Origin of the sequence: Acinetobacter sp. Root1280 (genome assembly GCF_001425285.1) — a bacterium.
Lineage (GTDB): Bacteria > Pseudomonadota > Gammaproteobacteria > Pseudomonadales > Moraxellaceae > Acinetobacter > Acinetobacter guillouiae.
Window position 1 is genome coordinate 1 of sequence record NZ_LMED01000008.1, and the last position, 57,671, is coordinate 57,671.

Genomic DNA, 57,671 nt, shown 5'->3' on the forward strand with positions numbered 1-57,671 from the left:
AAGACTTTCAAAATCCTTGCAGAGCGTTATCGAAATAGAGGGAAAAGACTTGGCTTAAGGTTCAATTTGATTGCAGGTATTTATAATTTAGAACTGAGTAAAAAGTGAGTTATGAAAGAAGTCTATTAATCAGCATATTTCTACTAAATTCTTTTTTAACTGCAGTATCCTGCATACCCAGATCTATTTGTATATCACTTGGCAATAAAATTGTTTCACCTTGTTGAATGCTTAATTCAATATCCAGTTTTTTTAAACCATTCAGTAGTTTATTTAATTTTGGGCTGAGAAACTGATCATAGATCAGCGTTTGCGGAATCGTTGCATTGATCAATGGGGTATATTGGGCGACATTGATCAATATTATCAATTTTTCATAATCGATTTGGTAGCTCTGTTTATGTTGTGGACCAATTAGCCATTCATTATAAATATACGTGTTTCCATTATAATATCGTAGCTTTTCTGGATCTAAAATATAAGTGCGGGTTTCAATTGTAATTTGCATAAATTTTCAAAAAATCGTTTAAATAAAGACCAGTAGAGAAATAAATTTTCAGAGTCGTAAATGTATAGTGGATTTGATCGTAACGACATGCATCTCAGGACTCATTTACACTATTGCTAAATAATGTATCGTTCAGCAACAAATTCATTTCGTTACGACCTGACTTTATTGAGTCAAACCAAATAATATTTTGTGTGCCAAGCTGTCCTGAGTTGGATCCATCACTTGTACCTTCTCAGCAACTTTATATGCACGCTGAATAGCAGGGCGTTCACGGATTGTTTCAAACCAAGTTTTAATATGAGGGAAATCAGCAAGCTTTATGCCATGTTCTTCATGGTGAACGATCCAAGGATATGCTGCCATATCGGCAATTGAGTAATCTTGACCTGTAATGAAAGTACGTCCGTCGAGATGAGTATTCAACACTTTATAGAGGCGTCGGGTTTCATTGACATAACGTTCGATTGCATAAGGAATTTTTTCAGGTGCATACTTTGCGAAATGTTGATTCTGACCTAACATTGGACCGAGCCCACCGACTTGCCAATACAGCCATTCCAATGCCATGATTCGTGCTCTGGGTTCACTGGAGAGAAATAATCCGCTCTTTTGAGCCAAATATTGAAGAATTGCGCCAGACTCAAACACACTCAAAGGCTCGCCACCATCGTCTGGAATATCATCGATGATTGCTGGAATACGGTTATTGGGTGAAATAGCAAGGAAGGCTGATTTTAACTGATCCCCCCGACCGATATTCACAGGTGTTACATCATATTTAAGACCTGCTTCCTCAAGAAAAATAGTGATCTTATGGCCATTTGGCGTTGGCCAGTAATGTAGGTGGATCATAGGATGATGCCTTAATAAGGTTTTGAGCGAAAATAAACTTATTTAAATTATGATCAGGGAGATAACAGCTTTACTTAGCGCAGGCTGTATAACCCTGATCTTTTGAGTGGTGGTTATAAATCGATAACCGTCACGCCATCATTACCATTGAGTCCCAGTACCATACTCTCAGCAAATTGAGGCTCTTTAAGTATTGAAATCACATGATCACCAAAAGCTCTCGGTGGCATAGGTGCCCCAAAGCGGGAGACAAATTCTTCAGGTGTAATTCCCATGGCTGCTGCATAAGCACCTGCTGCTGAGTCGCCAACTCCTGTACCAAGAACCATCAGCCGTGGAACGATGGCCTGAAACTGAATACCAAGATTTTTATCTTGCGCAAACAAATTGGCATATTTGGTCATGAACCAAAGCGCACGTTTAGAACTGGCGTAGCCACCTGTCATTTGAGAACCAGACTCAGCGGCACCACTAGATCCCACTAAAACTCGGCTGCCTGGATCAAGTGGTGTTTTTAATACCGCTTGAAACCAGAAAAAGGCTGCTTTGACATCGGTTTCCCAATTGATAGAGAATTCTTCCCAAGTTAATTCGTCCAAAAGCCCCATACGAGGGGCTGCTCCAGCATTTAACACAAGTACATCTGGACGAATGTCTGCAATGATACGGTGTGCCGCAGCTTCATCTGTGATATCTGCTGAAATGGTATAAACACCTAGCCGTTCAGCGACTGCATCAAGATCTTTTACATTACGTGCAACCACAGTTACTTTTGCACCCTGATCAACCAGTGCTTCAACTAGACCTAAACCGAGACCACGACTACTACCAGTGACCACGACTTTTTTGTCTTTCAGATTCATGACGATTTCTCCAATGTCTAATAAAGTGATGTACTACTAAAACGATTGAAGCCTTGGAAAAGAGTCAAAAAGCCTCTAAATTATTTTAATTTGATCTAGCGACGTACTTTCGACTCGACTTTTTATATCAGTTGATGGGCCGCTGATCATTCTGATCATGTGGATGTGTATTGATAACTTGCGATGATGAGGCAGGTGTGGAATCGAAAGATAGTTGACGTGATTTTTTTGGCAGGACATGATTTTTATCATCTACGCTTAAATGTGTTGAATCACTTTAAATCATCATCTACAGCCGAAAAGGCAGGATAATGTATTGGCTATTTGGCCATACTAGGCAAAATTACAACATCGATTAGAAGGGAATATAGGGGGTAGGAAAAATTTGAGCAAGATAGACAAATAAAACAAAGCTCTCAATGGAGAGCTTATCTGTAAAAAAAACATGCAATTGTATGAGTGACATTACTCAATTTTGAGATGAGCTATTTTTAAACAATAAAAATGTATGATTTTAATTTCATACGCTCAGCCGCAGTGTTAAGTAAATATGGTGCAATGAAGCGATGCGGAACTGTCATCATTTTCAAGGTGGGTGTTGAGAACCATTTATGACCGCGGCTAAAGAAAGAAGAGAAGATCACCTGAGATTCGATCAGGTTGATGACCATACATATTTGAATATCAACTGAATCAGAGTGAACAACAATCATGATTAAATCATCTTGCTTGATCATTGTTGCTGATTCTAGTGATTGCCAGTGTGATTCAGATTTAGATTTAAATCCCAAGGTATTCCATGACTGACTAACGATCTGATTGATTGCTGGAGGAGCATTGGCAAAAATCTCATATGCCCATTTTTCAGCGCTGTACTTTTTAGTCATCATGGGAGTCGGAATATCAATGCTAAAAGCATCTTCATAGCCAATATTTTCTAAAGGACATACTTCACGTGCTAAATCTGGAATACGGATTGCTTGTGCTTTCATGGCATTCTCCTTAAGGCATTTGGCTCATCAACAATAGCTATGCTCAATGGCGAGTGGGTTTGAGTATGATGACGAGCCTAATTGTTTATTTATTTGGGGTTAATATCAGCTCTGCATCAGCGGCAACATATCGCACATAGCGGTAATCTCGAATAAAGCTAATCTTGCCTTCTTGCCATTCCAGCCACATGATATAACTTGGTTTGAGGTCTATACGGTTTTCAAAGACAGCAATGACCTCGCGATCTCCAAGCCAGGCGGGAACAAGCCAGATATGGTCAATTTTTGCGTAGGCACCAAAGAACATGGAGACATCGGCAGCGCCAACACGGATAGGATGAGTAGACTGACTGAGTTTGACATCATCAGAAAGTAATGCTTTTAGCCCATCCCAGTCGCGTAGGTTAAACAGCTTTACATAGTTTGCTACTGCATCAGATGTTTGTCGGACAATTTGTGCTTCTTCAGTGGTTATGTTGAGTTCGCGCAGTCGAGCACGTCCACGGGAAAGATGGGCTTTTACTGAGTCTACTGAGAGATTCAGTAGGGTAGCAATGTCTACAAGAGGCTCATCAAGAACATCTTTAAGAATGATGACACTGCGCTGAAGTACTGGGAGTTGCATAAATCGTGAAACGGCCATTTTAATTGTTTCCTCGCGCATCAGCATCTCCATCGGATCAGAGGTATTTATATCTTCAATATCGTCAGTAGTAGTATCTACAGCTTCTGTTATTCGAATGGCTCGACTTCGGAGTAAGTCAAGTGCTCGGTTATGTGCTACACGGAATAACCAGGCACGTAACATCTGAAAATCTTGTATTTTGTCAATCACAAGCAATGCCCGTGCAAGCGTATCCTGAACAACATCTTCACCTTCAATGACAGAGCCCATTAGTCGCGAACAGTAGCGATGCAGTTCAGGGCGAAGCTGTTCTGCCAGAGTAATCAGTTGGGTCTGTTGCATGTTAGGCTTAGGATCATGGTCTTTATTCAAATTGTCTCACCATTCAATCATGGTCACAGCGGTATGGCCGTTGCAACCTAAAAGGATAATATTCATATCAATGACCTGACTGTTTTGTCATTTTGGGGTCACTGTAATCTGTTGTTGAACAAAGATTTCTATTGAGCTTGAATCAAGTGCTTTAGATTCGCCAATAAGGTTAATTTCTATCTGCACAGCACCACGTTAATGTTTTTGTTTAGATAAGCTATTACTAAAACGATTGAGGAATATAAAAAGAGTCAAAAAGTTGTAAATAATTTTAATTTTGTTTGAAGCTGCTGAAGTTATTTTATGTGTTTTATTGATATTTTGTTGAATCATTCTTTTTTATCATGAGATTTAACTCAGTTATTTTTTTATAGTCTGGCTCAAACTTTTTATGAGTCCGATCCTATTTTTATTAAAAAGACGAGTACAGATTCTATGTACAGGATTACAGATTCTATGTACAGAATGAACATCGCTCATTTCTGCATTAGCGAATGATTCATCTCCTATGATTAAGGTGACATCAATGAAAAAACATAAGGCTAATGATTGATGCAGCGTTAAAGATAACTATCCATCTATAAAGATAATTATCCATCTATGCATCAAGTATGCTGGAACACTATTTAGCTAAGAATAGAAGTGTCAGGATGCATAAGTATCAAGAAAAAGCGCTTGGTTCTGCTCGTTCTTGTGAGTCACCAGATTAAAAGCATGGATTGACACAGTTGATAAAACAATACACAGCAGGTCTTATTTTTATATGTAATTACTATATTTTTGACCATGTTCTGCTTATACTGTGCAGCAATTAAGATATTTCATTTTTTGCACGTCATAAGTACTTTTGATATTGAGTACATGATTGTGTACATATTTTTAGAGTAGTGTATGGCAGTAGCTAAGAAATCCGTTAATATCAACAATATACGTAATTTTTCGATTATCGCTCATATCGACCACGGCAAGTCGACACTTGCAGACCGTTTCATTCAAATGTGTGGTGGATTGCAAGACCGTGAAATGCAGGCTCAAGTCCTAGACTCTATGGAGCTTGAGCGTGAACGTGGGATTACCATTAAAGCGGCTTCTGTAACCTTGTACTATACCCATCCAAATGGGCAAGAGTATCAATTAAACTTTATTGATACACCGGGACACGTGGATTTCTCTTATGAAGTATCGCGTTCTCTTGCAGCTTGTGAAGGTGCATTGTTGGTTGTCGATGCTGCACAAGGGGTTGAGGCGCAATCTGTTGCAAACTGCTATACCGCAATTGAGCAGGGTTTAGAAGTACTACCTGTCCTGAATAAAATTGATTTGCCACAAGCAGAACCTGAACGTGTTATTCATGAAATCGAAGAAATTATCGGTATTGAAGCAACACATGCGCCAACATGTTCGGCAAAAACAGGTCTAGGTGTAGAGTCTGTTTTAGAGACATTGGTTGACATTATTCCAGCACCGCAAGGTGACCGTGACGCACCATTACAAGCCTTAATTATTGACTCTTGGTTTGACAACTATTTAGGTGTTGTATCACTTGTTCGTATCAAACAAGGTCGTGTGCGTAAAGGCGATAAAATGTTGATGAAATCAACAGGTCAATCGCACATCATCACTTCGGTTGGTATTTTTAATCCAAAACATACCGATACCGGTATTTTAGAAGCGGGTGAAGTTGGCTTTATCATTGCAGGGATCAAAGACATTTTTGGTGCGCCAGTTGGTGATACGATTACCTTGGCAACCACACCTGATGTTGCAACTTTACCGGGTTTTAAAAAGGTAAAACCACAGGTATATGCGGGTTTATTCCCAATTGATGCCAGTGATTTTGAACCATTCCGTGAAGCGCTACATAAGTTACAAATTAACGATTCTGCGTTGTTCTTTGAACCTGAAAGCTCAGATGCTTTAGGTTTTGGTTTCCGTTGTGGCTTCTTGGGAATGCTACACATGGAAATTGTACAAGAACGTCTAGAGCGTGAGTATGATTTAGACTTAATCAGTTCTGCGCCAACCGTAATCTATGAAGCATTGATGAAAAATGGCGAAACGATTTATATCGATAGCCCATCTAAAATGCCTGATGGTTCAACAGTTGAAGATTTACGCGAGCCGATTGCTGAATGTCATATTTTAGTGCCTCAAGAATACTTGGGTAATGTCATGACTTTATGTATCGAGCGCCGTGGTGTGCAAAAAGATATGAAATTCTTGGGTAACCAAGTATCAATTACCTTTGAAATTCCAATGGCAGAAGTGGTTATGGATTTCTTTGATAAATTGAAATCTTGCTCACGTGGCTTTGCTTCACTGGATTACAATTTCGTGCGTTTTGAGAGTTCATCTCTAGTTAAGGTTGATGTGTTAATTAATGGTGATAAGGTTGATGCTTTGGCAATGATTTGTCATCGTAATGATGCGCGTCACCGTGGTATTGCTTTAGTTGAAAAAATGAAAGACTTGATTCCGCGTCAAATGTTTGATGTGGCGATTCAAGCTGCAATTGGTGCACAAATCATTGCACGTTCAACAGTTAAAGCGATGCGTAAAAACGTATTGGCTAAATGTTATGGTGGTGACGTTTCTCGTAAGAAGAAACTGTTATCGAAACAAAAAGAAGGTAAGAAACGCATGAAGCAAGTGGGTAGTGTTGAAATCCCACAAGAAGCGTTCCTTGCTGTGTTAAAAGTAGAAAGATAAAAACTAGAGGTCTTATTGCTCATGGATTTTGATTTTAATTTAATTCTCGTTCCTGCAACGCTTATATTTTTTGGGCTATGGTTACTGGATAAGTTTGTACTGAAACAACGTGCAACAAAAGGTAAGGGGAATGAAAATGTCATCATTTCATGGGCATATGATTTCTGGCCTGTTCTAGCAGTAGTTTTGGTATTGCGTTCATTCTTATTTGAACCGTTTAATATTCCTTCTGATTCTATGGTACCGACTTTAGAAACAGGTGATTATATTTTGGTGAATAAGTTCCAGTATGGTGTGCGTTTACCGATTACCAATACCAAGATAATTGATATTGGTGAGCCACAACGTGGTGATGTTGCTGTTTTCCGTTATCCAGAAAATCCCAAAATAAGTTATATCAAACGTATTATTGGTTTACCAGGTGACCATCTTGAATTTAATAATGGTCAACTTACAATCAATGGTAAAAATGTTGAGCAAGTACCTGCTGAGTTTAGTCGTGAAAAAGATATTTTAGATACGCCTAAGTCAATCTACTATTATGAAACGATGGGTACGCATAAGCATTTAGTTCGTTTGTTGGAAGGTCAAAATACTTTGGTTTCAGCATTTAATTATGCACAGAAAAAACAAGACCTACCTTATGTAGCAACTGCAAATGACCGCTTTGTAAAATCAAATGGTCAAAGTTGGGAAGTGACTGTTCCAAAAGGCCAGTATTTTGCCATGGGTGATAACCGTGACCAAAGTGCAGACAGTCGTTTTTGGGGCTTTGTACCTGAAGAAAACTTAACTGGTCATGCAATATATGTGTGGATGCATAAGGAACCTGGTTTAAAAATGCCTTCATTTAGTCGCAACGGTGCAATTAACTAATCGACTACAGTTTAGAAAATCAAATAAAGGTCAATTTATATTGACCTTTATTTTTATCTGCTAAAGCTATCAAGTTGTCTTGATTTATAAGAAAAATGAAATAGAACAAATGATTTAAACTAGCAACTTGATGCAGTTTCAAGGATAATAGCGCGATAAAGTTTTTTATCACACCAGGGTTTGCAGTGGATAAAAAATTTATAACAATTGAAAATGATCAGTGAGTCTGCAGCAGTGTATTTGACTCAATTATATGATTATTTTCAATTGCGATTAAAGATTATTCATTCTGAGCTGTTGGATAAAAAAAATGCGTAAAAATCAACAAGGCGCTTCATATATTGGAATTTTACTGGGGATAATTGCTTTAGCTTTTATGTTGAAAATCATAGTTGCTGTATGGCCTTTATACTGGGATGATCGTGTGATTAATAACCAAATTGTAGAGCAGATAAAGAATAGCTCTGCTGAAATCACACCAATGAAATTTGCAACAGAAGTTGATAAACGGTTAGAAATGAACAATATCCGAGATACTAAACTTGAGGATATTGCGACTGTATCAACTAAAGATGGTTTACAAGTGACTAAAAAATATGAAGTACGAAAAAATTTCATGCTGAATATAGATTTAGTCCTCACTTTCGAGAAGAGTTTTGATCAAAGGTCAGTTGAAAGTAAGTGATCCTCGCTTACAGAGTAGAATCGGTTACCAGTTTAAACAATACGAGTTATTACAACTCGCGCTGACTCATCGCTCGGTGAGTCACAAATACAACTATGAGCGCCTAGAGTTTTTAGGTGATGCATTGTTGGGTATGATCATCGCAAATTACTTATATCATGCGTACCCTCATGAAAATGAAGGACGTTTGACGCGTATGCGCGCAACTTTGGTACGCCAAGAAGCACTGGGTAAAATTGCTAATGATTTAAAGCTAAGTCAAAGTTTAATTTTAAGTACAGGTGAATTGAAATCAGGCGGTCATCATCGTGAGTCAATATTAGCGGATACAGTTGAAGCAATTATTGGCGCGATTTATACCGAAACACGAGATTTGCCTTTGTTGGAATCGATTGTTTTAAAATGGTATGAACCGTATTTAGATCATATCGAACCGACAGATCAACTCAAAGACCCAAAATCACGTTTGCAAGAATATCTACAAGCTCGTAAAAAGCATCTCCCAGTTTATGAGGTCGTAGATATTCAGGGTGATGCACCTAACCAGCATTTTAAAGTAGAATGTACAGTAGATGGCTTGCCTAAAATGATGGGTGAGGGATCAAGTCGCCGTTTTGCAGAACAAGCAGTCGCGGCGGATTTTTTAAAGATATTGGAGCAGTAAACTGCATGAGTACACATTCCGATCACAATGATGCTGATCACGAGCCGTCTGAAAGCGGTAATGAGTTAATTAATCAATTTTTTAGCTCACAAGGTACAGAAATCCCTTCGGATTATCGAAGTGGATTTGTTGCAATTGTAGGACGTCCAAACGTGGGTAAATCGACATTGATGAACCATTTATTGGGTCAAAAGTTGTCAATTACTTCACGTAAGCCACAAACAACACGCCATAAAATCATTGGTATTGATAGTCGTGAAAAGTCTCAGGCTGTATTTGTTGATACACCGGGGATGCACAAGAAAGAAGTGCGTGCGATCAATAAAATGATGAACAAAGCTGCACATTCTGCATTACGTGATGTCAATTTGGTTCTATTTGTTTTAGATGCCCAGAAATGGACACCAAATGATGACTTGGTTTTAGAAAAACTGCAAAATGCAGAAATGCCAGTCGTTTTGATTATCAATAAAATCGATACCTTAGAAAATAAGCGTATGATTTTACCGTTGATCCAAGAACGTGCGAAGTTGATGAATTTTGCTGAAATTGTTCCTGTTTCAGCATTACGTGGTGCAAACTTGGATCATTTGCGTGAAGCGATTGAAAAGTATCTGCCATTCCAGCCGCCATTATACTCTTTAGAACAGTTAACTGACCGTTCAGAACGTTTTCTTGCCAGTGAAATCATTCGTGAGAAAATTATGCGTCAGTTAGGCGAAGAGCTGCCTTATGATTTAACGGTTCAAATTGAATCATTTAAAACAGAAGAAGCGACAGTGAATGAAAAAACGGGTCGTCCTAAAGCTGCATGTACTTATATTGATGCCACAATTTTTGTTGATCGCCCTGGGCAAAAAGCCATCGTGATCGGTGAAAAAGGTGCTAAGCTGAAGAAAATTGGTATGGATGCTCGTGTCGACATGGAAAAAATGTTTGAGCAAAAAATCATGCTAACACTTTGGGTGAAAGTTAAAGGCGGTTGGTCTGATGACGAACGTGCTTTAAAAAGTTTAGGCTACAGCGATATTTAATTGACTTTTTGGGAACTGAAATGATTCGAGTTATAGCAATTCTTGCTTGCATAATCATGTTACAAGGCTGTATCACTAAAATTGTGACAGTTCCCGTCAAAGTTGCTTATAAAACCACAAAAGGCGTGGTTAAAGGCACTGCTGCGGTTGTAGGCGCTGTTATTCCTGACGGGGATGATGACGATGATAAGAAAAAACAAAAGGATGATTAAGTTCAAGCTAGATGCGTAATGAAATCTTGCATGGTTATTTAATCCATCATCGAAAATACAGAGAACGTAGTCATATTGTGCACTTATTTACACAAGAGCATGGTCGTGTCGACGGTATTCTTAGACAAACCCCACCACCACAATATCAACCGATTACTTTACAAGCGTCGGGAAAATCCGAGCTTAAAAACTTTTCAAAACTCGAAATACTTAATCAACCGATTTTCTTTTATGGGGATGCTTTCTTTTCAGGCTTTTATTTAAATGAACTGCTGCTTCGTTTATGTCCGCTTGAAGAAATGATGTCTGAAACATTTCAGCAATACCATTTAACTTTACAACATTTACAAAAATTGGCTGAACATCCACAAGCTGATTTATTTCTTCGACAAATTTTACGCCAGTTTGAACACGCACTGTTAGAAGAGCTGGGTTATCCGCTGAATTATGGGCATGATTCAAATCAACAAGAGATTATGCTGACCCAACGTTATCAATTTCAATTGGCCGAAGGCTTTACACCAGTGTCATATACCTCGTCTGGGACGTTGCTGGGCCAACAAATTCTAAGCATGGCAAATTATGAAAAGGGTAGGGATTTTAGCCCAGAGCAGTTACAATTATTGGCTAAACTCTATCGACAAATGATTACTTCACTTTTAGGTGATCGACCATTAAAAAGTCGTCAGCTTTGGGTTCAAAATGCTCAATCTAAAACGTTGAGCCGTTAATTTTAATTTATTGGTTAATTAGGAGAATGTTATGGCTGCATTGCTAGGTGTAAACATTGACCATGTTGCAACCCTCAGACAAGCACGTGGAACGACTTATCCTGATCCTGTGAAAGCTGCATTAATTTGCGAACAAGCAGGGGCGGAAGGCATCACTTTACACTTACGTGAAGATCGTCGTCATATTCAAGATGATGATGTGCGCCGTATGCGACCTGTATTGACGACAAGAATGAACTTGGAAATCGCTGTAACTGATGAAATGGTTGCATTTGCAAAAGAGATTCAACCACATCATGTGTGTTTTGTGCCAGAGAAACGTCAAGAAATCACCACAGAAGGTGGTTTAGACGTGCTTGGGCATTTTGAAGATGTTAAAGCTGCGACTCAGGCATTAACTGCAATTGGTTGTGATGTCTCTTTGTTTATTGATGCTGATTTTGCACAAATCGATGCTGCAATTGCTTGTGGTGCACCCACTATTGAATTACATACGGGTGCTTATGCAGACGCTAAAACTGCTGAAGCTCAACAGATTGAACTCGAAAGAATTATTAAAGGTACTGAGTACGCCGCATCTAAAGGTTTGGTCGTTAATGCTGGTCATGGTTTGAATTTGGACAATGTGGCTGCAATTGCTGCAATTCCTCAGATTCATGAACTCAATATTGGACATTCGATTATCGCCGAAAGTGTATTTGTTGGATTGGAACAAGCTGTAAAGGACATGAAGGCCGCACTTCATGCAGCTGGTTAATTTAATTTTTGATTTACGTTGTTGAATATTGATCATGTCGAATATGAATTATGATGAGCTTATGCAACCTGTGATTGCTTTTTTAGGCTGTGAAACGCCAAAGGCATGGTTGGATGAGGCATTGAACAATCTCCCATTGCTCATGCAGGATCATGCGAATTGTGAAAAGAAAGCGGCTGGAACAGCAATGAACTTGATGTTTCGCTACAGTTTTTTTACCGATTTGCAGATCAAATTAGCGCAACTTGTGCGTGAAGAAATGTTGCATTATGAACAAGTGTTAGAGTTTATGACCAAGCGTGGTCAAGAATGGAAAGGTCTGAGTGCAGGTCGTTACGCAGGTGGTTTGCGTAAAGAAATTCGTACTTATGAACCAGAAGCTTTGATTGATGTTTTGGTGATTGGTGCGTTTGTTGAAGCACGTTCTTGTGAACGATTTTATGCCTTAGCGCCATTGGTAGATGATGAGTTGGGTCGTTATTACCGTTACTTGCTGAAATCTGAATCTCGTCACTATGAGGACTATTTAGCTTTGGCTTTAGATGTTGCTAAAACTGCTAAATTAAAAGATCCAGAAGAGGATATTCAGCAACGCATCGAATTGATTCGTGAAGTAGAGAAGGATTTGATTTTAACGCCTGATAAGACTTTCCGTTTCCATAGCGGTGTGCCGGTTTAACTGCTTGTCTGATTAAAAACTGAATTTAAAAAATAGACCAAAGCATTGCTTTGGTCTATTTTGTTGGGCTGTTTAAGAAGAACCAGATGTAACTGTTGCTTTAGTTTGTCACACCCTGTGCCTAGTTCTGAAATAAAAAAGCCCACTTTGATAAGTGGGCTTTTAGAATTTGGCTCTCCAACCTGGGCTCGAACCAGGGACCTGCGGATTAACAGTCCGTCGCTCTACCGACTGAGCTATTGGAGAATCTGAATGCGATTATAAGGATATATCTTTATGGGTCAAGCCTTTCCTGTCATCTTTTCTTCATTTGTACACTGTATGGTTTTTATTTGAGCAATCTATAGATAATTTAAAAAAATTGATTCTGACAGTTGCAATAGTGAAACGGTCTTGTTAGATTAAAACCATAAAGAGTGTTTAAGTTTGACTTAAACAGTGTGGATTTAAAACCAACTTGCCAGCACTAAATGGCTAAATAGGAGACAGCGAATGAATACGCTTACTATTTCTCAAATTTTTGAAAACTTCTCAGTCTATCAAGAAAACTACCTTTCAATTTTGCAAGATTTTGAACAATATTTTATCCAAGTTGAACAAGCCTATTTAGATGTTTGGCCATTTACTGAAAAAAAACTGTATTTGGGCGATCTGTTACAACTTTGGTTTAGTGAAAAATGGCTAATTAATACACCGTGTCGATTATTAAATTCATCCAGTCAGATTTCATCAAGTTCAGACACGCAAGCTACTCAAAAACCAGTTCAACGTACACAAGATTTTTATCTGTTTCAATTGAGTGGAAGTACCTTATCAGGTTCTAACCATGCGCAAATCTGGTCAGTTTCAGAACAAAAAGTGCTTTATGTTTCTTTGGATCGCATCTTTAAATATTACTGCTATTTTGAATCGATTGAACGCCCAAAAAACCATCCTCAAAATCCGTTTAAATTGTTTCAACAAGCGATTTAATCAACGCATTGAGAACGCTTTTAAGTGTGACTTTAAATCTGCTTAAAAGCTTCAATTGCTCGAATACGACTTTGTTTTAAATCCACAATTGGCTTTGGATAATTGAGCTCTATATTGGGATTTTTTGCATAAGGTTCATGAATGGTTTTTGCGTCTAAATCTGCAAGTTCTGGAACCCACTGTCGAATGTAATCACCTTGTGCATCGAATTTCTGCGATTGGCTGATAGGGTTAAAAATACGGAAATAAGGTACGGAATCAGTTCCTGTGGATGCACACCATTGCCATCCGCCGTTATTGGCAGCCAAATCCCCATCAATAAGATGTTGCATAAACCATTGCTCACCTAAACGCCAATCAATCAATAGGTTCTTAGTGAGAAACATGGCGACAACCATACGGATCCGGTTATGCATCCAGCCTGTGTGAAGTAACTGGCGCATACCTGCATCGACGATAGGAATCCCTGTCTGACCAGTTTGCCAAGCGCTTAAATCATTTGGAGCATCGCGCCATTGTAGCTGCTGTGTGGGCATTTTAAAGGGCAAGTGCTTTGACACACGCGGGAAATCAAACAGGATATGCTGATAGAACTCACGCCAAAGTAGCTCATCGAGCCATGTTTGTTGACCAATATGATCAATAGAAAAATGTCCGAATTGTGCTCGAAATAGGGCATTGAAACACTGTCGAATTGAAAGGATGCCTATATTTAAATAGGCTGAAAGCTGGCTGGTGGCTTCAATTTGGGGAAAATCACGCTCGAGTTGATAATGACGGACTTTATTTTCAATGAATTCATCCAAGACATTCAAGGCATATTGTTCGCCAATTTGCCACTGTTTGTTGATCTGATTCGGATCGAATATAAAACCAAGCTCAGCCAAAGTCGGCAGGCTATTGTTATTCAACTCGCCCAGATCTACTGCATCATTTAAGGCTTGAGTCTCAGGAATAGGGAAGCATTGTGGGATCGAAATACTGAATTGTTCATAGCAATATTTTTTAAATGCACCGAAGACTTGATAGGGTTGATTGGATTTATTGCGAATTGAACCGACAGGGAACAGAGTGCGATCATGATATAAAACCAAATCACGGTTACTTTGATTCAATTGTGTTTGAACTTGGAAATCTCGATTTAACTCATTAACACCGCACTCAATATTGGCGTGTACATTTTCAATTTCCAGTTTTTGACAGAGTTGATCGATCTCTGTTGCAATGTTTTCCCATAAGGGAACAGTGCTGATAATCAGCGGAATCTGAATGGAAGCAAGTTCTTGTTGAATGGCTTGAATTTGACGTAAATAGAAATCAAGCTTAATTGGTGCATCGTCATGCATCCGCCATTGCTCAGGTGAAAGAATCACCAGTGCAATTACAGGACCGCTTTGTGCAGCATGCCATAGGGCAGTATGGTCTTGAATACGTAAGTCTTGACGGAACCAGAGAAGTTGTTTTTGCATAGGATTGATAGGAATGGATTCATTCACACTAGATTTTCATCAATTTAAACCAATACGCATAAAAAAGGCAAAGTAAAAACTTTGCCTTTTCGATCAGATCAAGCAGATCTTAGTGGTGATGACCACCTGCACCGTGTACATGACCGTGCTCTAATTCTTCTGGAGAAGCATCACGAACTTCTGCGATTTCAACTTCAAAAGTAAGATCTTGGCCAGCTAATGGGAAGTTAGCATCAACGATGATGTTGTCACCTTCGATTGCTTTAACAGTAACGATTTGAACACCATCATCAGTTTGAGCTTGGAACTGCATACCAGCTTCAATGTTCTCAACACCTTGGAACATTTGAGCAGGAACTTCTTGAACGAGGTCAGGGTTGTATTCGCCATAACCTTCAGCAGCTGGGATAGTGACTGTAAATTTGTCACCTACAGTTTTACCTTCTAAAGCTTTTTCTAAACCAGGAATGATGTTACCTGCGCCATGTAAATATGCAAGTGGTTCACCTTGTGATTTATCGAGAGTTTCACCCTCAGCGTTAGTCAGCGTATAGTGGAAAGAAACCACGTTGTTATTTGCAATAGCAGTCATGTTATTGATCCATTCGGTAATCGATAATTTTAAGGCTACATCATAAAGTGAAAAGCAATTTTTGTAGACTAAAATTACTAAAAAATTGCATTTTCATCTGTATTTTGACCATTTTTTCATAAATATGGGCAAAAATTTAAATTTCAATGCAATTTTATTTTTGGCGCGATTTTTCGTGTAACAAAATCTTTAGCCGTTAATAAGCCTGCATGAGCATAGCCATATATCGTCGCTTGATGAATACGATATAAAGACACATACATCGATTTTGCCACGAAACCTTGAACATTGACCTGACCAAGTAGCTCACCGACCGCTTTATTTTCACTAAGTGATACCAGTGAGCCTTTGTCTGCGAACTGGAACATTGGCTGTGGTCGCCCTTTGATACGTGCATTCATTGCATCTACAAGAAACGAAGCTTGTTGACTTGCGACTTGTGCACGTGGACCAAGTGGTGCTTCTCTTGCATCTAAGATACAGTGGGCGCAATCACCAAAGGCAAAAATATTTGGATCAGCCTGAGTCTGTAAGGTTGCGTATACGTTTAAACGCCCCATGCGATCTTTTTCAAAGCCTGCTAAATTGGCAATTACTTTAGGGGTTTTTATCCCTGCTGCCCAAACTTTTAATTGTGCCTCTACGGATGTGCCATCACTAAAATAGACTTTTTCAGCATCTACTTTTTCAACACGTTTGCCCGTTAATACATCTATTTTCATTCGTTGTAATTGCTGTGTGGCATGCTCTGCCATTTTTTCAGAAAGTGCAGGTAAGATACGATCAGCGCCTTCAACCAAAGTAATTTTGACATTGTTTGGGTTAATTTTATTTAAACCATATTTATAAAAGTTCTGTTTGGCTTGAACCAACTCAGCTGAAAGTTCAACACCTGTTGCGCCTGCACCAATCACGGCAATGTGTAATTCACGATCAATATTTTTATTTTGAGCATCTAAATACAAGTGCAGTAAGTCCTGCTGGAAGACTTCCGCTTGTTGGCGACTGTCGAGATAATGACAAAACTCTTTAACCCCAGGCGTATTAAAGTCATTGGAGACTGAGCCGACTGCCAGAATTAAGGTGTCATAATGCAGTGTGATTTGCTCTTGATTGGATTCATATTTACTGGTTTGGGTTTTACTAAGTTCGATGGTTTTGTTATCACGATCTAAATGTTCAAAACGGCCCAAGACAAATTCATAGTGATGCTTGGCTGCATGCGCATAATAATTGGTTTCTTCATCACTTGGGTTCATGGTGCCAGCCGCAATTTCATGCAGCAATGGTTTCCAGATATGTGTGAGTTTTTGGTCAACAAGGGTGATTTTGGCTTTTTTACTCTTTCCAAGAGTATCACCGAGTTGTGTCACCAGTTCTAAACCACCAGCGCCACCACCAACAATCACGATATGATGTAGATTTGACATAGAAAACCTAAATTGTTGTTATGAAAATAGAATGGCATAAATATGCCATTCTATTTAATTGTTTAGGTTTTTTTTGTATTACAGGTTACATAATTATAATAAATCTAAGTAAATTGGTTGGTTTTAATTAAATTCCAAAAATTGACTTGATCCATTCCATTAAACGTTCAAACCAAGAGGCTTGTTCGATATGCACTTCATCTTCAATATCAAAACTTTGAATCAGTTGATTGTTTTGGTAAACATTCACTTTTGCCAAATGCATGATCTTTTCTAAAGGTGCGGTAAGTGATGTCTCATTCAGTTCAACATTCAAATGGGTTTGAGTTGTTGTAAGCGGTTCAACTGTTGCCAATAGACCATTTGCTTCAGTTTTCATAATACGGCTATTTACAACATCAAAAGTCGCTAAATCAATTGGTGTCGCATCGTTATATAAAGATGTGGTTATGAGTTGAGGTTTTTTTGCTTCAACCTTAAACATTTTCAAGGTGGATTTAACTACAGGAAGCTCAGCAATCAGCTGTTTGTCTTTAATTGCGACTTCATCACGGGTATAGGCATAGCCCAAGTTTAACAGTTTATGTGCAATTTCCGCGCGTTTAACTGCACTTTTTGCACCCATCACCACCACAATTAAACGACGATCAGGAGACTCTGTAATGGCAGAAGGACGATGCGCTGTCAGTGCTAAGTTATAGCCGGCTGCTTTGGTAAAACCTGTTTTTAAACCATCTACACTTGGATCAGACTTTAAAACAAGGTTAGTGGCATGATGAAAATGTTGGTTATAACTAAAACTTGGCATCACTGAATAATGCATATATTCAGGAGTTTGTGATGTTACTGCTTGACCTAAGATCGCCATATCATGAGCTGACGAAAAATGATCAGGCATGGTAATACCGGGAGGGTTGGCAAAATGAGTATCCTTCATTCCCAAGGCTTGTGCTTCTTGATTCATACGAGCAACAAATGCAGGTACGCTACCTGAGATACGTTCTGCCAGTGTTACTGCTGCATCATTGGCAGACATCACAATCAATCCAGCAAGAAGTTGGTCAATTGAGATTTGCTCACCTTGCTTTAGGTACATTTGGGATTCATCCCATTGCACCATCTGAACCACAGGGGTTGCAGTAATAATCTCTTCTTTTTTTATATGACCCGCTTTGAGTTCTTTCAACGCAATATAAGCGACCATCATTTTGGTCATGGATGCTGGTGCGCGCTGTACATGACTATTATATTCAGCAATGGTTTGACCCGATTGCGTATCTAATATTGTCCAAGCTTCAGCTTCAACAGATTGCGGATTAATATTAAGTAAAGCGGCGTTAACAAACGTGGAGCAAACCAAGCCAGTTATCGCGATAAAAGAAGCAAGAATTTTCAACAGATTTACCTTTAAGCCAATCCTATGGCAAGAGTGCATAAACTTTGCGAATGCTATGCCTTTTTTGCACTCTTCGCTAGTCAGAATCGTAGACAATTTCGACTAAAATCGCCTGACTTTGTAAAAAAATGCTAATCTAATTGGTAATTTCTCACTGTCTATTTTCGAATATATATTTATGTTGCATTATCAGATTGAATTTGACGATTACCGTCAGCACCTCATTCATGTCACATTACGCTTTCTGGCGAACCCTACCCAAGTTTTGTCACTTCCTACATGGATTCCTGGTAGCTATTTGATCCGTGAATTTTCTAAACATATCGAATCTGTGAAAGCCTATGATGAAGCGGGTCGTCAACTGCAAATTAATAAGTTTGAAAAAAATAAATGGCGTTTATATAACACCGACCATGAACTGATTACTGTTGAATATGATGTTTATGCCTATGACCTTTCGGTACGTGGTGCGTATGTCGATCAAACCCGTTTATATGTCAATCCTGCTTGTGTCTGCCTAGGGCTACAAGACCAAGAAGAATCAGCAATAGAAGTTGAAGTATTTTTACCTGAAGAATTAAAGCATTTTCAAATTGCCACAGGTTTAGAGTCAAGAAGCTTGGTGAAAGGGCGCTATACCTTAAAAGCCAATAATTATGCACAATTGATTGATGCACCATTTGAATTGGCAGATCAAACCCGTTTTAGTTTTGAAGCGAACGGGATTCCACATGAATTTGTGGTTTCTGGTCAGCATACAATGAATGCAGCGCGTATGAAGCAAGATCTTGAAAAAATCTGTAGTACAGAAATTTCAATGTTTGGTTCAGCGCCTTTTGAAAACTATACTTTTATGACTATGGCAACTGGCAATAGTTATGGTGGTTTAGAGCATCCGAATAGTACCAGTCTGATTTCACCACGTGATGATTTTCCTAAAGCAAATGAACCTGTAGAGCCTTCTGCGGATTATCAACGCTTCCTTGGGTTGTGTAGCCATGAATATTTTCATTCGTGGTTGGTTAAATTTATCCGCCCTGAAAATTTTAAAAATTATGATTTGGATCAGGAAGGCTATACCTCACTGTTATGGATTTTTGAAGGTTTCACCTCTTATTATGATGATTTAATTCTGTATCGCAGTGGTGTGATTTCTCAAGCATCTTATTTAAAGTTGCTAAAAGGGCAAATTGATCGTTATCTACAGAATCCAGGACGTTTTATTCAATCTGTTTCAGAGTCTAGTTTTGATGCTTGGATTAAATTTTATCGTCAGGATGAAAACTCAAATAATGCTGGAACCAGTTATTACAATAAAGGCTGTTTGGTTGCACTCAGTTTAGATTTGGGTCTACGTTTACGTGGTTCTAGTTTGGATGCTTTAATGCGCCGTTTGTATGAAAATACCCAAAAGGGCATGCAAGTCAATGAGCGTACGATTGTCGAACTGTGTAATGAACTGACTGGCGATAATTGGATCGAACAGATTAATCATTTGATTAATACCACAGATGAGCTACCACTGGATCAATTGTTCCCTGAATTTGGTTTGAGCTATAGCTTACAAAATGAAAAAGCACTTCCATTTGGTTTGAAAGTTGCTGAAAAAGCTGAGGGTGTCATTATTCAGCAAGCGCGTCGTGATGGTGTTGGTGCAAAAGCGGGGCTGTCTGCCAATGATGTGATCATTGCGATTGATGGTTTAAAAGCGTCTGAAAAACTTTTAAACCAATATGCAAAACAGCAAGGTCAATTTACAGTTTATGCATTCCGTCGTGATGAGTTTTTACAATTTGAGTTGCAAGGTGGTGAAGTTGCGTTGACTACGGTTGAGTTAACTGTATTAGATCAAGCCAAAGCTGAGAAATGGTTAAAGGCTTAATTAAGTTGTGTATCAAGAAAAACCGATGTTAAAAAAACATCGGTTTTTTTATGCCTAAAATTTAACTTGGTATGATCAATCAATTCCCACGATATGTTGAATATCCATAAGGGCTAATCAAGAGAGGAATATGGTAATGTTCAAGACTTCCATCAATCACAAAAACCACAGGAACTTCTGGGAAAAAAGCACGTTGGTTATTTTGTTTAAACCATTCACCTGTTTGAAAAGTAACCTTGTAGACACCTTTATCTAAGGCTTTGTTTTCAGGGTATAAAGATGAAATTCGCCCATTACTATCAGTACTTCCCTCATTAATTTTTACCCATTTATCTTTTTGTTGCGCTTCAAGAATGACTTTAACATTGCTTGAAGGTAAGCCATTTTCAAGATTTAATACATGTACACTTAATGGGTTTTGGGCAAAACAAAGCCCAGAAAATAGGGTTGCTGAAATAGCTAAAGTTAATTTTTTCATCATCAATTTTTACTAAGACTAAAATCACTATGTTAAGGTCAAGTTGAAGTGTTGCCGTTAAAAAAATGTAAAATTATATTAATCGTTAAAATTTAACGATGTGTGAAAAATAAAATAATATTGATTTAACAATAAGATAGATAATTAAAATAATAGATAAAACAGTATTGTTGAGAGGTTTTCAAATGAAATGCTTAGGCTTGCAAACGAGCCAGTCTAAAAAACGATGCGTATTTTATTTAGATGCTTACATAAGTGAGAAACCGATTTGACTGGATAAATACTCTATAAAAATTTTGTCAGATTTAAACTTACATACCGTACTTGGCGATTTATACAACTAATTATAATGTGATTTGAGGCAGTCAAAAAACTGAAGCAAACCTTAGCCTTGTGGGTTTTTAAATGGTATAGTCAAAGATTATTGTTAAGTTTTTATAAATAAAATATTAATCAACTATTTATAGTTGGTGGTTAAATCTAGTCCAATATGTACTTTGTCGTGGTCTAACACGATGTGCGAATCATACATTCGACAGCGAGAAGGAAAATATAATATGAAAAAATCTCTTTTCAACATTCCACGGATAGTTTTGTGCTGCGTTTTGCTATTAGCGACATCTGTTGCACGTGCAGACGGTACAGGCAAGCTACAGTTTCTATATACGGCTTATTTAGATGTACCAGCCTTGTTTCCAAAAACACTTGCTTCATGTAAGAAGTTTGATGCATCGACAGAGCCAGAACTACAACGCTTGTATGATCAGTGGTATCAACAGCACGGGCGTTACCAGAAGGAATTGCAACAGCTGATATTCAAATATCTTAGTAAACAAATGGGGACAGCAAAAACAAAGAAGGTTATTGCTGAGATTAAAAAAGAAGTTAAAGGTGAGCTAGTAAGCTTATATTTTCCACAAAATCATACTTGGACCGACAATTGGTTTTGTACTAAATTGCTCCCTGAAGATTTGACTGGGAAGGGCTTAATGTTGAATTACGCAGACTACGTTGAGGAACTTAAGCAGAAAGTAAAATAAAGACATTTATTTTAATTTAAGCGACTTTCTGATTTTGAAATCAGTCAAAGTCGCTAAGTCTATGAATCGGAAATGATTTATTTTAACCCAAATCTGCAACAACAGTAAAATGAGGTAAATAAGCTAAAGCGCCATCCATTTTTAAATTCATGATTCCCAGTTAAAAGAAATCAACATATTTGTCATTAAACTTTCTAACTGTATATTTTAAAATCATCCAACAATAAATTTATTTTAAATTCATAATACAAAAGGGTAATGTCAATGAAAAAGCGTTTCTTAAAGCTCATCACAATTGCATGTGGTTTAGGCATAGCTCCACTTGGATTTGCTGCAAATTGTTCAAGTATAATCAGTAATAATGCTGTGGCAAACTTAACTGTACCAGCAGGTGCAACATGTACCTTAAATAGTACATCCGTTGATGGAAATGTGAATGTACTCAATGGTGGGAGTTTGATTTTAAATAATTCTTCAGTGAGTGGAAATGTGCAAGCCAATACCGCCAAAGTATTGAAATTGGTCAATTCTTCTGTTGAGGGGGATGTGCTTGCAGGTCAGGTTTCGTCAATATTGAGCTTAAATAAATCAATGATTTCAGGAAATTTACAATGCTCTACACTGACGAAACTACAAAGCAGTATGAGCAGTGTTGAAGGTAAAACTACAGGGAAGTGTCGTTAAAGATCAAAAATATCTGTAAAAAAGCACTCAATTTTGAGTGCTTTTTTGACGCTTAAATTTTTTGAACAATGACTTAAGCTTCGATGGCTTGTACCGCAATTTTTTTCGCAGGATCAACTTTACGACGTACCACTGGAACAGGTTCACCATAATATTGACGATCTGCAAAATAGCTTGAACGAACCATTGGAGCAGCCCAGATATTTCTGAAACCAAGTTTGTGACCGTGTGCAGTATAACGCTCAAATTCTTCTGGCGTAACAAAGCGATCAATTGGCGCATGTTCTTTAGAAGGCTGTAAGTATTGACCAATTGTCACATAATCGACACCATGTGCATGTAGATCATCTAACAGGGCAATCACTTCTTCTTCGGTTTCACCAATACCCACCATCAAACCACATTTTGTTGGCACATCAGGGCAGTATTCTTTAAACATTTTTAATAAGTTTAAAGAATGTTGATAGTCTGAACCCGGGCGCATCGCTTTATAGAGGCGAGGTACTGTTTCGATGTTATGGTTAAATACATCTGGTGGACATTCGGTCATGATACGCAGTGCAATATCCATACGACCACGGAAATCTGGAACCAATATTTCTAATAGTGTTTTTGGGCTGAGTTGACGCGCTTCTTGAATACAATCAACAAAATGTTGCGCACCACCATCCAAAAGATCATCACGGTCTACAGAGGTAATCACTGCATACTTTAAACCGAGATTGGCGATGGTTTCTGCCATATGACGAGGTTCATCAGGATCAAGTGCATTTGGACGACCATGTGCAACATCGCAGAACGGGCAGCGACGGGTACAAATATCACCCATGATCATAAAGGTTGCAGTACCACCACCGAAACATTCTGGAAGGTTAGGACAAGCTGCTTCTTCACACACAGTATGTAATTTTTGTGCACGTAAAGTGGTTTTGATTCGTTGAACTTCATCAGGCGCAGCCATTTTGACACGAATCCAGTCCGGCTTTCGTGGTGCTTCAACCGTCGGAATAACTTTTACAGGTATACGAGCAACTTTTTCCGCGCCACGTAATTTGACACCCTGTTCTGGTTTACGGTTCTCTGACATATTCAACTTTTCCACTGTTTTCTACGGGGGAGATTATGCTCATTATAGCGGAAATGCAAAAAGATAGGGCAAAAACACTATTCATATACTAAATGTCGTTATCACAGAATATATGCATGCGAAATACAGAAAATTGTTTTGGTTTAGGTCATAATATCGCATAAGACAAGAGATAGACTGAATTTACTATAAGGAGCTTTGAATGCCACGTAAGAAAGAAGTCGTTAGTGGGAAATTTGTGAAATACGATGCGGTCGTACTTGGCTCTGGTCCTGCTGGTGAAGGCGCGGCAATGAAGCTTGCTAAATCGGGTAAGCGTGTTGCAATTGTAGATATTCGTGAGCAACTTGGTGGTAACTGTACCCATGTCGGCACCATCCCAAGTAAGGCTTTACGTCAGACAGTTTCAAGTATTATCCGTTACCAACGTGATCCAATGTTTAAAAAAGTAGGGGATTGGAAACAATTCACTATGAAGCAAGTTTTGCGTAATGCGCATAAAGTGATTCAACAGCAAGTTGATACCCATTCACGTTTTTATGACCGTAACCATATTGATGTATTTCACGGTCGCGCATATATCCAAGATAAAAATACGGTTATTATTTTTAGTGAAGATGGTGTTAAAGAAACTTTAGTTTTCAAACAGCTTGTGGTTGCCACAGGTAGCCGTCCTTATCACCCGCAAGGTCTAGACTTTAACCATCCGCGTGTATTTGATTCAGATAAAATTTTAGATTTGGATTACCCAATTCATAAAATTATTATTTATGGAGCGGGTGTAATTGGTTGTGAATATGCATCTATCTTTATTGGTTTAGACCATAAAGTTGACTTGATCAATACACAACATCAGCTGCTCAGTTATCTCGATGATGAAATTGCTGACGCGTTGTCTTATCACCTACGTGAACAAGGCGTGTTAATGCGTCACAATGAGCAAATTGATCATTTAGAAACGTTTGATGATCATGTGGTCTTGTATTTGCAAAGCGGTAAAAAAATTAAAGCTGATGCCATTCTTTGGTGTAATGGCCGTTCAGGAAATACCGATGGTTTAGGTCTTGAAAATGTAGGCATTACACCAAATAGCCGTGGGCAACTTGCGGTAAATGATCAATATCAAACCGAAGTTGAAAATATCTATGCAGCAGGTGATGTTGTGGGTTGGCCATCCCTTGCTTCTGCAGCATATGACCAAGGTCGTTGCGCTGGTTCAAATATGAGCGGCGAAGAAAATGTTAAACCAGTGAAAGATATTCCGACTGGGATTTACACCATCCCTGAAATTTCATTCTTTGGTAAAACTGAAAGTCAGTTAACTGCTGAAAAAATTCCATATGAAGTTGGACAAGCATCATTCCGTCATTTGGCGCGTGCGCAAATTACAGGGGATACAGTCGGCGAGCTTAAACTGTTATTCCATCGTGATACCTTAGAGTTATTAGGTGTGCATTGTTTCGGCAATAATGCGGCCGAAATTATTCATATTGGACAGGCAGTGATGCAAAGTGGAAACAATACCATTAAGTATTTTGTTGAAACGACATTTAACTATCCAACAATGGCAGAAGCCTATCGTGTGGCAACATTGAATGGTATGAATCGTTTGTTCTAAACAAATATTCAGAATTAAAAACCCGTAAGTCATCTTGCGGGTTTTTTTATGCCATTTTTAAAAAATTTGATGTATGAACTGCATAGTCTTAAGTGGTTCAAAGGTTTATCATAGCGGCAGTTAAACTTGTGGATGACGCTATGAAAATTGTTGCAGATGAAAATCTAGCATTTACTGAATATTTCTTTTCAGAATTCGGAACCATTCATCAAGCAGCAGGACGCAATTTGACTCATCATGATGTGAATGATGCAGATGCGTTATTGGTACGCTCTATAACAAAAGTCAATGAACAATTGATCCAAGATACAGCACTAAAATTTGTTGGTAGTGCAACCATAGGTACAGATCATCTAGATATTCCAGCATTAGAAAAGCATCAAATTGCATGGTCAAATGCAGCAGGTTGCAATGCACAAGCCGTTGCAGAATATGTGATTACGGCTTTACTGCATCTCAATCAAGATTTTCTAGATTTAGGGAAAAAGTTTACTTTAGGCATTATTGGTCTAGGCAATGTGGGAACACGATTAGCATATATGGCTCAGTTGTTGGGCTGGAATGTAATTGGCTATGATCCCTTGGTACAACGAGAAAATGTTCAGCAAGTTGAATTTGACGCTTTATTAAAGAAAGCCGATGCGATCAGCATACATGTGCCTTTAACCCAAACAGGGCCGTTTGCAACACATCATTTAATCAATGCTGATGCATTGGCGCTAATGCAGCCAGAGACCATTTTAATTAATTCAGCGCGTGGTGCTGTTGTTGAAGAAGCAGCATTAATGGCAGATATCTTAAAAACACGTCGTAAAGTGGTGTTGGATGTTTTTGAACATGAGCCTGAGATTTCACAACGTCTACTGGATTTAATTACAATCGTGACGCCACATATTGCGGGTTACAGTCTCGAAGGTAAAGCACGCGGTACTCAGATGATTTATGATGCATTTTGTAAAACATTTGCCTATACCGCACATAAGAAATTTGAATCACAATTACCGGCATGTGAACAATATTTTTATGGCAATAACATTAAACAAACGCTGAAAAAATACTTAACTGAAATTTACAATATTCAGCGAGATGATGAAAATTTAAGAGATTGCTTAAAGGATGGCAAGGTGGATCAAAAAGCTTTTGATTACCTTCGTAAAACTTATCCTTTGCGCCGTGAATGGGCTGCTCATGGAGGGCCAAAAGCATGAGCATAGATTTTAAACCGACTTGTGATATTCAGGCGCTTAAAGCACGAGCAAAACTCTATAGACAAATTCGCCAATTTTTTATTGAGCGTGATGTTTTAGAGGTTGAAACTCCGATCTTGTCTCAAGCGGGTGTAACTGATGTCCATCTGGCTTCTGTACAGGCTCAGCGTCATGTACATGGCAAAAAACAAACGCATTATTTACAAACTTCACCAGAGTTTGCCATGAAGCGTTTATTGGCGAGTGGCAGTGGTGCGATTTATCAAATTTGTAAAGTTTTTCGAGATGATGAACATGGGCGTAAGCACAATAGTGAATTTACCATGTTGGAATGGTATCGTCCGCAATTCAGCTTGAAAGATTTGATGCTAGAAGTCACTGATTTATTAAATGTGGTTTTGGCTGAACGTTTTGGTGAAGTTCGACCAACCGTACTCAGTTATAAACATGCATTTATCGATCGTTTGGATTTGAATCCACTGCAAGCAACATTGCAACAATTAAAAGATGTGGCACACCGTGTAGGGCTCAATCTTGATTTGGGTGATGATCGTTTAGCCTATATTGATTTGTTATTTTCTCATATGGTTGAGCCAAGTTTAGGTTTTGATACGCCGGTATTTTTAACTGATTTCCCCCCAGAATTGGCCTCGTTGGCAAAGACCAAACTGGATGAGGACGGTGAGTTAGTTGCTGCACGTTTTGAGCTCTATATTGAAGGGTTAGAACTTGCCAATGCCTATGATGAGTTAATTGATGCTGAGGTTTTGCGTAGTCGTTTTCAAGCAGATAATACTGAGCGTGAAAAGCTGGGTTTACATGTGATGCCAATCGATGAATATTTGCTCGCTGCTTTACCGAATATGTTAGATTGTGCGGGTATTGCTTTGGGAATTGATCGTTTGTTAATGGTGGTGATGAACCAAATGAAGTTGGAAAAGGTGATTACATTTCCTGCGGATGCCTCTTAAACAAAATTTCACCTATTGTGCTTTTGAATGGATAATAGGTGAATATGATGAATTAAAATACTCGTTATACGAGGAACAATAAAAATATGAATGATATTGAGTTTTTATATCAATCCTTGAATGAAAGAAGACGTCCAGAAGATATCGCTGAAATCATCAGAAAAATTGTTGGATCTAATTTCAATTCGCATGAGCGTCAAATATTAGAAAAGGCAGCACAGTTTGCATTAGTGCGTAGAAGTATTGCTTATACTTCGATGTCTGAGGATTTTAGAAGTGTCGTTGGAGCACAAAAGCAAGTTAATACTGCAAATACACTTTTTCATTTTCAAGCAACTGCTGAATTGGACTACTGTAAAACAGAAAATATTCAATCGCTTCTACAGCATATAGAATCAGTTTTATTTAAAAAGATCCAGCATAATGATTTTGCCAAAGATAGACTAAATAAAAATGAGCGTGATAATTTACAACTACAATTATCAAAGCGGCAATATAACAAAAGATGGCGTTTAGCAAAACGGATAGAAAAAAAGCAACAAACAATTCAGAAAGAACAGCAAAAACTGGAATATGAAAAAATTGCAAAACATGGTTTCGCTCATAATATTGGCCATGAGAGTTTTACTCAAGATATCAATACAGCATGTTTTATTGCGTATTATACTGCTCGATGTAACTTACGTAGTGTTTTTACCAATGCATCACAAGAACAGCCATTTGATGAAATTTGTGAGATGCTTTTAAATCGATGCAAAAAAAGTCAAACAACGAATTGGTGGGCTATCGCACAGCTTTATATTACGCCAGAAGTCTTAAAAAAATTATCGGAAATTCAAAAAGGGAATTTATTAGGAAAATGGACAAGTGTTTTGGAAAATATTGCTGATTTTTTACAAGAACTTTGGCGAAGCAATAATATTGACAGACAAACCATGATCGTAAAAAAGGGAAATGATTCTTCGACTTGGAATCACGCAGCAGGTGCTTGGAATAAAGCACGTGATCAGTGGATGCAGTTGATTTATGCAATTGGTTTAGAAGCAATATTGGATGATATCTGTTTTGGTAAAGTGTTACGTTTAATGGCAGCTGATGTTGCTGCATGGCATTTTAAGTCAGGTGGACAACTTGATCCAAATACACTTGTTTGGTCTCAATTGCCTCTACCTTGGGAAGTTTTACAAGGGCAAGTGGTTTGTACAAAAAGCAAAGTAATTAATCAATGTTTAGCAGTGAACTTAGACCCTGAAAAATCTGGTTGGATTGCACCAAAATTACATGGTATTGTGCAATTTAAACCTACTCCAGAGTTAGTTCATGGAGTAGCGGTTAGTAATCCATTTTTAGCAAGTATTTTGAAAAGGAATAAATTTTTTTCTTGTAAATGATAGGTTAGTTCAGTGGTAGAACGTTCGGCTCTCGGACCGAATGGACGCAGGTTCGAGCCCTGCACCTATCGCCCTTTTTCGATAAATTCATAATCAAGTGGTAAATATTAATTCTTTCAAATTTTTATGGTTGCAAATTAGAATCAAAAAAGCCTCTCATTGCTGAGAGGCTTTTTTTATACTGTATGATGATGATGACCTAACTCATGCTTTAAATCAGCAATCGCTTCAATACGTTTTTGAATCAACATTTCACCGATATCAGGACCTTGAATATCTGAGGGTAAATCCGATGCTTTAATCGTGCGTACAGTTTTCATTGCATCTAATAGGTAATGCGCTTGTGGGTATTCGCGATTTTCTAAGCCTAAACGGCCTTTAGCATCACATTCACAGGCTTGCGCAAAAGCTTCGACCCGCTCAGGACGACGTAGCACATCTAAACGCTGTAACAAACGCCATAAGGTGCCTGCTTTTAAGGTAAAAGCCTGATGACATTTTAAATGTTCTTTACATACTGCTAGAGCAAGCTGTTTCGTTTGAGTGGGTACACGTAAACGATCACATACATCTGTGACAGGCTGAATCCCACGTTCTTCATGCATGATATGACGAGGTAATTCATCTTTTGGTGTTAAAGCTTTGCCCAAGTCATGTACCAATACTGCAAAACGAACATCTAAAGAATAATTGGCTTTACATGCTTGCTGTAAAGACATCAGTGTATGAATACCGCAATCAATCTCAGGATGATATTCAGGTCGTTGTGGAACGCCAAACAGGGCATCTATTTCAGGAAAGAGCACTTTTAATGCACCACACTCACGTAACACTTCAAAGTAAACATCGGCATGACGTTCCATTAAAGCACGAGAGGTTTCTTTCCAAACACGTTCAGGTGTCAGTGCTTCTAACTCACCAGATTCAGCCAGTTGACGCATCAATGCAAGTGTTTCATCGGCAATACGAAAACCATATTGTGCATAACGAGCAGCAAAACGAGCCACACGCAGTACGCGTAAAGGATCTTCTGCAAAAGCGTCTGAAACGTGACGTAGGATTTTATGCGCTAAATCATCTTGTCCATGATAGGGATCATACACTTGACCTGCTTCATCCATTGCGATGGCATTGATGGTTAAGTCACGACGAATTAAATCCTCTTCTAAGGTGACATCTGGATCGGTAAAAAACTCAAATCCATGATAACCGTGTCCCGATTTACGCTCAGTACGGGCTAGGGCATATTCTTCTTTTGTTTGGGGATGTAAAAACACAGGGAAATCTTTCCCAACGGGTTGATAACCTTGGGCAAGAAGTTGCTCTGGCGTGGCGCCAACAACAACATAATCCTTTTCGTGATAGGGATGACCGAGTAAATGATCTCTAACGGCACCGCCTACTAAATAAACTTGCATGAAAAAACCTCTATTCTTAATGCCATCATGCAACAGAATAGAGGTTTTCTCAAGTACAGAACTTGAGTGATTGACTAAAGTTCTGCGGTATTGATGTTAAATTGACTTCAAGCTTAGCCTTCAGCTTGTTGAATCTCTGCAACGGTTAAAGCTGTCATATTAACTAAACGACGTGTTGTCGCTGTAGGTGTTAAAATATGCACAGGTTTAGCAGCACCAAGCAAGATAGGACCAATAGTCACATTATTGCCTGACGTTGATTTTAACAAGTTGAATGAAATATTTGCCGCATCAAGATTTGGCATAATCAACAAGTTCGCTGAACCTTTGAAGCGTGAATTTGGGAATGCAAAATGACGAATATTTTCATCAAGTGCAGCATCCGCATGCATTTCGCCATCTACTTCTAATTCAGGTGCGATTTCAGTCAAGATTTCAAATACTTTACGCATTTTTTGTGCACTTGGATCATTTTGATCTGAACCAAAGCTAGAATGCGAAAGTAATGCAACTTTCGGCGTCATACCGAAACGACGAACTTCTTCAGCAGCTAAAATAGTCATTTCAGCAAGCTGTTCAGCAGTCGGGTTGGTATTTACATATGTATCTGCCATAAAGATATTGCGATCTTCAAGCATCAATGCATTAAGCGTAAAGAAGTTATTACGACCTTCTTTTAAACCAATCACATTTCTTACAAAGTCTAAATGGATATCATAACTTGCATAAGTACCGCATAGCATACCATCTGCAAGACCATGACGAACCAACATTGCTGCGATCAAGGTAGAACGACGACGTGTTTCACGTTGTGCATACTCAGGCGTTACACCTTTACGTTGCATCAAGTTGTAATAGTCATCTGCAAACTTATCGTAATCAGGATTCTTTTCTTGATCTACGATGGTAATATTTACACCGTGTTCAAGACGCAAACCTAATTTTTTGATATTTGCTTCAATGACTGCAGTACGACCGACCAAAATAGGTTGTGCCAAACCTTCATCAACTGCGATTTGAATCGCACGCAATACACGAAGATCTTCACCTTCCGCATAAGCAATACGTTTAGGCGCTGTTTTCGCTTGTGCAAAAATTGGTTTCATCATCAATGCTGAATTATAAACAAATTCAGATAGACGTTGACGATAAGCCGAGAAATCCGCAATTGGGCGACTTGCAACACCTGAATCCATTGCAGCTTGTGCAACAGCAGGAGCAATTTCAAGAATTAAGCGTTGATCAAGTGGACGTGGAATTAAGTAATCACGACCAAATGATGCAGATTTTTCACCATAAGATGCGGCATCCGCTTCAACATGTGCCATACGTGCAATTGCATGTACACAAGCAATTTTCATTTCTTCATTAATCGTCGTAGCGCCAACATCTAGCGCACCACGGAAGATATAAGGGAAGCAAAGCGCGTTGTTTACTTGGTTCGGATAATCTGAACGACCAGTTGCCATGATTACATCTGGACGTACTTCATGCGCATGTTCAGGTAAAATCTCTGGATCTGGGTTTGCCAATGCAAAGATGATTGGATCAGCCGCCATAACTTTAACCATTTCTTTGGTTAAAATGCCTGCCGCAGAAAGGCCAAGGAACATATCGGCATCTGCAATCACATCTGCAAGTTGAGTACCCTCAATATCTTGCACATAACGTTTTTTAGACTCATCCAAGCCTTCACGTTTAGTGGTCAATAAACCACGTGAGTCAGCAACCACGATATTTTCTTTTTTAGCACCAATTGCACACAACAAGTCTAAACAAGAAAGTGCCGCAGCACCTGCACCTGAAGCAACAATTTTGATTTCGTCAATTTTTTTGCCATTCAATTGCAAAGCATTGAGAAGGGCTGAACCTACGATAATTGAGGTACCGTGTTGGTCATCATGGAACACAGGGATTTTCATGCGTTCACGAAGCTTTTGCTCAATATAAAAACACTCTGGTGCTTTAATATCTTCGAGGTTAATACCACCAAAAGTAGGTTCTAAAGCCGCAACGATATCCACAATTTTGTCAGGATCATTTTCAGCAATTTCAATATCAAAAACGTCTACACCAGCAAACTTTTTAAATAATACGCCTTTGCCTTCCATTACAGGCTTAGATGCTAATGGACCAATATTACCTAGACCTAAAACGGCTGTACCATTACTGACCACTGCAACCAAGTTGCCACGAGCAGTATAAAGCGCTGCTTTTGAAGGGTCTTTTTCAATTTCTAAACAAGGCGCTGCCACACCTGGTGAGTAAGCAAGCGCAAGGTCATGTTGATTGACAAGTTGCTTACTTGGCGTAACGCTAATTTTTCCTGGTGTTGGAAATTCGTGATAGTAAAGGGCTTGCTGTTTTAAAGATTGATCATCCATCTGAATCTCGATTATTACATGTTCCAGCGAGGCTGGTGGTTTGACTAAATTTCATCGAATATAACATTTGTTGAGCGATACCGACAGTCAAAAAATAGTTATTTCAAACAAAGTAATAGATATAAAGTCTAAAAAAATTAACAAATCTTTATAAGTTTATGCTGTTCCAAATATTTTGTGCTGTCCGCAGATGACAATGCTTTGGAAAAGTAAAAGCCTTGTAAAATATAACAACCGTGTTTTTGTAAAAATAACGCTTGCTCTTTAGTTTCAACGCCTTCAGCCACTAAGGTAATGCCGATTGCATTGCCCATAGCAATAATCGCATTGACGATTGCTTCGTCTTTTTCTTGTCCAATTTTTGAAATAAAAGCACGATCTATTTTTAAGATATCAAAAGGGTAACTGGTTAGATAAGCTAAAGATGAGTAGCCTGTTCCAAAATCATCCAAAGAAATAGAAATATGGCGATCTTTTAATTGTTGTAGGAGAAAATTAACTTCTTCTGACTTATCAAACAAAGAAGATTCAGTCAGTTCCAGTTCAAGCATATCACCTGAAATATTATATTTTTTAAGGGCATAATCGATATCTTTAACCAACTGTCCGCGGTAAATTTGTTGTGCCACAATATTGATCGATACCCTAAAATGATCAAAACCAAGGGATTGCCACTGCTGTATTTGCTTACAGGTTTCATGCAATACAATTAAACCAATATCTGAAATGAGGCTGGTTTCTTCGGCAAGCGGGATAAAAATGTCTGGCAAGATATAACCCAAAGTTGGATGTTGCCAGCGGACTAATGCTTCAAAACCATAAATACGTTGAGTTTTAACACAGATTTTAGGTTGATAATGTACGGTCAGTTCTTTGTGTTTTATGGCTTTTCTTAATTCGTTTTCTAAGTTGATCCCTTGATTGAGCAACGGAGTTTTTTTGTTTGAATAAAAATATACGGTGTTTCCGCCTAAACGTTTGGCTTCGTGTAATGCTGATTCTGCATGACCATTGAGACTGTCGAGCTGTAAGCCATGCTCTGGATATAGCGCAACGCCAATAGAAATGGTGATGGTTTGTTCTTGTTCTTTAACATCAAAAGGTTGTTTAAACGCATCTAAAATATGTTGTGTATGTTGATGAATATTGATGTTATTACTGCTTAAATTATAGATCACTGCAAAATCATCATTATTTAAGTAAGCTATCAAAGAGGCATTTGGACAACATAATCTTAATCTGTGAGCGACTTGTTTTAATAATTCATCACCTTCTTTATGGCTCATAAATTCATTGAATAATTTAAAACGGTCAATGTTGATACGTAAAACCGCAAAATTTTTAAATGAATCAGAATAGTGAATTAAATAATTATGCAGTTGTTGTTTGAAATAAAAGCGATTTGGCAAATCGGTCAGGATGTCATAATGTTCTAAATACGAGAGTCGTTGTTCTTGTTTTTTACGATCAGTTAAATCGGTAATAATGCCGACATAGTTGGAAAATTTATTTTTTTCATCATAAATTGCATTGATGTGTACCCAGAGTGCAAGTTTTTTCCCAGAGGTAAAATCAATCTGTAATTCAGACTCAAATTCTCCCTTTTGAATTAAACTTTGGGTAATCACATTATACATCTGTTGGGTACGAGAATTATTATTGATCGTAATATCAAATAGATGATTTCCAACGATATTGTGTTGTTTATAATCTAAGAGCTTTTCAAAATAAGGGTTCACTTCTAAGTAGCATAAATTATTATCTAAAATGAAAACACCTTCAGCTACTTGTGCTAATACATTTGCTGCGAGTTTTAGCTTTTCTTGGTCAGTCTTTTCTTTTTGAATGTCACGTTGGATACCCACCATTCTGAGCGGTTTGTTATTGGTATTCTTAGAAACCACTTTGCCAATGTCTTGAATCCAGCACCATTGACCATCTCGTTTAACACGGTAGATTGCCTCAAAGCGCTCAGTTTTGCCTTTGAGATGTTGTTTCAGTATGGTTTTATAATTGACAATATCATCAGGATGAACATATTCATCTACGCTATTGTGTTTTAGATTGAGTTGTTTGAATTCTGCACCGCTTTTTGAGTCGGAAATTTCAAAAGTTCTTTTTTCAATATTCCAGACCCAAGAATGAATACCCGCGGTTTCATGGGCAAAAGCTAAGTTGGCCTGATGATTTTCTAAACGGTCATTCATCTGTTTAAAATCGAAAATTCGTTCTTTTACTTTTTGTTCTAATAAATGATTATGTAACTGCAATTCACTTTTCATGACCTGTGTTTTTGAGATTTCATTTTTGAGTTGTATTTCTAAGCCTTTATAGTTTGCAAGTTGTTCTTGTGATTGCTTAAATAAAAACTTATTTTTCAGGTCTAATATTTCAGAATTAATATAAATTTTATGTGAAGCATAAGTGCTAAAGAATAATAAAGAGAACCAAACAATGAAAATAGTGCTATAGATTTCGTTGGTATTTTGAGGAAAAAGCAGGGGGAGCGTGAGCACCGGAATTGCAGAAGGCACAAATAAAGCAATAAAATAGCTAAATCTTTGATTGAGAAAATTCATTGCTAAAACATATGAAAAACTCAGTAAAAAGCTAGATAACAGAAATGAAAAAAATGGGTCAACCACATTTGGCATCATCATAAATTCTAAATTGATGATATAAACGCCAATCCCCAATAAGCTTCCTAAGATCAAACAAGAAAACTGAAAAAAAAGATCAAGATGTTTAAATTCTTGGACTTTATTTTGCTGTAAAAGATAGGTAGAAGAAAAAAATCCCGATAATATAAATAAAATAGTCAGAATAAACCAACCACTTAATAATTCAGAAGAAGTATTAAATAAGTAAATATAGATTAAAGCGTCACAGATACACGTAAAAAATACCCAGATAAAAAATATCCGGATATCTTTGGTTATCTTTCTGATGTTCGACGAATTCACATCATATGAAAGAAGCTCTTCCTGAACATCATTCATTAGCGCTTGCACCTCTGCTATTTTTAGAATGTGTAGGTTTAACGGAGCAACTATTTAAAATTTGCTAATTAATAGTTTCTTTGGAATTAAAATACTGTGAAATCATCCAATTTGCAATTATTTTACATGACATACATCACTTTTTAAAGCTTTGATAATTCAAAATTGATAAAGCAACTACAGGGGCTGTTTCAGTTCTTAAAATACGATCACCGATGCACCAATTTTTAAATCCATATTGGTTGGCCTGATCAATTTCAGCTTCATTTAAGCCACCTTCAGGGCCAATCAAAAGGGCAATATCAGGGCTTATATCTTTCAGTACATCTGTCTGCTCTTTTTCAGGCGCAAGGACAAATTTGCTCTGCGGTAATACAGTTTTGATCCATTCGTTTAGGCTTAGAGGCGCTAAAATTTGTGGAACAAGATTCATACCACATTGTTCACAAGCTGCGATCGCTATAGCTTGCCAATGATCTAATTTCTTTTGATCTCGATCATATTTTAAACGCATTTCACAGCGTTCTGATGTGAGCAATTGAATCTGAGATACGCCCAATTCCACAGCTTTTTGAATCGCATAATCCATACGATCGCCCTTACTCAGGACTTGTCCAAGTAGGGCTGTAAAAGCAGGGGTGCGGTTATCTGGATTAAATGAATTGACTAAAACAGAAGCAGATTTTTTAGCGACCGCTGTTAAAGTCACTTCATATTCACCCCCTTGTCCATTGAACAAGGTGGCTTTTTCACCCACTTGTGCACGCAATACTTTGACCCAATGATGAAATACTGTTTCAGTGAGTTCAACCGTAGTTTCGACAGCTAAATCAGTTTCAATATAAAAACGGGGCATGCAGTATTACTCACAAGTTGATGATGCAATTTTGATTTAAGCTAAACCGAGATCAAGTACCAATTGGCGGTTTGGCTCAGTATGATTCATGCTATAGAAATGCAAACTTGGTGCACCTCCTGCAATAAGGCGTTCACACAGTTTGATCACAACTTCATGTCCAAAGGCTTTGATACTTGCAGTGTCATCACCATAGGTTGCAAGTTGCTTACGAATCCAGCGCGGAATTTCTGCACCTGTCCCATCTGCAAAGCGGATTAAATTGCTTGCATTGGTAATTGGCATAATTCCTGGCGCAACAGGAATATCAATTCCTTCTTTTTGGATACGCTCTACAAAATAGAAATAGGCATCTGGATTAAAGAAAAATTGAGTGATGGCTGCATTTGCACCTGCTTTGACTTTTTCTGCAAAGTGCTTAATGTCTGCATCAAAGTTGTCAGCTTGTGGATGCATTTCAGGATATGCCGCAACTTCAATTTTAAAATGATCACCTGAGTGTTCACGAATAAAACGGACCAAATCAGTCGCATAAGGCAGTTCACCTAGGCCGACTTGACCTGAAGGTAAATCACCTCGAAGTGCAACAATACGATCAATCCCTTGAGCTTTATAGATATCGAGTAATTCAGCAATACGTACTTTGTCATCACCAATACATGAAAGGTGAGGGGCAACAGGTGTGCCTTTACCATTAAAGTCAGCAATTGCGGCCAGTGTACGTTCACGAGTAGAACCACCAGCCCCATAAGTAATCGAGAAAAACTCTGGATTTAAAAGCTGTAATTCTTGATGAACAAGCTTAAGTTTTTCCGCCCCTGCATCAGTTTTGGTCGGGAAAAACTCAAACGAAATTGGAACACGTTTGGTCATGGTTAAATCCTTTTTTATTCATACTTTTTTAATTTGTTTTAGCCTCTCCGAGGTCCTTTCCTAAAAGGAGAGGACCTTGCCTTTATATTCATTAATACGTTAATGAATATTGCTTTCTCCCTAAGAGAGAAAGCTAGGGAGAGGGGATTAAAACTTAGTACTTATAAGCCTCAGATTTAAATGGACCTTCAACTGCAACGCCCAAGTAATCTGCTTGAACTTGAGTCAATTGTGTCAATACACCACCAAAACCAGCAACCATTGCAGCAGCAACTTCTTCATCTAATTTCTTAGGAATCAGTTCAACACGGATCTGTGCTGCTTTTTGATCTTCTGGAAGATCAGCAAATTTCTCTGCGAATAAGTGCATTTGACCTAATACTTGGTTCGCAAAAGAACCATCCATCACGCGTGAAGGGTGACCTGTTGCATTACCAAGGTTAACCAAACGACCTTCTGAAAGAAGAATCAGGTAATCATTTTCATTTTCTGTACGATACACTTGGTGTACTTGAGGCTTAACTTCAACCCACTTGTAACCACGTAAATAGTTTGTATCGATTTCAGTATCAAAGTGTCCGATATTACACACCACTGAACCTGCTTTTAATGTATCTAACATTGCAGAATCACATACGTGGTAGTTACCAGTTGTTGTTACGATCAAATCAGTATTTTGAAGAAGGTCTAGGTTAATGTCTTCTTTTTTACCTGTTTGTACACCATTTTTATATGGAGAAACAACTTCATAACCGTCCATACATGCTTGCATTGCACAGATTGGGTCAATTTCAGTTACACGTACAATCATACCTTCTTGGCGAAGTGATTGAGCAGAACCTTTACCAACATCACCATAACCAATTACTAGCGCACGACGACCAGATAACAACATATCTGTACCGCGTTTGATTGCATCATTTAATGAATGACGGCAGCCATATTTATTGTCGTTTTTAGATTTTGTGATTGAATCATTCACGTTAATTGCAGGAACTTTTAAAGTACCATCACGGAACATTTCGTTTAGGCGTTGAACACCCGTAGTCGTTTCTTCTGTAATACCATGAATTTTAGCAATAAGTTCAGGATATTTTTCATGAACAACAGCAGTTAAATCACCACCATCATCAAGAATCATGTTGGCATCCCAAGGTGTACCATTAACATTGATTTGTTGTTCAAGACACCACATGTATTCTTCTTCAGTTTCACCTTTCCAAGCGAATACTGGAACACCAGATGCTGCAATTGCTGCTGCTGCATGGTCTTGAGTTGAGAAGATGTTACATGAAGTCCAACGTACTTCTGCGCCTAATTCAACCAGTGTTTCAATTAAAACAGCAGTTTGAATGGTCATATGAATACAACCAAGAATTTTTGCGCCAGCAAGAGGTTTTGCTGCTGAATAACGTTTACGTAAGCCCATCAACGCTGGCATTTCTGCTTCAGCAAGTTTGATTTCTTTACGACCGTAGTCAGCGAGGGAAATATCTGCAACTTTATAATCTGTAAATGAAGCATTAACCGCGTTCATCACGATCTCCTTTATATTAAAAAAATATTGATCATTCAGTTCGCGGATGCCGTTGTTGATCAGCACGAAGGTCTGACCGAATCGTCGAGCCTAGCGATTTCACATTTATGTGCCTGTGAAAAAGTCGCAGCATCCCTCGACTGGCGACTATTGTACCTAGATTTTAATAGAGTTCAAATGTAGTTGGTTAATATTCAACTAAAAGATAGAATTGTTTTTGAATCGCTAAGCTATGCAAAAATATGATCAGTATTTATTGATATATAAACAGAAATAAAATCAAGATGATGCGTTTAAGCGTTTGCCAAGTGCTAGAGCTATGCAACGATGATTACAGTATTTGTGATTATGATGCGTGCTTTGCTTTTTCTATATCTGGTTTTTGGGGTTTAAAAAGTGAATATCGGGAACATTAAATTTATGGATATTGTAAAAATAATAGATCAGCATAGCTTTGCATTGCGACAAGCCATTGAGCAGGCTTCTCTTGAACAGCGGAAAAGTTTGGTGAAAGCTGTTTTTGCTTTTTTTGAAAAATTACCAACGTTTCAATCTGCTATTGAACAAAATTATCAAATTAAAATTGATAAAAAACAATTGTTTCAGGATATTGATCAAGAAAATTTAATTGATTATCAAAAGCAAATTCGACAATCAAATGCTTTAGTAGATGAATATGCCGATGATTATGAGGAATTAGCGGCCATTGAAGTGATTTCTTTGGATGCCTTTTTCTTGATGGTATTAAATCAAAACAAAAGCCAGCATTTAGTGGCTTTGTTTAATGCGATGATTGAAGTATTGGATTATTATGAGAATTTTTCAGAAAACTCAATCTATTGGAATGAAGTTTTAGAAAAAGAAATTCTTTTACAAGAACAGATTATCAAACAGATTGCTACACATATTATTTTTGATGAATCCATTTATTGTGTGCATTATCAAACAATAGAATTTCCTGATTTGGATTAAAGAGAATGAAAAAAATCGTATTGATCACATCGATTCTGACAGCGACATCAGCTTTCGCCAATGATTCTACAGGTTATGTGGGAACAGGGGGAATTGAGTACCTTAAAAATAAAAATATTGCCATGCAACGTGAAGACTTATTTATTAGTAAAAAATTAATTAAGGTCGATTATCAATTTAAAAACCTCAGTAATCAGGATATTACTGAAACTGTTTTGTTCCCTTTACCACGAGTTGATAATACTTTTGAATCCGATTTTGCCCACACTGAGGATTTATTAAAAAGTTTTAAAATTCAGGTTAATGGAAAAGCGGTTCAACCGACAATGCATGTGCAGACATTTATACAAAGAGATGAAAAGTCTAAAGCGATTGATGTCACTGAGTTATTTAAACAATGTGGTTTTTCACAAACTGAAATGTTAAATCCTTGGAATCGCAAAAGTGATGAATATGGGGTATTTGAAAAGAAACTAAAAAGCTGCTCAAATCCTAAAGTAAAAAGCATTTTGCCTAAAAATCCAGATGAAGTCATCAACTGGTCATCACAAGTGGTTTATAGCTGGAAGCAAACTTTTAAAGCCAATTCAATTACACAGGTAAAACATCAATATAAACCTTTAGTGGGTGGTTCGGTTGCATTATATCCAGATGAATATAATCAACAATTTTGTATGGACAGTAATTTTAAGAAAGGCTTGAAAAAAGCACAGTCGGAACATTCGCCTTTTAATGCACTGAGTTATATCTTGACTACTGGGGCAAATTGGGCGAAACCGATTGAAAACTTTAAATTGACCATTGAACGTGATCCGGGAGAGTTGGTATCGTTTTGTTGGAAAGGTAAAGTCAATAAAATTAACTCGACACAATTCCAAATGGTTGAGAAAAACTTTGTACCTAAACAAGATTTAGATGTAATTTTTGTGCATTTACGTAATTAAATAAGTGAATCAAATTTAAGCCCATTTTATATGGGCTTAAATTTATAAATTATACTGAGGTGTCTTCAGCTGACTTGGCTTTTTCAGCCCAAAAATCAGCTTTTTCTTCATCAACCTCAACGCCCATCCCGTGTTCATAAATACAAACAAGATCACGCATGGCTTGAACTTCACCCAGTTTTGCTGCTTGCTCAACCAGCTCTACTGATTTCACCAGATCTTTTTCAACCACATCGCCACGACGATAGAAATTGGATAACTCTAAAATCGCAGCAGGATGCTGATGTTTGGCCGCTTGCTCTAACCAGCGGTGGGCATGTTCAAAATAAGCCTTGGCTTCTTTAGGATCTTCTTCAAGGATATCTTTTGCATAATAAGCATAGCCTTCACCTAACCAATACATGGCTTCAACATGGCCTAATTGTGCTGCTTTGAGTGCCCATTCTTCTGCAAGTTGATTGTTATCTTCATCTTCACTTTGCATATATATTTCAGCAAGTTCAAATTGTGCAGCGGGATTGCCCATTGCCGCACGATTGAGTAATTCTGAAGGGATTGAAAGTGGTTTAGACATAAAAATACCAATACCAGGCAATAAATTTGATAGAAAAAAAGCCAATCCGTAGATTGGCTTATGATTATAACTGATTTTTGTGAAACAGTTTAAATGAGTAGCATCACACTTGTGATTAAGCTGATGCCCACACAAAAGCTGGCAGCCAATTTCATTTTTAAACTGTAATAGCTTAATAACACCCCAACAAATAATGCTGAAAAGGTCAGTACTCCAACCCAAATGCTGAGCATGTTACTAAGCTGCCCTGACATGACACAAATGATCAGTGAAATCAGCAGTAAAGCCCAACCAGCAATAGAAGCAAGTTGGGTTTGTTTGGGGCTTAGTTCATGTCCATAGAACTGTTTTTGATGCTTTGACATTGCGCTGGCAAGCGCGATAAAAGCCAAGCTAGACAAAGACCAAATTAATAAGAAGAAAATCACGCTGAAATCTCCTTATTTGAAGGTACATGTCTGGCTTTTTTGACAGGAAGCCCTTTATGTTTTTTAACTTTATAAAATGAGTAGAAAAACAAAATCGCAAGCGCCCATGTCATTAAATCAAAAGACGCAATCATCCATTGGCCATTGGCTATACTGTTCCAAAGTGCTTGACCACCCGTAATAAAATTGACAATAGGCAATAGGGCAAAAGCAACACCAGAGAACAATAGAAGTTCTAGCCAAGCTTGACGATGTGGGCGAAGCGCTGCATAAATTAACGTAGCTAACCATACAATAAAGAAGGCTCTAATTTCCCAATTTAAACGTGTTTCTATTTCAAATGGAATGAAACGATTGGCGTAGAAGTAGGCTGCACATGCAATAGGTAATCCAATCACAGCGGCAATATTCATCACTTCAACAAAACGATAACCAAATGATTTATAGCCTTGTTTTTGTTGTTGCGGTGCACGTTTGACGCACCATAAGATCAGCCCCGTTGCAACCATTAATGTGCCCATTACACCAGAGAAGAACAATAACCAGCGGAAGGTTAAATCAAGACCACGTGCTTCATGCAATACAGTCACCACATTGTAAATCCCCATTGGGATAGAGGCATTGTTTGCTTGAGCCGCTTCGCTGATGTCTTTGCCAGTCACGCCATCGAATTTTAAAATGGGGTAAACACCACGCTGAACTACACTCTTCGCATATAAAGCGCGAAGTTCAATGGTGGCATTGGATGTATTTGGCGCAATGATTTGAATAGAAGCAATCGGATTTTCTTTCCACTGCGCTTGTGCGGTTGTAATAAGCGGGGTTAAGTCGGTGAGTGGCGCAGGATGACCAACATCTTGTTGATGTTTTTTGCCTCTTTCACCTCGTGAGCGTTGTTCATTTTGACCTTGAGTTTGACTTGTATTTGCAGAACCAGTACGGTTTTCAGCATTTCTATTGCGAGCATTATTTTGCTGAACTGCACCTCCGCGCATCTCTTGAAAAAACTCTTGTCGATCTTTATAGACTTGGTTGATTCCCCAAGGCATAAACATAAACATTAGTAATAACAAACCACTGAAGGTGATCATGATATGAAAGGGAAGGGCAAAAACAGCTGTGGCATTATGTGCATCTAACCAAGAGCGTTGTCCTTTACCTGAACGGAAAGTAAAGAAATCTTTAAAAATTTTTTTATGAGTGATAATGCCACTGATAATTGCCACAAACATCAGCATGGTAGCTAAACCGACGATCCAACGTGCCCAAATACGATCAAATCCATACAGTTCAAAGTGAAAGCGATATAGAAAACCACCACCACGGGTGTCTCGTGCTTCAATAACTTGTCCAGTTGCACTGTCAATGGTGATCCTTTCCCCACCACGACGTGCTTGTAGATCTTCCCCTTGTTTACGGATATTTAATTCAGTTGTGGTCTGTCTAGAATTAGGTAATTGAATCGTCCAACTGCCTGCATCAGGATAATGCTTTTGTAGATAATCTAAGGCAACTTGGGTTTGCTGTACCTGAGAATCACTTGGAACGGATTGATGTATTTCTGGTTTCATCCAAGCCGTTATTTCCGACTGAAAGAAACTCAATGTTCCCGTCAAAAAAATTGCATAGAGTAACCAACCAAGAATTAAGCTTGCCCATGTATGTAACCATGACATGGATTGGCGTGTACCTTCAACTTTTGCATCTACGCGCATCTTAATTCCCCATCATTTTATAAATGACAAATAAAATGATACTTGGAATCAGTATGCCTAAGCTGGCTTTTGATGTCTTATTGACCATAAAAACCCAAATGAATGCAGCACAGTGAATACAGAAAGCAAGTAGCGTTGCACTCATCGCAGCCGTGGCACGATAATCAGCAAATGTTTTTGCAATCACTATAGCGGACAAAGACGCAAGCAGATAACCACCAAGAATTGCCAGAGCAAAACGATAGAAAATCATGACACGATATTGTATGAGGGACGGTGCGGATTTAGCTCGTGTAGATACAGTCGGAGTTGAAACTGACGCGCTAAGTGCATCGAGTTCAGTCTGGCTATTCATAGGCAATCAAATAATGAAAGGTTAAAAATTAAGTAAATAATAACAATTATCATTTACTTTTTAAATACAAAAGTTAAATTTCATTGAAATAAAGCACTGGATTTATTTTGATTTTTGTGAGTAGGTTTTTTGCTAGAAGTGAACCCAGAAAGCGTGTAAAAAAATTCTTATGATTTTTTATAGTTACAACGATTTTTATCGTGACTATATTTTTGAGTATATGCCTTCGAACATAAAGCATACAGCGTATTCCGATATTTATTTATATCTTGTAGTGACATCTTGGAAAACAATAATATGGAAATTAAATAATGTTTATTCATGCTGAAGATGCGAAACGATTGGCAGCCAATTCAAACTTAAATATAGAGTTGTATAAAGTTCGTTTAGCCCAAATGATTGAAGAGAATGCCAAGCAGGGCAATACTGCTGTTTTTACAGTTTTACCTAAACATCTAGCTTTAGAGGATATTCGTGGGCTTTCTTCTGAGTTAACTCAATTGGGATATCACATACGTTTTGAAGTGGATGAGTTTTTCTATAGCTTTAATGTGTTTTGGAATTAACTCGGCAATATAGGCCATAGTTTTGAGCATGGCCTATATTGAAAAATAGAACGTATTGCTTGTCTATGATTCTTTTTGGTATTCATTGATGACTTCAAGCGCTGCACGAAATGCTTCTTGGGTTGTGGGTGCGCCACAGTAAGGTAAACTGTGTAATAACACTTCCTGAATTTCTTCAACTGTTGCGCCATTATTCAATGCACCACGAATATGACCTTTTAGTTCGGTTGGGCTTTTTTGTGCAACTAAAAATGCAATGGTAATCAAAGAGCGGTATTTACGTGGTAAAACACCCTCACGTTGCCAAGTTGAACCCCATGCATGCTCATTGATCCAGTCTTGCAAAGGTCTTGTAAAAGCAACAGTGTTGTCTTGAGCGCGTTTTACAAAGCTTTCCCCCATCACTTCTGTACGGACTTTTAAGCCATTTTCATAATCTTGTTGAGACATCGTCTTTTTTCCTCAGCTATTATATTTTTAACACTATACCGAAATAGTTAAATAACCCATTGGCAATATGTCTATGTTAAAAAACAGCGATGGTGAATCGCTGTTTATGGTTAAGGTTTTATATCGTCTTATTTCTTAAATGACATTTGCCAAATCGATTTAAGTTGAGTGAAGATGAGGATTTTCTAATACCAACACCTGCTCTAATTTTTCATCAAAAATATCTGTGAGCATACTGTCATAACGAAGTGCATTATATTGGGTTAATTTTGTGGCTAAATCATCGCTGATTAAGCCACGAGTGACTGCATCCTGTATGCGCTCTTCAAATGTTAGCCCTTGATATTCACCTTTAGATTCCGCTTTTTTAAAGCTGTTCCAATCGTCTTCAACAGTTGTGAGTAGATTGAAGGTGGCTTCCATTCGTCCAAAAGCATCATTCGGATCAACAGTATAATAAACCTGCGTTTTTAAATAATCTCGGAACGGGTTATCTTGCATGATCAGTTCCGCTGCTTCACTCTTTTGACGATCACTCGGTTTTTTGATCGGTCGACCAAATGGGAAACAAACAAATTTAACCAGACTTGATGCAATTTGAATCGGAAAATTATCAAATAAGCCATAAAATGCTTCTTGGGCATCATAAAGCGTTTCGTCTAATGCAAGTTTGGCATGTACCTGTTCTTGTGAGGATCTTTGACCATTTTCATAAAATTTGAGAATGGCTGTCGCAATAAACATTTTGGAGTGAATATCAGCTAATCGCCCTGAGAGCATTTCTTTACGCTTAATATCACCGGCTAACAGTCCAAGACACATATCTGCGGTTAGGGCGAAGTCAGTACTGAATCGATTGATGATTTTATAATAAGGTTGAGTAAAGGCATCTGATGAGTCAGGTCGTTGACTACTTGCCCCAAACCATCCATAAGTGAACGCACGCGCGCCACGGTTTAAGGTGTAGCCTAAATGTTGATATAACATGGTGTTAAATGTATTTAAGGCAGAGGCTTTATCTTCGGCCTGTAACAGTTGTAATTCCTCAAATAAATAAGGATGGCAACGCATCGAACCTTGACCAAAGATCATCAACGAACGGCTTAAGATATTTGCCCCTTCAACCGTTATCGAGATCGGAATGGCTTGATACATATTGGCAAGAAAGTTACGCGGACCTTGTTGAATACCACGACCACCAGTGATGTCCATACCATGATTGACGATTTTTCGCATCGTTTCAGTGGCATAGTATTTTGCCATCGCGGTCATAACAGCGGGTTTGCCACCTTGATTTAAACCGCAAGTGACTAAATAGCGAAAAGCTTCCAACATATAGGTATGGCTGACGATGTCACTACTAACTTCTTGCACCCCTTCAAATTTACCTACTGATAATTTAAATTGTTGACGAATTTTAGCGAATGCACCTACAGATAAATACGTCATTTCACCTGCGGCTGTAGAAAGTGCAGGAAGTGAAATACCACGTCCAACAGCCAGACATTCCATCAGCATACGCCAGCCATTCCCGGCATTTTTTGCGCCACCAATAATCCAGTCAAGCGGAATAAAGACATCTTTACCTTCGACTGTACCATTCATAAATGGGGAACCACCCGGATGGTGCCTTGGTCCAACCTCTACGCCTGCATGAGAGGCGGGTATAAGAGCACAGGTAATACCATACTCAGTTTTAGTTTTATCTCCCAATAAGCCATCTGGGTCATACAGTTTGAAGGCGAGACCGACTACTGTTGCAACGGGTGCTAGGGTAATCCAGCGTTTTGAGAAATTCATTGTTAAGCCAAGCACTTGTTGACCTTCGAATTCCCCATAACAAACCACGCCAGTATCTGGAATCGCCCCAGCATCAGAACCCGCTTCAGGACTGGTGAGTCCAAAACAAGGAATTTCCTCACCCTTGGCTAAGCCGGGCAAATAACGATTTTTTTGTTCGTCTGTACCATAATTCAGTAAGAGCTCACCTGGTCCTAATGAGTTAGGCACCATACAGGTTACAGCGGTGGTTAAAGAACGTGAAGCAATTTTGCTCATAATGCGACTTTGTGCAAAAGAGCTAAATTCACGACCACCATAGGTTTTAGGGATGATGAGTCCAAAAAAGCCATTGTCTTTAATAAATTGCCATGTCTCTGCGTTCAGGTCTTTATTTTGATGAATTTCCCATTCATCTAGCAACTGACAGAGTTGTTCAACCTCATGATCTAAAAAAGATTGCTCTTCATTGCTAAGCGTCGGGTAGGGATAATTGTTAAATTTTTCCCAATCTGGCGCCCCCATAAATAATTCTTTTTCCCACCAACTGGTACCCGCATCCAATGCTTCACGTTCAGTGGTACTCATGCTTGGCATTGCATTGGCTAATGTTTTATAGGCCGGTTTAGTCAAAACTTGCATTCGCAGTGGTTCAATCAGTAACACTAAACTGATGAGAATGAGCGGAAGACCAAGGATGAGAGACCACGGGCTGATCACAGCGCTCAGAATTGCAATGACAATCGTAGTGATACTTCCGACTGTTCGATGAAGTGCAAAAAAGAAAACGGCCCAGAGTGAGATGATTTGAATAAGTATTGCGATGAGTAATAGCATTAACATATTACCTCTACAGTTTTAATATTAATTTTGGGATCGGAAATACATCATTGAAGGTTATTCTTCCATCAATGATATGATGAAAAATCAAACATGTAATTTATTAATAACGATTTTTTCACTTACTATTCAAGGTAAAAGTATTGTTGTTTTGTGAGTATAAGTTAACCAAAGCATATTTATTGTCATATCGTGACCAGAGTATTGGGGGGAGTAAATAAATTTTCCATTCATTTGCGTATTCACTTTTTAGACAGACTTGAATGGTTTAAAATTTAAACAGTATCTAGCCGATTTTTTGTTTGTGCTGTTTGGCTTGTTTTATGTCGCTGAAGCGCGTCGATGTGTTTTTAATGGCTTTCAATTTGCTGCTCAGTTTGTAAGAATCAGCAAGATAAAATTTTTAATGTTTAAAACAATAAAGCACAATACGGCATGGATTGTTGTTGCTCTTGGTCGGAATGGCTATTTTTACAAGAAAATGCTTAATTTTTGTGCAAATATTGATATTAATGCAATATTTGTGATGTACCATTTTTTTACGAAATGTCGTTATCACAGATCTTACGTTGACTGTAATACCAGGAAGGCTGATACTCTTGGGGTTAAATTTAAGCAAGTCGGTTCGTAAGGGCTGGGTCATAAGCTCGGTTCTCAAAACACAATTTAAAGCAAGGGGCTATATATGGCTGGTGGAAAGTCAACAATCATTTACACACTGACTGACGAGGCGCCATTGTTGGCGACTTATTCGCTACTGCCGATCATTGAGACCTTTACTAAGCCAGCTGGCGTAGAGATTGTCAAAACTGATATTTCTGTAGCTGCTCGTGTTCTTGCAGAATTCGCGGAATACTTAAGCGATGAACAGAAAGTATCTGACAACCTTGCGCATTTAGGGCGTCTTACTCAAGATCCAGACACTAATATTATCAAACTCCCAAATATCAGTGCATCTGTTGCTCAGTTGAGCGCATGTATTAAGGAACTTCAGTCAAAGGGTTATGCAATCCCAGACTATCCTGAAAATCCAACAACTGAAGAAGAAAAAGCAATTAAGGTACGTTATAGCAAGTGCCTTGGTTCAGCGGTGAATCCAGTGTTACGTGAAGGTAACTCTGACCGTCGTGCACCTGCAGCAGTGAAAAACTATGCGAAGAAACATCCACATTCAATGAGCGAATGGAAACAGTGGTCACAAACACATGTTTCGCATATGGATGAGGGCGATTTCTATCACGGTGAAAAGTCAATGACACTTGACCGTGCGCGTAACGTAAAAATGGAACTTATCACCAAAAATGGTGAGAGCATTGTGCTTAAGCCAAAAGTTGCATTACTTGATGGCGAAATCATCGATTCAATGTTTATGAGCAAGAAAGCGCTTTGCGATTTCTATGAGAAAGAACTTGATGATTGCCGTGAAGCAGGCATTTTATTTTCGTTGCATGTAAAAGCAACCATGATGAAAGTTTCACACCCGATCGTGTTCGGTCACTGTGTAAAAATTTACTATAAAGAAGCATTTGAAAAGCACGCTAAGTTATTTGATGAGTTAGGTATTAACGTCAATAACGGTATGGCTGGTCTTTATGAGAAGATCGCAACTTTACCAACATCATTACGTGAAGAGATCATTGAAGATCTTCACGCTTGCCAAGAACACCGTCCTGCACTTGCAATGGTGGATTCAGCGAAAGGCATTACCAACTTCCATTCACCAAATGATGTGATTGTGGATGCATCTATGCCAGCGATGATTCGTGGCGGCGGTAAAATGTGGGGTGCTGATGGTAAGCAGTATGATTGTAAAGCCGTTATGCCAGAGTCAACATTCGCACGTATCTACCAAGAAATGATTAATTTCTGTAAGTGGAATGGTAACTTTGACCCACGTACTATGGGTACTGTGCCAAACGTTGGTTTGATGGCGCAAAAAGCTGAAGAATACGGTTCACATGACAAAACTTTTGAGATCACTGAAGCGGGTGTTGCAAACATCACAGATCTTGAAACTGGTGAAGTGTTGATGTCACAAAATGTTGAGGAAGGCGATATCTGGCGTATGTGTCAGGTGAAAGACGCACCGATTCGTGACTGGGTAAAACTTGCGGTAACGCGTGCGCGTAACTCAGGTATGCCTGCAATCTTCTGGCTTGACCCATACCGTCCACATGAAAATGAATTGATCAAGAAAGTACAAAAATACTTGAAAGATCATGATACAGCGGGTCTTGATATCCAAATCATGTCACAAGTACGTGCAATGCGTTATACGCTTGAACGTGTTGCTCGTGGTTTAGATACAATTTCAGTGACTGGTAACATTTTACGTGATTACTTAACTGACTTGTTCCCAATCATGGAATTGGGTACTTCTGCGAAAATGTTGTCTATCGTTCCGTTAATGGCGGGCGGTGGTATGTACGAAACAGGTGCGGGTGGTTCAGCGCCTAAGCATGTGCAACAGCTTGTAGAAGAAAACCACTTGCGTTGGGATTCTCTTGGTGAATTCTTGGCCTTGGCTGTTTCTTTAGAAGAGCTAGGTATCAAAGAAGACAATGCGCGTGCTAAGTTATTGGCGAAAACATTGGATCAAGCAACTGGTCAATTGTTGGATAACGACAAGTCACCATCACGCCGTACAGGTGAGCTTGACAACCGTGGTAGCCATTTCTACCTTGCGAAGTTCTGGGCTGAAGCACTTGCTGCACAAAATGACGATGCTGAATTAAAAGCCAAGTTTGCACCACTTGCAAAAGCATTGGATGAGAACGAAGACAAAATCCTTGCTGAGCTTGCAGCTGTTCAAGGTAAGCCAGCGGATATCGGTGGTTACTATGCAGTTGATACCGCTAAGGTTGAAGCTGTTATGCGTCCAAGTGCGACGCTTAACGCTACACTTGCAACTGTTTAAGTTTTAAATGCTATAAACCAACGATCTTGTTGGTGAGAAAAGCCGATGCATACGCATCGGCTTTTTTATTGAGGTAGTAAGTCTTTGTTTAAGTTATTTATTTGCAAGTTTATGCATGAATCAATTTAAATGATAAGGGGACGATTGGTTTTAATTGGTCTTGAGTTTTTTTGGTTATAAAATAAAAATGCCCAATGAATTTCATTGGGCATTTTTACAATAAGCGGCAATTGCTTTATAGCTTAGAAGGACTAAATCCTAGCGACCATTACGTCCACGACCACGTGGTGCTTTGGTATTTGGGCGGGTGGTACCATTGGTCTTACGACGTGGTTTTTCACCATCTTCCATTTGCCAGATACGTTTAGTTCCAGATTTCTTTGTTGAACCATCTTTATTCTTACGAACAATTGGTTTTCCGCCTGTACCGCCAGGTTTCTTCACATAAGAGCGTGAGCGATAAGGTTCATCTGCTGGAATATTTTGGAAGTCTGGGTAAAGTAATGGTTCAATTTCTTTAGTTTCACCAGGCTGTAAACCCATTTGCACCAAATCAATTGCACCAATCTTGGTACGGATCAAACGTAAAGTTGGAAAACCAACAGCCGAAGTCATACGACGGACTTGACGGTTACGGCCTTCACAAATAGAAATTTCAATCCAAGATGTTGGAATATTGGCACGGAAACGTACTGGTGGATCACGATCCCATAACCATTCAGGTTGTTCAACTTTATTCGCTTGCGCAGGTAAAGTCATACCATCTTTTAGCTCAACACCTTTACGCAACTGTTCTAGGGCTTCTTCAGTCACATCACCATCAACTTGCACCAAATAAGTTTTAAATTTCTTATTGGCAGGGTTGGTAATGTATTGATTTAAACCACCATGATCAGTTAAAAAAACTAAACCTTCAGAGTCCATATCGAGACGACCCGCCAAACGCAAAGTCGAGTCATCTACGAAGTCAGACATCGTCATATGTGCTTCGTCTTTACGAAACTGGGAGAGGACGTCATAAGGTTTATTAAGAATGACAATTTTCACTTTAGACCACTAATAAATATCAATAAAATTTTTGAGTTTGATAAAGTTACCCGTTTGAAGAGAGTTGGGTAAAGATAAAGACTACGATATGTGCGCTACTATATCAGATTACGCTTTGTATTCTTCAACTTTATTTATTTACCTAGGCTGAGTTGTAAATACATTTTTCTTAGGTGAAGGTATGAGGTTTTTTAGAGTGGTGGTGGTGGTTTTATCTTGCTAGAGCTTATCTTAAGCAACTGAATAAGCGATATACATTTTTGGGTTTAAATTTTGGGCCAATTTTCAACGACCTCTCTAAAATTTTATAGTTCGGACTACTATATTTTTACTTAATCCTGATGTCCTCATTAGACAATAATCGTTGTCGAATTGATATATACAATTTAAAGGCAAATTATAAGATGGATGCTTAATATAAAAAGTAGTATAGGTAAACCATGCAAGTGAGTAGCAAGCTGCCGCCATTGGGAATGAGTGAAAAAATACACAAGAAGATTGCAAAGATATCAGGTGCTTTATTGGGTGCAGTTAGTCCTGAAAGACAAGCTAAGTTACCAAGAGAGTATGAGCTAAGTCCGCATGTAGACTATAAACGATATGGAAGTACGCATTATGGGGTAATGATTCCTGATTTGCCTGAACCATTTCGTTATTTATCTTGGGCTTCAGTTATTGGATATGTCGGATTTCCAATCACAGATATGCAATATCAGATGTCAGCTAGAGGTAAGGGCGATACAGCCTCTTTAGTGCATGGAACAGCCTTGTCTACAACAGAAGAAGCTTATACAACGTATTCTGTACAAGACGATATAAAATTTAGTCAAAATCCTTTTTCTGTGAATTTTAACGATCAATCTATATTGTATGAAGACGATGCTAAAGGGTATTTTTTGGTCAGCAATAGAGAGGATTTGCACGTTAATATTCGACTTCAGCCAACAAAAGCAATTTCTTGGTTTGCTTATGGCCCATTTTATAAACATTTCAGTGTTTTAATGAGATATGAGGGAACTCTGACTCAAAAAGACAAGAGTATAAAAATACAAGGACTTTGCACGCTAGAGTCGTGGAAAGCTGTAGCGACTTCGGTACTTAAAAATAAATGGTTAGCAGAGAATGTCCAGTTACCAGTAAAAATATTTAGCTATCAAGTCATTAATATCGATGCAGAACAGCAATTATTATTAGCGATGATTTGTTATGAGTCGCAGCCTATATTGACCTCGGTATATTACCGACATGTAGATGGTCGTTCTATCCAATACAATGGAGATATTGTATTTGAGGTCACAAAGTTTAAGGACAATAAAGAAATAACACCTGATGGATATGCAATGCAAGTGCCTGATCAGTTTAAATGGATTGCATATCATGATCATAAAAAAATACTCGAAATCAATGCAACTGTGGATACGCCATATTGTTTTGGCTTAGCTGCGGGTTATGTGACTTCGTATGTGTGGGAAGGTGAATTTAATGATTTAAAAATAACAGGCCGTGGGTATATGGAATATATTGATAGACGTTAATCGTGATATTTTCTTGTTATTTTTATAGCCAAAAAAATTAAAGATAAAAAACATGCTATGACTATTGAGGAAAAAGGACATGGAAGTGAGCAGATTTTTTTGCTAAAACATAGGCGACTAATATTCAATAGTAACTTTAAAACAGCATCCGTTGAACCTAAGCCTTATAATAAAAAAGCTGTACCACCTTTGGGTAGTACAGCTTATTTGAATAGTGTAGATCTCAAATTTTAATCAGTGATCACAAGCTATTAATAATGGCTTAACCATGTTATTTAGTTAGTGGTCATGTTTTAGATATTCCGGCTCTTTCGGTAATTTAAAACTACATAAGAAACAGATCACTAACATGACAATCACATAAAGGAAGAAGGTACTTTCAATACCTGCTGCTTTGAACTGTAGTGCAACAGATGGCGCAGAACCACCAAAGATTGCATTACCCACTGCATAAGAGAAACCAACACCCAATGCACGAACATGTGGTGGGAACATTTCTGCCTTAACCAATCCACTGATAGAGGTATAGAAGCTAAGCAACATCATGAGGAAAATAAGTAACAGAGCAACCATCAATGGTGAATAACTGAAATGTGGCATCCAGATCACCATGACTGGATAGATGAAAATCGCCATTGTACCACTGAACGCAAGCATTGCAGCACGACGGCCAATGCGGTCAGAAATAGCACCAAACACTGGTTGTGCAAGCATAAAGATAAAGAGTGAAGCTGTCATAATGAATCCGACAGTCTTACTATCCACACCCATATTGGTGAGGTAAGTCTTTGAATATACTGTAATTACATAGAAGGTGAGGGAACCCGCAGAGGTATAACCTACAACCAATAAGAAGGTTTTCCAGTGATTCTTAAACAGTTCACTTAAGCTTCCAGATTCTTCTTTATCACTGTCTTCGCTAGATAATGTTTCTTCTAAACGGCTACGTGCAAGTAGGGAGATAATTGCAGCAATACCACCAATGACAAAAGGAATACGCCAGCCACCATCAAGCAATTGCTGCTCTGATAGGAATGCCAGCATAATAACACCGAGCAAGCTTGCTAATAATTGACCGCCCGACAAGGTGACATATTGGAAAGAAGCAAAAAAGCCTCGTTGACCCTTTAAGCCAAGCTCACTCATATAGGTTGCTACAGCACCATATTCACCACCTACAGATAAACCCTGTAGCAGGCGAACAAGTAAAAGTAGGAAAGGTGCTGCCATTCCAACTTGTTCATAGGTTGGGAGTGCGGCAAATAAGAAAGAGCTTACTGCCATAAGACAGATGGAAATGACCATTGATTTTTTACGGCCATGTTTATCGGCAATTCGTCCGAAAACCCAGCTACCAATTGGTCGCATAAAGAAGCTGGCTGCAAAGACACCCCATACATAAATTGCTTGAGTACCGGAGTCCATATCAGGTGCAGTTAATGCTTTAGTGAAATATGCCGCAAACACAGCATAAATATAAAAATCAAACCATTCTACTAAGTTTCCTGAAGCTGCGCCGACGATACCGCGTATACGGCCTCGCTTCTCTTCTTTAGTGTAAGTTTTATCCATTATTTACATCCATGAGATAGGTTGAATCACAATAAATTCAAAATTCATTACGATTTAAAAAACAGGAATAATGTTAAAGATTTTAAGACTAAATAATAATTGCAAAGATGGTTAATTTGATTGGAGGCCATAGGATAGGCAGAAGGAATTAAAAAATGAATTTTGATTTATTTTTTAATTAAAATTCATGTGAAAACATATAGTAAAAGTGAATTACTTTTGTAATTAATCTTAACTTGATTGTGGTTTTGTGAAAATTATTTTTTTAAAATATAAAGCAATGGCAAAAAACACCAATAATAAAAATAAAAGTACGTTTTTTTGTTTGTGATCTATTGTGGTGCATAATTTAATGCAATGAAATATATGAATATATTGTGGTTTTAAGGTGGCTGGTTTGGTCATCAATCTATTGTCAAAATGTTATAGATTTTTAAATTAAATGGCGAATATAAAATCAAAAAATTAGAAATAATGTTTATAGTGAAAATGTATAGTAGCTCTCACTTTTAAAGATCTGATTCTTGGAAAATTTATGTGCATGGAAAAGCAAGGCTAATATTTTTATTTTAAGCATTAGGAATGATTGAGAATATTGATTTATATAAAAAATGACGGGTTAAATAACATTAAATAATGGAACATTGTGCTTTATTCAGTAGAGAAATGTTGTTATTCCTCGTATAAATCTCAAAAAATGTACGAATTAGACTAGACTGATATGCGCTAAGAATGGTTAGAAGTATTGTCTATTTGGCAATTATTTTGGATTTGCCAACTATAATAAAAGGGAGAACCTGAACAATGGGTTATCAGAAGATCGTAGTACCTGCTGATGGTAGCAAAATTACTGTAAATGCAGACTTGTCACTGAATGTTCCAAATCATCCAATCATTCCTTTTATTGAAGGGGATGGTATTGGTGTTGATATTACTCCAGCCATGAAAGCTGTTGTAGATGCCGCAATTCAAAAAGCCTATGGTGGCAAACGTTCGATCGAATGGATGGAAGTTTACTGTGGTGAAAAGGCAGATAAAATCTACGGTACCTATATGCCTGAAGAAACTTTTGAGGCGCTGCGGGAATTTGTGGTTTCGATTAAGGGTCCATTAACTACGCCTGTGGGCGGTGGTATTCGTTCATTGAATGTCGCTTTACGCCAAGAACTCGACCTTTATGTTTGTGTACGCCCTGTACGTTGGTTTGAAGGAGTACCGTCACCTGTTCAACACCCTGAATTGACTGACATGGTGATTTTCCGTGAAAATTCCGAAGATATCTATGCAGGTATCGAATGGAAAGCGGATTCTCCTGAAGCGAAAAAAGTCATTAAATTCTTAAAAGAAGAAATGGGTGTAACCAAGATTCGTTTTGAAGATAACTGTGGGATTGGTATTAAACCTGTATCGAAAGAAGGTACTCAGCGTTTAGTGCGTAAAGCGATTCAGTTTGCGATTGATAATGATAAGCCGAGTGTAACTTTAGTGCATAAAGGCAACATTATGAAATATACCGAAGGCGCGTTCAAAGAGTGGGGTTATGAACTGGCAATTGATCGTTTTGGTGGCGAGCTGATTGATGGTGGCCCGTGGGTAAAAATTAAAAATCCAAGAACGGGTAAAGAGATCATTATTAAAGATGTGATTGCAGATGCATTCCTACAGCAAATCTTAATGCGTCCTTCTGAATACTCTGTGATTGCGACACTTAACTTAAATGGTGACTATATTTCTGATGCGTTGGCAGCTGAAGTAGGTGGTATTGGTATTGCGCCGGGTGCAAATATTGGTGGTGCAATTTCGGTATATGAAGCGACTCACGGTACGGCACCAAAATATGCAGGCCAAGATAAAGTAAATCCAGGCTCTATTATTCTTTCTGCGGAAATGATGCTTCGTGATATGGGGTGGATTGAAGCTGCTGATTTGATTATTCGAGGTGTATCGGGAGCGATTGCTGCGAAAACTGTTACCTACGACTTTGAGCGATTGATGCCAGGTGCAACTTTGCTTCGTTGTTCTGAATTCGGTCAAGCGATTATTGAAAATATGGATAGCTAATTAAAAAGATAAACGCACTAAAGTCAGTATAATCAAAGGTCTGCCAAGTGCAGGCCTTTTTGTTATTTATGGTTTGTCTATTTTATTCTAGAATCTAAGTATATTTATTAAACTTTAGGCTGTGAGTAATTGCACTAACAACTGATTACTGTAGACTGTTTTTAGCGGTTGTTTGAAAAAATATTAATTATATTTTAAGGGGTTAATCGAATGAACATAGAAAAAGATCCTAAAATACTGGTTGCTCCACTTGATCAATTAAATTTTTTACACGAAGCCAAGCAATATATTGATAAAAATCTTACCAGTACTCAAGCCTATTATCTAATGACCAGTAAGCCGCCAGTTTGGTTGAGGGCTGCGTTTAAGCTAAGGGATTTTTTAAGCCGGCATTTAGGTGGTGTGCAACCTATTCAAGGCTTTGGTGAATCAACTAAACCACTTCAAGTTGGTGGGAAAGCAGATTTTTTTGATGTGGTTAAAGTTTCTGATCGTGAGCTTTTTTTACAGTCAACAGATAAGCATTTGAGTGTATTGCTGGCTTTACAAATCGAGGAATATGATGAGCTTAGAAATGAATTAACGATATGTACCAGTGTAGTGACATATAATCTTTTTGGGAAAATTTATATGCTGCCTGTTTCTATGGTTCATGGTTTTATTGTTCAGCAATCACTTAAAAACCTTCAAATTAAATCTTGAAACTGAAGGATTTGACGTATGACAAAATGCTGTAAAACTTGGCAAAAAAAGTCATATTTATACCTTAATTGTAGATGAAAACTCCTGTGAATAAGAAAACTCCTGTGTAAATAGCAATTTAAATCATTTGTTGATATTTTGTTGAAACTTAAATGGAGTGTTGGTTGTGAAAAAAGTATTGTTGGTTATCTTAGCTTTAGGGATTTCTCATCATGTATTTGCTAAAGACGTACACAAATGTGTGGTAAAAGGTTCAGTAACTTATCAATCTAGACCCTGTGCTGGAACTGCTATTATAAATCCACAGCAACAACTTCAACAAAAATTAACCCAGCGAACTGCAAACCAAACTTCGATACAGCAACAA

51 protein-coding genes, 2 tRNA genes and 1 pseudogene (1 of these 54 running past the window's edge) are annotated in these 57,671 nt (G+C 38.2%); 28 read left to right on the plus strand and 26 right to left on the minus strand.

The window, feature by feature from the left end; translation table 11 throughout:
* Window positions 1–108 (plus strand): annotated as a pseudogene (locus tag ASC84_RS08185) (IS5/IS1182 family transposase); the annotation flags it as partial.
* Between the two features lies 1 nt (window position 109).
* Here the strand turns inward: ASC84_RS08185 and ASC84_RS08190 are convergent.
* From ASC84_RS08190 to ASC84_RS08210, 5 genes are all read right to left on the minus strand, one after another.
* On the minus strand, window positions 110–508 hold the full coding sequence (locus ASC84_RS08190) for a hypothetical protein (RefSeq protein ID WP_056513528.1): 399 nt from the start codon (window positions 506–508) through the stop codon (window positions 110–112).
* A gap of 165 nt (window positions 509–673) precedes the next feature.
* Window positions 674–1,363, minus strand: a complete 690-nt coding sequence (locus tag ASC84_RS08195; RefSeq protein WP_056513530.1) for a glutathione binding-like protein — start codon at window positions 1,361–1,363, stop codon at window positions 674–676.
* A 113-nt stretch (window positions 1,364–1,476) separates the two neighbouring features.
* Window positions 1,477–2,226: an SDR family NAD(P)-dependent oxidoreductase gene (locus ASC84_RS08200; RefSeq protein ID WP_056513533.1), complete on the minus strand. Its 750-nt coding sequence runs from the start codon at window positions 2,224–2,226 to the stop codon at window positions 1,477–1,479.
* Window positions 2,227–2,717: 491 nt separating this feature from the next.
* Window positions 2,718–3,218, minus strand: coding sequence for a hypothetical protein (locus ASC84_RS08205; protein ID WP_056513536.1), 501 nt, complete (start codon window positions 3,216–3,218; stop codon window positions 2,718–2,720).
* A gap of 85 nt (window positions 3,219–3,303) precedes the next feature.
* On the minus strand, window positions 3,304–4,215 hold the full coding sequence (locus tag ASC84_RS08210) for a sigma-70 family RNA polymerase sigma factor (RefSeq protein ID WP_264753250.1): 912 nt from the start codon (window positions 4,213–4,215) through the stop codon (window positions 3,304–3,306).
* A gap of 891 nt (window positions 4,216–5,106) precedes the next feature.
* Between ASC84_RS08210 and lepA the strand changes: the two genes are divergently transcribed.
* The 9 genes from lepA (at window position 5,107) to ASC84_RS08255 (ending at window position 12,562) form a co-directional block, all read left to right on the plus strand.
* The gene (lepA, locus tag ASC84_RS08215; protein ID WP_004717093.1) at window positions 5,107–6,924 is read left to right on the plus strand and encodes a translation elongation factor 4; all 1,818 of its coding nucleotides are present in this window, start codon (window positions 5,107–5,109) and stop codon (window positions 6,922–6,924) included.
* A 21-nt stretch (window positions 6,925–6,945) separates the two neighbouring features.
* A complete protein-coding gene (gene lepB / locus ASC84_RS08220; RefSeq protein WP_056513541.1) occupies window positions 6,946–7,800 on the plus strand; it encodes a signal peptidase I in 855 nt (284 codons plus the stop codon).
* Between the two features lie 310 nt (window positions 7,801–8,110).
* Window positions 8,111–8,485 (plus strand): DUF4845 domain-containing protein, encoded by a 375-nt coding sequence (locus tag ASC84_RS08225; RefSeq protein ID WP_004717090.1) that lies wholly within the window; start codon window positions 8,111–8,113, stop codon window positions 8,483–8,485.
* Window positions 8,457–9,149 carry a ribonuclease III gene (gene rnc, locus ASC84_RS08230; RefSeq protein WP_004717088.1) on the plus strand — a complete coding sequence of 231 codons (693 nt, stop codon included), beginning with the start codon at window positions 8,457–8,459 and terminating at the stop codon, window positions 9,147–9,149. Before ASC84_RS08225 ends, rnc begins: the two co-directional genes overlap by 29 nt.
* Window positions 9,150–9,154: 5 nt before the next feature.
* Window positions 9,155–10,183, plus strand: coding sequence for a GTPase Era (gene era / locus ASC84_RS08235; protein WP_004717086.1), 1,029 nt, complete (start codon window positions 9,155–9,157; stop codon window positions 10,181–10,183).
* 20 nt (window positions 10,184–10,203) lie between these two features.
* Window positions 10,204–10,395, plus strand: coding sequence for an NF038104 family lipoprotein (locus ASC84_RS08240; RefSeq protein WP_004717085.1), 192 nt, complete (start codon window positions 10,204–10,206; stop codon window positions 10,393–10,395).
* A gap of 11 nt (window positions 10,396–10,406) precedes the next feature.
* Window positions 10,407–11,126 carry a DNA repair protein RecO gene (recO, locus tag ASC84_RS08245; protein ID WP_056513545.1) on the plus strand — a complete coding sequence of 240 codons (720 nt, stop codon included), beginning with the start codon at window positions 10,407–10,409 and terminating at the stop codon, window positions 11,124–11,126.
* A gap of 31 nt (window positions 11,127–11,157) precedes the next feature.
* Window positions 11,158–11,883, plus strand: coding sequence for a pyridoxine 5'-phosphate synthase (gene pdxJ / locus ASC84_RS08250; protein ID WP_004717080.1), 726 nt, complete (start codon window positions 11,158–11,160; stop codon window positions 11,881–11,883).
* 34 nt (window positions 11,884–11,917) lie between these two features.
* Entirely contained in the window at window positions 11,918–12,562 is a 645-nt protein-coding gene (locus tag ASC84_RS08255) for a tRNA-(ms[2]io[6]A)-hydroxylase (RefSeq protein WP_056513546.1), read from the plus strand.
* Between the two features lie 170 nt (window positions 12,563–12,732).
* On the opposite strand, the gene ASC84_RS08260 is transcribed toward ASC84_RS08255, so the two are convergent.
* A tRNA-Asn gene (locus ASC84_RS08260) sits at window positions 12,733–12,808 on the minus strand.
* Window positions 12,809–13,054: 246 nt separating this feature from the next.
* Here ASC84_RS08260 and ASC84_RS08265 point away from each other — a divergent pair.
* Window positions 13,055–13,534 carry a hypothetical protein gene (locus ASC84_RS08265; protein ID WP_056513549.1) on the plus strand — a complete coding sequence of 160 codons (480 nt, stop codon included), beginning with the start codon at window positions 13,055–13,057 and terminating at the stop codon, window positions 13,532–13,534.
* A gap of 32 nt (window positions 13,535–13,566) precedes the next feature.
* Here ASC84_RS08265 and ASC84_RS08270 read toward each other — a convergent pair whose 3' ends face one another.
* The 4 genes from ASC84_RS08270 to ASC84_RS08285 form a co-directional block, all read right to left on the minus strand.
* A complete protein-coding gene (locus ASC84_RS08270; protein WP_056513552.1) occupies window positions 13,567–15,003 on the minus strand; it encodes a deoxyribodipyrimidine photo-lyase in 1,437 nt (478 codons plus the stop codon).
* A gap of 109 nt (window positions 15,004–15,112) precedes the next feature.
* Window positions 15,113–15,595 carry a peptidylprolyl isomerase gene (locus ASC84_RS08275; protein WP_004717066.1) on the minus strand — a complete coding sequence of 161 codons (483 nt, stop codon included), beginning with the start codon at window positions 15,593–15,595 and terminating at the stop codon, window positions 15,113–15,115.
* Between the two features lie 143 nt (window positions 15,596–15,738).
* Entirely contained in the window at window positions 15,739–17,025 is a 1,287-nt protein-coding gene (locus ASC84_RS08280) for an NAD(P)/FAD-dependent oxidoreductase (RefSeq protein WP_004717064.1), read from the minus strand.
* Between the two features lie 127 nt (window positions 17,026–17,152).
* Window positions 17,153–18,421 (minus strand): D-alanyl-D-alanine carboxypeptidase PBP6B, encoded by a 1,269-nt coding sequence (locus ASC84_RS08285; RefSeq protein ID WP_016539611.1) that lies wholly within the window; start codon window positions 18,419–18,421, stop codon window positions 17,153–17,155.
* A gap of 178 nt (window positions 18,422–18,599) precedes the next feature.
* Between ASC84_RS08285 and ASC84_RS08290 the strand changes: the two genes are divergently transcribed.
* The gene (locus tag ASC84_RS08290) at window positions 18,600–20,303 is read left to right on the plus strand and encodes a M61 family metallopeptidase (protein ID WP_056513555.1); all 1,704 of its coding nucleotides are present in this window, start codon (window positions 18,600–18,602) and stop codon (window positions 20,301–20,303) included.
* A gap of 79 nt (window positions 20,304–20,382) precedes the next feature.
* Here the strand turns inward: ASC84_RS08290 and uraH are convergent, their stop codons facing one another.
* The gene (uraH, locus tag ASC84_RS08295) at window positions 20,383–20,784 is read right to left on the minus strand and encodes a hydroxyisourate hydrolase (RefSeq protein ID WP_081407419.1); all 402 of its coding nucleotides are present in this window, start codon (window positions 20,782–20,784) and stop codon (window positions 20,383–20,385) included.
* Between the two features lie 602 nt (window positions 20,785–21,386).
* Between uraH and ASC84_RS08300 the strand changes: the two genes are divergently transcribed.
* Window positions 21,387–21,821, plus strand: coding sequence for a hypothetical protein (locus ASC84_RS08300; protein ID WP_227515113.1), 435 nt, complete (start codon window positions 21,387–21,389; stop codon window positions 21,819–21,821).
* 264 nt (window positions 21,822–22,085) lie between these two features.
* Window positions 22,086–22,505: a hypothetical protein gene (locus ASC84_RS08305; RefSeq protein ID WP_056513561.1), complete on the plus strand. Its 420-nt coding sequence runs from the start codon at window positions 22,086–22,088 to the stop codon at window positions 22,503–22,505.
* Window positions 22,506–22,578: 73 nt separating this feature from the next.
* On the opposite strand, the gene lipA is transcribed toward ASC84_RS08305, so the two are convergent.
* A complete protein-coding gene (gene lipA / locus ASC84_RS08310) occupies window positions 22,579–23,592 on the minus strand; it encodes a lipoyl synthase (protein WP_004717052.1) in 1,014 nt (337 codons plus the stop codon).
* Window positions 23,593–23,794: 202 nt separating this feature from the next.
* On the opposite strand from lipA, the gene sthA reads away from it, so the two are divergent.
* The 5 genes from sthA (at window position 23,795) to ASC84_RS08335 (ending at window position 28,851) form a co-directional block, all read left to right on the plus strand.
* Window positions 23,795–25,210, plus strand: a complete 1,416-nt coding sequence (gene sthA / locus ASC84_RS08315) for a Si-specific NAD(P)(+) transhydrogenase (RefSeq protein WP_004717049.1) — start codon at window positions 23,795–23,797, stop codon at window positions 25,208–25,210.
* Between the two features lie 140 nt (window positions 25,211–25,350).
* A complete protein-coding gene (locus tag ASC84_RS08320; protein ID WP_056513564.1) occupies window positions 25,351–26,418 on the plus strand; it encodes a 4-phosphoerythronate dehydrogenase in 1,068 nt (355 codons plus the stop codon).
* Window positions 26,415–27,389, plus strand: coding sequence for an EF-P lysine aminoacylase EpmA (gene epmA, locus ASC84_RS08325; protein WP_056513567.1), 975 nt, complete (start codon window positions 26,415–26,417; stop codon window positions 27,387–27,389). Before ASC84_RS08320 ends, epmA begins: the two co-directional genes overlap by 4 nt.
* Before the next feature lie 86 nt (window positions 27,390–27,475).
* Window positions 27,476–28,780 (plus strand): hypothetical protein, encoded by a 1,305-nt coding sequence (locus tag ASC84_RS08330; RefSeq protein ID WP_056513570.1) that lies wholly within the window; start codon window positions 27,476–27,478, stop codon window positions 28,778–28,780.
* A tRNA-Glu gene (locus ASC84_RS08335) sits at window positions 28,779–28,851 on the plus strand. The genes ASC84_RS08330 and ASC84_RS08335 overlap by 2 nt, the downstream gene beginning before the upstream one ends.
* A gap of 105 nt (window positions 28,852–28,956) precedes the next feature.
* On the opposite strand, the gene ASC84_RS08340 is transcribed toward ASC84_RS08335, so the two are convergent.
* From ASC84_RS08340 to ahcY, 6 genes are all read right to left on the minus strand, one after another.
* Window positions 28,957–30,198: a multifunctional CCA addition/repair protein gene (locus tag ASC84_RS08340; RefSeq protein WP_056513573.1), complete on the minus strand. Its 1,242-nt coding sequence runs from the start codon at window positions 30,196–30,198 to the stop codon at window positions 28,957–28,959.
* A 113-nt stretch (window positions 30,199–30,311) separates the two neighbouring features.
* A complete protein-coding gene (locus ASC84_RS08345; protein WP_004717035.1) occupies window positions 30,312–32,582 on the minus strand; it encodes an NADP-dependent malic enzyme in 2,271 nt (756 codons plus the stop codon).
* A 137-nt stretch (window positions 32,583–32,719) separates the two neighbouring features.
* Complete coding sequence (locus ASC84_RS08350) at window positions 32,720–35,581, minus strand: EAL domain-containing protein (RefSeq protein ID WP_056513576.1); 2,862 nt, start codon at window positions 35,579–35,581, stop codon at window positions 32,720–32,722.
* Between the two features lie 136 nt (window positions 35,582–35,717).
* Window positions 35,718–36,437, minus strand: a complete 720-nt coding sequence (locus ASC84_RS08355) for a 16S rRNA (uracil(1498)-N(3))-methyltransferase (protein ID WP_056513579.1) — start codon at window positions 36,435–36,437, stop codon at window positions 35,718–35,720.
* 36 nt (window positions 36,438–36,473) lie between these two features.
* Window positions 36,474–37,310 (minus strand): methylenetetrahydrofolate reductase [NAD(P)H], encoded by an 837-nt coding sequence (metF, locus tag ASC84_RS08360; protein WP_056513582.1) that lies wholly within the window; start codon window positions 37,308–37,310, stop codon window positions 36,474–36,476.
* Window positions 37,311–37,464: 154 nt separating this feature from the next.
* Window positions 37,465–38,847 carry an adenosylhomocysteinase gene (gene ahcY / locus ASC84_RS08365; RefSeq protein WP_004717024.1) on the minus strand — a complete coding sequence of 461 codons (1,383 nt, stop codon included), beginning with the start codon at window positions 38,845–38,847 and terminating at the stop codon, window positions 37,465–37,467.
* 420 nt (window positions 38,848–39,267) lie between these two features.
* Here ahcY and ASC84_RS08370 point away from each other — a divergent pair, with 420 nt between their 5' ends.
* Together ASC84_RS08370 and ASC84_RS08375 are read left to right on the plus strand one after the other, a co-directional pair.
* On the plus strand, window positions 39,268–39,819 hold the full coding sequence (locus ASC84_RS08370; RefSeq protein WP_056513585.1) for a hypothetical protein: 552 nt from the start codon (window positions 39,268–39,270) through the stop codon (window positions 39,817–39,819).
* Window positions 39,820–39,824: 5 nt separating this feature from the next.
* Complete coding sequence (locus ASC84_RS08375; RefSeq protein ID WP_056513588.1) at window positions 39,825–40,763, plus strand: DUF4424 family protein; 939 nt, start codon at window positions 39,825–39,827, stop codon at window positions 40,761–40,763.
* 49 nt (window positions 40,764–40,812) lie between these two features.
* On the opposite strand, the gene ASC84_RS08380 is transcribed toward ASC84_RS08375, so the two are convergent.
* The 4 genes from ASC84_RS08380 to ASC84_RS08395 all read right to left on the minus strand — a co-directional run bounded on the left by ASC84_RS08380 (window position 40,813) and on the right by ASC84_RS08395 (window position 43,835).
* The gene (locus tag ASC84_RS08380) at window positions 40,813–41,337 is read right to left on the minus strand and encodes a tetratricopeptide repeat protein (protein WP_056513590.1); all 525 of its coding nucleotides are present in this window, start codon (window positions 41,335–41,337) and stop codon (window positions 40,813–40,815) included.
* Between the two features lie 89 nt (window positions 41,338–41,426).
* Window positions 41,427–41,765, minus strand: a complete 339-nt coding sequence (locus ASC84_RS08385) for a DUF3325 domain-containing protein (RefSeq protein WP_056513593.1) — start codon at window positions 41,763–41,765, stop codon at window positions 41,427–41,429.
* Complete coding sequence (locus ASC84_RS08390; RefSeq protein WP_056513597.1) at window positions 41,762–43,480, minus strand: PepSY domain-containing protein; 1,719 nt, start codon at window positions 43,478–43,480, stop codon at window positions 41,762–41,764. The genes ASC84_RS08385 and ASC84_RS08390 overlap by 4 nt, the downstream gene beginning before the upstream one ends.
* A gap of 1 nt (window position 43,481) precedes the next feature.
* Window positions 43,482–43,835, minus strand: coding sequence for a hypothetical protein (locus ASC84_RS08395; protein ID WP_004717011.1), 354 nt, complete (start codon window positions 43,833–43,835; stop codon window positions 43,482–43,484).
* A gap of 311 nt (window positions 43,836–44,146) precedes the next feature.
* On the opposite strand from ASC84_RS08395, the gene ASC84_RS08400 reads away from it, so the two are divergent.
* A complete protein-coding gene (locus ASC84_RS08400; RefSeq protein WP_004717008.1) occupies window positions 44,147–44,401 on the plus strand; it encodes a hypothetical protein in 255 nt (84 codons plus the stop codon).
* 63 nt (window positions 44,402–44,464) lie between these two features.
* Here the strand turns inward: ASC84_RS08400 and ASC84_RS08405 are convergent, their stop codons facing one another.
* The gene (locus ASC84_RS08405; RefSeq protein ID WP_004823072.1) at window positions 44,465–44,851 is read right to left on the minus strand and encodes a carboxymuconolactone decarboxylase family protein; all 387 of its coding nucleotides are present in this window, start codon (window positions 44,849–44,851) and stop codon (window positions 44,465–44,467) included.
* A 159-nt stretch (window positions 44,852–45,010) separates the two neighbouring features.
* Window positions 45,011–47,467: an acyl-CoA dehydrogenase gene (locus ASC84_RS08410; protein WP_056513600.1), complete on the minus strand. Its 2,457-nt coding sequence runs from the start codon at window positions 47,465–47,467 to the stop codon at window positions 45,011–45,013.
* A gap of 262 nt (window positions 47,468–47,729) precedes the next feature.
* Here ASC84_RS08410 and ASC84_RS08415 point away from each other — a divergent pair, with 262 nt between their 5' ends.
* Both ASC84_RS08415 and ASC84_RS08420 read left to right on the plus strand, forming a co-directional pair.
* Window positions 47,730–48,101, plus strand: coding sequence for a hypothetical protein (locus tag ASC84_RS08415; RefSeq protein ID WP_056513603.1), 372 nt, complete (start codon window positions 47,730–47,732; stop codon window positions 48,099–48,101).
* Window positions 48,102–48,155: 54 nt separating this feature from the next.
* Window positions 48,156–50,387, plus strand: coding sequence for an NADP-dependent isocitrate dehydrogenase (locus tag ASC84_RS08420; protein WP_004823068.1), 2,232 nt, complete (start codon window positions 48,156–48,158; stop codon window positions 50,385–50,387).
* Window positions 50,388–50,645: 258 nt separating this feature from the next.
* Here the strand turns inward: ASC84_RS08420 and ASC84_RS08425 are convergent, their stop codons facing one another.
* Window positions 50,646–51,434 carry a pseudouridine synthase gene (locus ASC84_RS08425; protein ID WP_004823066.1) on the minus strand — a complete coding sequence of 263 codons (789 nt, stop codon included), beginning with the start codon at window positions 51,432–51,434 and terminating at the stop codon, window positions 50,646–50,648.
* 440 nt (window positions 51,435–51,874) lie between these two features.
* Here ASC84_RS08425 and ASC84_RS08430 point away from each other — a divergent pair, with 440 nt between their 5' ends.
* On the plus strand, window positions 51,875–52,969 hold the full coding sequence (locus ASC84_RS08430; RefSeq protein ID WP_056513606.1) for a DUF6670 family protein: 1,095 nt from the start codon (window positions 51,875–51,877) through the stop codon (window positions 52,967–52,969).
* 279 nt (window positions 52,970–53,248) lie between these two features.
* Here the strand turns inward: ASC84_RS08430 and ASC84_RS08435 are convergent, their stop codons facing one another.
* The gene (locus ASC84_RS08435; RefSeq protein ID WP_004823065.1) at window positions 53,249–54,541 is read right to left on the minus strand and encodes an MFS transporter; all 1,293 of its coding nucleotides are present in this window, start codon (window positions 54,539–54,541) and stop codon (window positions 53,249–53,251) included.
* Window positions 54,542–55,345: 804 nt separating this feature from the next.
* Between ASC84_RS08435 and icd the strand changes: the two genes are divergently transcribed.
* From icd to ASC84_RS08450, 3 genes are all read left to right on the plus strand, one after another.
* Entirely contained in the window at window positions 55,346–56,602 is a 1,257-nt protein-coding gene (gene icd / locus ASC84_RS08440; RefSeq protein ID WP_056513610.1) for an NADP-dependent isocitrate dehydrogenase, read from the plus strand.
* A 210-nt stretch (window positions 56,603–56,812) separates the two neighbouring features.
* A complete protein-coding gene (locus ASC84_RS08445; RefSeq protein ID WP_056513614.1) occupies window positions 56,813–57,304 on the plus strand; it encodes a DUF2867 domain-containing protein in 492 nt (163 codons plus the stop codon).
* Window positions 57,305–57,470: 166 nt separating this feature from the next.
* On the plus strand, window positions 57,471–57,671 hold the 5' portion of the coding sequence (locus ASC84_RS08450; RefSeq protein WP_056513617.1) for a hypothetical protein. The gene runs 156 nt beyond the window's last position; only the first 201 of its 357 coding nucleotides appear in the window; it begins with the start codon at window positions 57,471–57,473; its stop codon lies off the right edge, out of view.

Bases quoted from the DNA above. Each gene is read 5' to 3' on its own strand.
- ASC84_RS08190 (WP_056513528.1), bottom strand. From the start codon at position 508: ATGCAAATTACAATTGAAACCCGCACTTATATTTTAGATCCAGAAAAG.
- ASC84_RS08195 (WP_056513530.1), bottom strand. From the start codon at position 1,363: ATGATCCACCTACATTACTGGCCAACGCCAAATGGCCATAAGATCACT.
- ASC84_RS08200 (WP_056513533.1), bottom strand. From the start codon at position 2,226: ATGAATCTGAAAGACAAAAAAGTCGTGGTCACTGGTAGTAGTCGTGGT.
- ASC84_RS08205 (WP_056513536.1), bottom strand. From the start codon at position 3,218: ATGAAAGCACAAGCAATCCGTATTCCAGATTTAGCACGTGAAGTATGT.
- lepA (WP_004717093.1), top strand. From the start codon at position 5,107: ATGGCAGTAGCTAAGAAATCCGTTAATATCAACAATATACGTAATTTT.
- lepB (WP_056513541.1), top strand. From the start codon at position 6,946: ATGGATTTTGATTTTAATTTAATTCTCGTTCCTGCAACGCTTATATTT.
- ASC84_RS08225 (WP_004717090.1), top strand. From the start codon at position 8,111: ATGCGTAAAAATCAACAAGGCGCTTCATATATTGGAATTTTACTGGGG.
- era (WP_004717086.1), top strand. From the start codon at position 9,155: ATGAGTACACATTCCGATCACAATGATGCTGATCACGAGCCGTCTGAA.
- ASC84_RS08240 (WP_004717085.1), top strand. From the start codon at position 10,204: ATGATTCGAGTTATAGCAATTCTTGCTTGCATAATCATGTTACAAGGC.
- recO (WP_056513545.1), top strand. From the start codon at position 10,407: ATGCGTAATGAAATCTTGCATGGTTATTTAATCCATCATCGAAAATAC.
- pdxJ (WP_004717080.1), top strand. From the start codon at position 11,158: ATGGCTGCATTGCTAGGTGTAAACATTGACCATGTTGCAACCCTCAGA.
- ASC84_RS08255 (WP_056513546.1), top strand. From the start codon at position 11,918: ATGTCGAATATGAATTATGATGAGCTTATGCAACCTGTGATTGCTTTT.
- ASC84_RS08265 (WP_056513549.1), top strand. From the start codon at position 13,055: ATGAATACGCTTACTATTTCTCAAATTTTTGAAAACTTCTCAGTCTAT.
- ASC84_RS08270 (WP_056513552.1), bottom strand. From the start codon at position 15,003: ATGCAAAAACAACTTCTCTGGTTCCGTCAAGACTTACGTATTCAAGAC.
- ASC84_RS08275 (WP_004717066.1), bottom strand. From the start codon at position 15,595: ATGACTGCTATTGCAAATAACAACGTGGTTTCTTTCCACTATACGCTG.
- ASC84_RS08280 (WP_004717064.1), bottom strand. From the start codon at position 17,025: ATGTCAAATCTACATCATATCGTGATTGTTGGTGGTGGCGCTGGTGGT.
- ASC84_RS08290 (WP_056513555.1), top strand. From the start codon at position 18,600: ATGTTGCATTATCAGATTGAATTTGACGATTACCGTCAGCACCTCATT.
- uraH (WP_081407419.1), bottom strand. From the start codon at position 20,784: ATGATGAAAAAATTAACTTTAGCTATTTCAGCAACCCTATTTTCTGGG.
- ASC84_RS08305 (WP_056513561.1), top strand. From the start codon at position 22,086: ATGAAAAAGCGTTTCTTAAAGCTCATCACAATTGCATGTGGTTTAGGC.
- lipA (WP_004717052.1), bottom strand. From the start codon at position 23,592: ATGTCAGAGAACCGTAAACCAGAACAGGGTGTCAAATTACGTGGCGCG.
- sthA (WP_004717049.1), top strand. From the start codon at position 23,795: ATGCCACGTAAGAAAGAAGTCGTTAGTGGGAAATTTGTGAAATACGAT.
- ASC84_RS08320 (WP_056513564.1), top strand. From the start codon at position 25,351: ATGAAAATTGTTGCAGATGAAAATCTAGCATTTACTGAATATTTCTTT.
- epmA (WP_056513567.1), top strand. From the start codon at position 26,415: ATGAGCATAGATTTTAAACCGACTTGTGATATTCAGGCGCTTAAAGCA.
- ASC84_RS08330 (WP_056513570.1), top strand. From the start codon at position 27,476: ATGAATGATATTGAGTTTTTATATCAATCCTTGAATGAAAGAAGACGT.
- ASC84_RS08340 (WP_056513573.1), bottom strand. From the start codon at position 30,198: ATGCAAGTTTATTTAGTAGGCGGTGCCGTTAGAGATCATTTACTCGGT.
- ASC84_RS08345 (WP_004717035.1), bottom strand. From the start codon at position 32,582: ATGGATGATCAATCTTTAAAACAGCAAGCCCTTTACTATCACGAATTT.
- ASC84_RS08350 (WP_056513576.1), bottom strand. From the start codon at position 35,581: ATGAATGATGTTCAGGAAGAGCTTCTTTCATATGATGTGAATTCGTCG.
- ASC84_RS08355 (WP_056513579.1), bottom strand. From the start codon at position 36,437: ATGCCCCGTTTTTATATTGAAACTGATTTAGCTGTCGAAACTACGGTT.
- metF (WP_056513582.1), bottom strand. From the start codon at position 37,310: ATGACCAAACGTGTTCCAATTTCGTTTGAGTTTTTCCCGACCAAAACT.
- ahcY (WP_004717024.1), bottom strand. From the start codon at position 38,847: ATGAACGCGGTTAATGCTTCATTTACAGATTATAAAGTTGCAGATATT.
- ASC84_RS08370 (WP_056513585.1), top strand. From the start codon at position 39,268: ATGGATATTGTAAAAATAATAGATCAGCATAGCTTTGCATTGCGACAA.
- ASC84_RS08375 (WP_056513588.1), top strand. From the start codon at position 39,825: ATGAAAAAAATCGTATTGATCACATCGATTCTGACAGCGACATCAGCT.
- ASC84_RS08380 (WP_056513590.1), bottom strand. From the start codon at position 41,337: ATGTCTAAACCACTTTCAATCCCTTCAGAATTACTCAATCGTGCGGCA.
- ASC84_RS08390 (WP_056513597.1), bottom strand. From the start codon at position 43,480: ATGCGCGTAGATGCAAAAGTTGAAGGTACACGCCAATCCATGTCATGG.
- ASC84_RS08395 (WP_004717011.1), bottom strand. From the start codon at position 43,835: ATGAATAGCCAGACTGAACTCGATGCACTTAGCGCGTCAGTTTCAACT.
- ASC84_RS08400 (WP_004717008.1), top strand. From the start codon at position 44,147: ATGTTTATTCATGCTGAAGATGCGAAACGATTGGCAGCCAATTCAAAC.
- ASC84_RS08405 (WP_004823072.1), bottom strand. From the start codon at position 44,851: ATGTCTCAACAAGATTATGAAAATGGCTTAAAAGTCCGTACAGAAGTG.
- ASC84_RS08410 (WP_056513600.1), bottom strand. From the start codon at position 47,467: ATGCTATTACTCATCGCAATACTTATTCAAATCATCTCACTCTGGGCC.
- ASC84_RS08420 (WP_004823068.1), top strand. From the start codon at position 48,156: ATGGCTGGTGGAAAGTCAACAATCATTTACACACTGACTGACGAGGCG.
- ASC84_RS08430 (WP_056513606.1), top strand. From the start codon at position 51,875: ATGCAAGTGAGTAGCAAGCTGCCGCCATTGGGAATGAGTGAAAAAATA.
- ASC84_RS08435 (WP_004823065.1), bottom strand. From the start codon at position 54,541: ATGGATAAAACTTACACTAAAGAAGAGAAGCGAGGCCGTATACGCGGT.
- icd (WP_056513610.1), top strand. From the start codon at position 55,346: ATGGGTTATCAGAAGATCGTAGTACCTGCTGATGGTAGCAAAATTACT.
- ASC84_RS08445 (WP_056513614.1), top strand. From the start codon at position 56,813: ATGAACATAGAAAAAGATCCTAAAATACTGGTTGCTCCACTTGATCAA.